General features: G+C 42.5%; 50 protein-coding genes, 2 tRNA genes and 2 rRNA genes (1 of these 54 running past the window's edge). 31 read left to right on the forward strand and 23 right to left on the reverse strand.

Annotated elements, in window-relative coordinates:
- The 13 genes from G561_RS0105150 to yjgA form a co-directional block, all read left to right on the forward strand.
- Nucleotides 1–241, forward strand: a 23S ribosomal RNA gene (locus G561_RS0105150); the annotation flags it as partial.
- A 150-nt stretch (nucleotides 242–391) separates the two neighbouring features.
- Nucleotides 392–505 (forward strand): 5S ribosomal RNA (rrf, locus tag G561_RS0105155).
- A 455-nt stretch (nucleotides 506–960) separates the two neighbouring features.
- Nucleotides 961–2,031 carry a TRAP transporter substrate-binding protein gene (locus tag G561_RS0105160; protein ID WP_028858596.1) on the forward strand — a complete coding sequence of 357 codons (1,071 nt, stop codon included), beginning with the start codon at nucleotides 961–963 and terminating at the stop codon, nucleotides 2,029–2,031.
- 17 nt (nucleotides 2,032–2,048) lie between these two features.
- Nucleotides 2,049–2,576 (forward strand): TRAP transporter small permease, encoded by a 528-nt coding sequence (locus G561_RS0105165; protein ID WP_028858597.1) that lies wholly within the window; start codon nucleotides 2,049–2,051, stop codon nucleotides 2,574–2,576.
- Complete coding sequence (locus tag G561_RS0105170) at nucleotides 2,573–3,862, forward strand: TRAP transporter large permease (RefSeq protein ID WP_028858598.1); 1,290 nt, start codon at nucleotides 2,573–2,575, stop codon at nucleotides 3,860–3,862. The genes G561_RS0105165 and G561_RS0105170 overlap by 4 nt, the downstream gene beginning before the upstream one ends.
- A gap of 296 nt (nucleotides 3,863–4,158) precedes the next feature.
- Entirely contained in the window at nucleotides 4,159–5,151 is a 993-nt protein-coding gene (locus G561_RS0105175; RefSeq protein ID WP_028858599.1) for a 5'-nucleotidase, read from the forward strand.
- A gap of 145 nt (nucleotides 5,152–5,296) precedes the next feature.
- The gene (locus tag G561_RS0105180; RefSeq protein ID WP_028858600.1) at nucleotides 5,297–5,893 is read left to right on the forward strand and encodes a rhomboid family intramembrane serine protease; all 597 of its coding nucleotides are present in this window, start codon (nucleotides 5,297–5,299) and stop codon (nucleotides 5,891–5,893) included.
- Between the two features lie 145 nt (nucleotides 5,894–6,038).
- Nucleotides 6,039–8,144: a polynucleotide adenylyltransferase PcnB gene (pcnB, locus tag G561_RS14010; protein ID WP_037031741.1), complete on the forward strand. Its 2,106-nt coding sequence runs from the start codon at nucleotides 6,039–6,041 to the stop codon at nucleotides 8,142–8,144.
- Nucleotides 8,145–8,167: 23 nt separating this feature from the next.
- On the forward strand, nucleotides 8,168–8,674 hold the full coding sequence (folK, locus tag G561_RS0105190; RefSeq protein ID WP_037031744.1) for a 2-amino-4-hydroxy-6-hydroxymethyldihydropteridine diphosphokinase: 507 nt from the start codon (nucleotides 8,168–8,170) through the stop codon (nucleotides 8,672–8,674).
- A 60-nt stretch (nucleotides 8,675–8,734) separates the two neighbouring features.
- Nucleotides 8,735–9,547, forward strand: coding sequence for a 3-methyl-2-oxobutanoate hydroxymethyltransferase (panB, locus tag G561_RS0105195; RefSeq protein ID WP_028858602.1), 813 nt, complete (start codon nucleotides 8,735–8,737; stop codon nucleotides 9,545–9,547).
- Between the two features lie 98 nt (nucleotides 9,548–9,645).
- Nucleotides 9,646–10,506: a pantoate--beta-alanine ligase gene (panC, locus tag G561_RS0105200; RefSeq protein WP_028858603.1), complete on the forward strand. Its 861-nt coding sequence runs from the start codon at nucleotides 9,646–9,648 to the stop codon at nucleotides 10,504–10,506.
- A 119-nt stretch (nucleotides 10,507–10,625) separates the two neighbouring features.
- Nucleotides 10,626–11,570: an RNase adapter RapZ gene (rapZ, locus tag G561_RS0105205; protein WP_028858604.1), complete on the forward strand. Its 945-nt coding sequence runs from the start codon at nucleotides 10,626–10,628 to the stop codon at nucleotides 11,568–11,570.
- A 79-nt stretch (nucleotides 11,571–11,649) separates the two neighbouring features.
- Nucleotides 11,650–12,159 carry a ribosome biogenesis factor YjgA gene (gene yjgA / locus G561_RS0105210; protein WP_028858605.1) on the forward strand — a complete coding sequence of 170 codons (510 nt, stop codon included), beginning with the start codon at nucleotides 11,650–11,652 and terminating at the stop codon, nucleotides 12,157–12,159.
- Nucleotides 12,160–12,162: 3 nt separating this feature from the next.
- Here the strand turns inward: yjgA and cutA are convergent, their stop codons facing one another.
- The 4 genes from cutA to dapA all read right to left on the reverse strand — a co-directional run bounded on the left by cutA (nucleotide 12,163) and on the right by dapA (nucleotide 14,799).
- A complete protein-coding gene (cutA, locus tag G561_RS0105215) occupies nucleotides 12,163–12,474 on the reverse strand; it encodes a divalent cation tolerance protein CutA (protein ID WP_028858606.1) in 312 nt (103 codons plus the stop codon).
- A 109-nt stretch (nucleotides 12,475–12,583) separates the two neighbouring features.
- Nucleotides 12,584–13,303, reverse strand: coding sequence for a phosphoribosylaminoimidazolesuccinocarboxamide synthase (gene purC, locus G561_RS0105220; RefSeq protein ID WP_028858607.1), 720 nt, complete (start codon nucleotides 13,301–13,303; stop codon nucleotides 12,584–12,586).
- A gap of 113 nt (nucleotides 13,304–13,416) precedes the next feature.
- Nucleotides 13,417–13,767 (reverse strand): hypothetical protein, encoded by a 351-nt coding sequence (locus G561_RS14015; RefSeq protein WP_037031748.1) that lies wholly within the window; start codon nucleotides 13,765–13,767, stop codon nucleotides 13,417–13,419.
- 123 nt (nucleotides 13,768–13,890) lie between these two features.
- Entirely contained in the window at nucleotides 13,891–14,799 is a 909-nt protein-coding gene (gene dapA / locus G561_RS0105230; protein ID WP_028858609.1) for a 4-hydroxy-tetrahydrodipicolinate synthase, read from the reverse strand.
- 621 nt (nucleotides 14,800–15,420) lie between these two features.
- On the opposite strand from dapA, the gene G561_RS0105235 reads away from it, so the two are divergent.
- Nucleotides 15,421–16,680 carry a saccharopine dehydrogenase family protein gene (locus G561_RS0105235; RefSeq protein ID WP_028858610.1) on the forward strand — a complete coding sequence of 420 codons (1,260 nt, stop codon included), beginning with the start codon at nucleotides 15,421–15,423 and terminating at the stop codon, nucleotides 16,678–16,680.
- A 149-nt stretch (nucleotides 16,681–16,829) separates the two neighbouring features.
- On the opposite strand, the gene G561_RS0105240 is transcribed toward G561_RS0105235, so the two are convergent.
- Nucleotides 16,830–19,322, reverse strand: a complete 2,493-nt coding sequence (locus G561_RS0105240) for a Tex family protein (RefSeq protein ID WP_028858611.1) — start codon at nucleotides 19,320–19,322, stop codon at nucleotides 16,830–16,832.
- A gap of 449 nt (nucleotides 19,323–19,771) precedes the next feature.
- On the opposite strand from G561_RS0105240, the gene ompR reads away from it, so the two are divergent.
- Nucleotides 19,772–20,518, forward strand: a complete 747-nt coding sequence (gene ompR, locus G561_RS0105245; RefSeq protein ID WP_007395826.1) for an osmolarity response regulator transcription factor OmpR — start codon at nucleotides 19,772–19,774, stop codon at nucleotides 20,516–20,518.
- Between the two features lie 182 nt (nucleotides 20,519–20,700).
- Here the strand turns inward: ompR and G561_RS0105250 are convergent, their stop codons facing one another.
- The 4 genes from G561_RS0105250 to ubiG all read right to left on the reverse strand — a co-directional run bounded on the left by G561_RS0105250 (nucleotide 20,701) and on the right by ubiG (nucleotide 23,768).
- Nucleotides 20,701–20,967, reverse strand: coding sequence for a DksA/TraR family C4-type zinc finger protein (locus G561_RS0105250; RefSeq protein ID WP_028858613.1), 267 nt, complete (start codon nucleotides 20,965–20,967; stop codon nucleotides 20,701–20,703).
- 242 nt (nucleotides 20,968–21,209) lie between these two features.
- Nucleotides 21,210–21,986: a YciK family oxidoreductase gene (locus tag G561_RS0105255; protein ID WP_028858614.1), complete on the reverse strand. Its 777-nt coding sequence runs from the start codon at nucleotides 21,984–21,986 to the stop codon at nucleotides 21,210–21,212.
- A 119-nt stretch (nucleotides 21,987–22,105) separates the two neighbouring features.
- Nucleotides 22,106–22,813 (reverse strand): HAD family hydrolase, encoded by a 708-nt coding sequence (locus tag G561_RS0105260; RefSeq protein WP_028858615.1) that lies wholly within the window; start codon nucleotides 22,811–22,813, stop codon nucleotides 22,106–22,108.
- 118 nt (nucleotides 22,814–22,931) lie between these two features.
- Complete coding sequence (ubiG, locus tag G561_RS14020; protein ID WP_051584383.1) at nucleotides 22,932–23,768, reverse strand: bifunctional 2-polyprenyl-6-hydroxyphenol methylase/3-demethylubiquinol 3-O-methyltransferase UbiG; 837 nt, start codon at nucleotides 23,766–23,768, stop codon at nucleotides 22,932–22,934.
- 448 nt (nucleotides 23,769–24,216) lie between these two features.
- Here ubiG and G561_RS0105270 point away from each other — a divergent pair, with 448 nt between their 5' ends.
- From G561_RS0105270 to G561_RS0105290, 5 genes are all read left to right on the forward strand, one after another.
- Entirely contained in the window at nucleotides 24,217–24,858 is a 642-nt protein-coding gene (locus G561_RS0105270) for a thiol:disulfide interchange protein DsbA/DsbL (protein WP_028858616.1), read from the forward strand.
- A 218-nt stretch (nucleotides 24,859–25,076) separates the two neighbouring features.
- Nucleotides 25,077–25,331 carry a (2Fe-2S)-binding protein gene (locus G561_RS0105275; RefSeq protein ID WP_425271675.1) on the forward strand — a complete coding sequence of 85 codons (255 nt, stop codon included), beginning with the start codon at nucleotides 25,077–25,079 and terminating at the stop codon, nucleotides 25,329–25,331.
- 291 nt (nucleotides 25,332–25,622) lie between these two features.
- Complete coding sequence (bfr, locus tag G561_RS0105280; RefSeq protein WP_028858618.1) at nucleotides 25,623–26,102, forward strand: bacterioferritin; 480 nt, start codon at nucleotides 25,623–25,625, stop codon at nucleotides 26,100–26,102.
- 78 nt (nucleotides 26,103–26,180) lie between these two features.
- Entirely contained in the window at nucleotides 26,181–26,651 is a 471-nt protein-coding gene (gene bfr / locus G561_RS0105285; protein ID WP_028858619.1) for a bacterioferritin, read from the forward strand.
- 236 nt (nucleotides 26,652–26,887) lie between these two features.
- Nucleotides 26,888–28,033, forward strand: a complete 1,146-nt coding sequence (locus G561_RS0105290; protein ID WP_028858620.1) for an aminotransferase class V-fold PLP-dependent enzyme — start codon at nucleotides 26,888–26,890, stop codon at nucleotides 28,031–28,033.
- A gap of 133 nt (nucleotides 28,034–28,166) precedes the next feature.
- Here G561_RS0105290 and G561_RS0105295 read toward each other — a convergent pair whose 3' ends face one another.
- Nucleotides 28,167–29,849, reverse strand: a complete 1,683-nt coding sequence (locus G561_RS0105295) for an AMP-binding protein (RefSeq protein ID WP_028858621.1) — start codon at nucleotides 29,847–29,849, stop codon at nucleotides 28,167–28,169.
- 357 nt (nucleotides 29,850–30,206) lie between these two features.
- Between G561_RS0105295 and G561_RS0105300 the strand changes: the two genes are divergently transcribed.
- Nucleotides 30,207–32,411, forward strand: a complete 2,205-nt coding sequence (locus G561_RS0105300) for an NADPH-dependent 2,4-dienoyl-CoA reductase (protein WP_051584384.1) — start codon at nucleotides 30,207–30,209, stop codon at nucleotides 32,409–32,411.
- A gap of 210 nt (nucleotides 32,412–32,621) precedes the next feature.
- Nucleotides 32,622–33,881 (forward strand): outer membrane protein transport protein, encoded by a 1,260-nt coding sequence (locus tag G561_RS0105305; RefSeq protein ID WP_051584385.1) that lies wholly within the window; start codon nucleotides 32,622–32,624, stop codon nucleotides 33,879–33,881.
- Nucleotides 33,882–34,010: 129 nt separating this feature from the next.
- On the opposite strand, the gene G561_RS0105310 is transcribed toward G561_RS0105305, so the two are convergent.
- The 11 genes from G561_RS0105310 to G561_RS0105365 form a co-directional block, all read right to left on the reverse strand.
- On the reverse strand, nucleotides 34,011–34,979 hold the full coding sequence (locus G561_RS0105310) for a calcium/sodium antiporter (protein ID WP_028858624.1): 969 nt from the start codon (nucleotides 34,977–34,979) through the stop codon (nucleotides 34,011–34,013).
- Between the two features lie 90 nt (nucleotides 34,980–35,069).
- Nucleotides 35,070–35,450 (reverse strand): aspartate 1-decarboxylase, encoded by a 381-nt coding sequence (panD, locus tag G561_RS0105315; RefSeq protein ID WP_028858625.1) that lies wholly within the window; start codon nucleotides 35,448–35,450, stop codon nucleotides 35,070–35,072.
- A gap of 224 nt (nucleotides 35,451–35,674) precedes the next feature.
- Nucleotides 35,675–36,262: an aminoacyl-tRNA hydrolase gene (pth, locus tag G561_RS0105325; protein ID WP_028858626.1), complete on the reverse strand. Its 588-nt coding sequence runs from the start codon at nucleotides 36,260–36,262 to the stop codon at nucleotides 35,675–35,677.
- A gap of 93 nt (nucleotides 36,263–36,355) precedes the next feature.
- Nucleotides 36,356–37,036, reverse strand: a complete 681-nt coding sequence (locus G561_RS0105330) for a 50S ribosomal protein L25/general stress protein Ctc (RefSeq protein WP_028858627.1) — start codon at nucleotides 37,034–37,036, stop codon at nucleotides 36,356–36,358.
- Between the two features lie 249 nt (nucleotides 37,037–37,285).
- Complete coding sequence (locus G561_RS0105335) at nucleotides 37,286–38,242, reverse strand: ribose-phosphate pyrophosphokinase (protein ID WP_028858628.1); 957 nt, start codon at nucleotides 38,240–38,242, stop codon at nucleotides 37,286–37,288.
- Nucleotides 38,243–38,323: 81 nt separating this feature from the next.
- A tRNA-Gln gene (locus G561_RS0105340) sits at nucleotides 38,324–38,399 on the reverse strand.
- A 227-nt stretch (nucleotides 38,400–38,626) separates the two neighbouring features.
- A tRNA-Gln gene (locus tag G561_RS0105345) sits at nucleotides 38,627–38,702 on the reverse strand.
- A gap of 82 nt (nucleotides 38,703–38,784) precedes the next feature.
- Nucleotides 38,785–39,741, reverse strand: a complete 957-nt coding sequence (ispE, locus tag G561_RS0105350) for a 4-(cytidine 5'-diphospho)-2-C-methyl-D-erythritol kinase (protein WP_028858629.1) — start codon at nucleotides 39,739–39,741, stop codon at nucleotides 38,785–38,787.
- Between the two features lie 90 nt (nucleotides 39,742–39,831).
- On the reverse strand, nucleotides 39,832–40,509 hold the full coding sequence (lolB, locus tag G561_RS0105355; RefSeq protein ID WP_028858630.1) for a lipoprotein insertase outer membrane protein LolB: 678 nt from the start codon (nucleotides 40,507–40,509) through the stop codon (nucleotides 39,832–39,834).
- A 390-nt stretch (nucleotides 40,510–40,899) separates the two neighbouring features.
- Nucleotides 40,900–43,014, reverse strand: coding sequence for a tetratricopeptide repeat protein (locus G561_RS0105360; protein WP_028858631.1), 2,115 nt, complete (start codon nucleotides 43,012–43,014; stop codon nucleotides 40,900–40,902).
- Between the two features lie 232 nt (nucleotides 43,015–43,246).
- Nucleotides 43,247–44,206, reverse strand: coding sequence for a polyprenyl synthetase family protein (locus G561_RS0105365; protein WP_028858632.1), 960 nt, complete (start codon nucleotides 44,204–44,206; stop codon nucleotides 43,247–43,249).
- A gap of 566 nt (nucleotides 44,207–44,772) precedes the next feature.
- Between G561_RS0105365 and fadB the strand changes: the two genes are divergently transcribed.
- The 5 genes from fadB to G561_RS0105390 all read left to right on the forward strand — a co-directional run bounded on the left by fadB (nucleotide 44,773) and on the right by G561_RS0105390 (nucleotide 50,409).
- Nucleotides 44,773–46,932, forward strand: a complete 2,160-nt coding sequence (gene fadB, locus G561_RS0105370; protein WP_028858633.1) for a fatty acid oxidation complex subunit alpha FadB — start codon at nucleotides 44,773–44,775, stop codon at nucleotides 46,930–46,932.
- 132 nt (nucleotides 46,933–47,064) lie between these two features.
- Entirely contained in the window at nucleotides 47,065–48,237 is a 1,173-nt protein-coding gene (gene fadA, locus G561_RS0105375) for an acetyl-CoA C-acyltransferase FadA (protein WP_028858634.1), read from the forward strand.
- A gap of 141 nt (nucleotides 48,238–48,378) precedes the next feature.
- A complete protein-coding gene (locus tag G561_RS0105380) occupies nucleotides 48,379–48,837 on the forward strand; it encodes a hypothetical protein (RefSeq protein ID WP_028858635.1) in 459 nt (152 codons plus the stop codon).
- 108 nt (nucleotides 48,838–48,945) lie between these two features.
- Nucleotides 48,946–49,524, forward strand: a complete 579-nt coding sequence (locus tag G561_RS0105385) for an isochorismatase family protein (protein ID WP_028858636.1) — start codon at nucleotides 48,946–48,948, stop codon at nucleotides 49,522–49,524.
- Between the two features lie 267 nt (nucleotides 49,525–49,791).
- Nucleotides 49,792–50,409: an HD domain-containing protein gene (locus G561_RS0105390; RefSeq protein ID WP_051584386.1), complete on the forward strand. Its 618-nt coding sequence runs from the start codon at nucleotides 49,792–49,794 to the stop codon at nucleotides 50,407–50,409.
- A gap of 95 nt (nucleotides 50,410–50,504) precedes the next feature.
- Here the strand turns inward: G561_RS0105390 and asd are convergent, their stop codons facing one another.
- On the reverse strand, nucleotides 50,505–51,392 hold the full coding sequence (gene asd, locus G561_RS0105395) for an archaetidylserine decarboxylase (RefSeq protein ID WP_051584387.1): 888 nt from the start codon (nucleotides 51,390–51,392) through the stop codon (nucleotides 50,505–50,507).
- Between the two features lie 200 nt (nucleotides 51,393–51,592).
- On the opposite strand from asd, the gene dtd reads away from it, so the two are divergent.
- The 3 genes from dtd (at nucleotide 51,593) to phoR (ending at nucleotide 54,569) form a co-directional block, all read left to right on the forward strand.
- On the forward strand, nucleotides 51,593–52,033 hold the full coding sequence (dtd, locus tag G561_RS0105400) for a D-aminoacyl-tRNA deacylase (protein WP_028858639.1): 441 nt from the start codon (nucleotides 51,593–51,595) through the stop codon (nucleotides 52,031–52,033).
- Nucleotides 52,034–52,266: 233 nt separating this feature from the next.
- The gene (gene phoB / locus G561_RS0105405) at nucleotides 52,267–52,968 is read left to right on the forward strand and encodes a phosphate regulon transcriptional regulator PhoB (protein ID WP_028858640.1); all 702 of its coding nucleotides are present in this window, start codon (nucleotides 52,267–52,269) and stop codon (nucleotides 52,966–52,968) included.
- Nucleotides 52,969–53,111: 143 nt separating this feature from the next.
- Nucleotides 53,112–54,569: a phosphate regulon sensor histidine kinase PhoR gene (gene phoR / locus G561_RS14025; protein WP_081794382.1), complete on the forward strand. Its 1,458-nt coding sequence runs from the start codon at nucleotides 53,112–53,114 to the stop codon at nucleotides 54,567–54,569.
- A gap of 222 nt (nucleotides 54,570–54,791) precedes the next feature.
- Here phoR and G561_RS0105415 read toward each other — a convergent pair whose 3' ends face one another.
- Nucleotides 54,792–55,274, reverse strand: a complete 483-nt coding sequence (locus G561_RS0105415) for an FKBP-type peptidyl-prolyl cis-trans isomerase (protein WP_028858641.1) — start codon at nucleotides 55,272–55,274, stop codon at nucleotides 54,792–54,794.
- 701 nt (nucleotides 55,275–55,975) lie between these two features.
- Here G561_RS0105415 and G561_RS14030 point away from each other — a divergent pair.
- Nucleotides 55,976–57,671, forward strand: the 5' portion of a protein-coding gene (locus G561_RS14030; RefSeq protein ID WP_037031756.1) for a M61 family metallopeptidase. Its footprint extends 284 nt past the window's final position; the window shows 1,696 of its 1,980 coding nt (coding positions 1–1,696); the start codon lies at nucleotides 55,976–55,978; the stop codon falls past the right edge of the window.

Consider the following 57,671-nt stretch of genomic DNA (forward strand, 5'->3'; position numbering starts at 1 on the left):
TGCTCCTAGTACGAGAGGACCAGAGTGGACGAACCGCTGGTGTTCGGGTTGTCATGCCAATGGCATTGCCCGGTAGCTACGTTCGGATTGGATAACCGCTGAAAGCATCTAAGCGGGAAGCCAACCTCAAGATTAGATTTCCCTTAAGAGCCGTTCAAGACTAGGACGTTGATAGGCAGGGTGTGGAAGCGCAGCGATGCGTGTAGCTAACCTGTACTAATTGCTCGTTTGGCTTGACCATACAACACCCAAGTGGTTTTGTATTAAGCTATAATTATTTCGATATCATCCTGATAATCACAAATTATAAGTGACTTGATTCAGGTTCTGATATACATAGTCAAACAAAGTTAAGCTAACCCTTAACACAACTCATATCTATACCCCCTTTGCTGACGACAATAGCACGATGGAACCACCTGATCCCTTCTCGAACTCAGAAGTGAAACATCGTAGCGCCGATGGTAGTGTGGTTCGCCCATGTGAGAGTAGGTCATCGTCAGCTCCCTATACTTTAAAAGCCCCCATTCATTAATTTGAGTGGGGGCTTTTTCCTTTGTCTGGATTTTAATTTTTGATTTAACTGTCGCACTGAATTGCTGAGGTTTTTGGTTTTATCTTTTTAAGATAACAACCTATATCCATTAATATTAAATTTATTGTAAAAAATTTATTATTCTCAAGCCATATGACGTATGCAGTAAGGGTCAAACTTCTGAGTTTGACCTATAAAATGATTTGACTTAACTCATTATAGTTGTTAGTTTTAATAAATAGTCATTAACTTATATTAAAAAACAAAGTTTGATTTTAAAATAATAGTCTGGGTTTTTACTCAGTCATGAAGATTGACAGGGTCTATTACCTCGAAGTCACAACCATTGTTTAAAAAGTACGAGCTAAGATTATACAGGCCTATTAAGGATCAATAGGTTCCCATGTTTATCAAAGGAATTGATAATGAAACTCCGTACCTCTGTTTATGCTACAGCTCTACTTTCTTTTAGCCTCTTAGGCTGCTCTAATTCTTCTACTGATGATAAAACTGAAGATTCAGCGTCTACTGCAGTCAGCGCTGACGAAGTTACTATCTTACGCTTTTCCCATTTTTGGCCCGCTACGTCCTCATTTAATGAAGAGATACTAAAGCCTTGGGTGGAGACCATCGAACAAGAGTCGAAGGGTCGATTAAAAATTGAGCTATATCCTTCAGCTACTCTCAGTAAACCTCAAGTAACTTATGAAGCTGCTGTTAAAGGTACTGTGGATATAGGCTCTCAAGCCCACGGTTATACTAGTGGCCGCTTTCCATTAACTCAAATTGCAGAATTGCCGGGCCTATCAAGTTCAGCTACCCAAATGAGTTGTATTTTACAAACCTTATATGAGAATGGCACTATCGCTAGTGAGTATGAGGATTCTCATTTGCTCTTCATGTATGGGGCAGGTCCTGGGGTACTGCATACCTCAAATAAACTTATTACTACCCCTGATGATATGAAAGGCATGCGTATTCGCCGGCCCTCAGCAGTGGCTGGTGATATTCTGGAGAGCATGGGTGCTTCACCTGTAGGGCTTCCAGCCAACGATATTTATACTTCATTACAACGTGGTGTGGTAGATGGCTTAAGCTTCCCTTGGGAGGCAGTCAAAACCTTCAAAATAGATGAAGTTACTAAGTACCATACAAACATACCATTTTATAGTTCGGGTCTTATGGTTTCAATGAACAAAGAGACCTACAATGGATTACCAGCTGATTTACAAAAAGTCATTGATGATAACTCTGGTATGGCTCTAGCAATGAAAGTTGGGGAGGTTTTTGATAAGCACGATAAGATAGTATTGCAAGAAGCAAGAGATAAAGGCGATCAATTTGTTGAGATACCTGATCCACTAAACGATCCTGCTTGGAAGGGCCCCCTTGAAAAAGGAACGCAAAAATATTTAAAGGATGTTGAAGACTTAGGGCTAGATTCAGCGGGTGTTTATGAAAAAGCAAAAGCGGCAAGTGCTGCCTGTGAAGCCTGATTTAATAGGAGTTTACTATGCAAGCATTGACCAGCATTAGTCGTTTTCTTGCAAGGATTTGTGAATTTATCGGTGGTGTAAGTTTAGTCATAATAGTGTTAGTGACCATCGCAGATGTTATTACTAGGTATTTATTCAAGCTTACAATGGGTGATTTTGGCTTTACCATCAAAGGTACTGTTGAAATCGTATCTTACATGATGTTCTTTGCGTTATTAGCCGCTTTCGCCGCCTATGTTGAGCGCTCACAAGTTATTGTAGATGTATTTACTCAAAAGATGCCTCAGCATATCAAAGGCTATATGATGGGCATATTTATGGTAGGATTTTTTGCACTGGGGGTGATATTTGTTTGGGGTCTATATGACAGTGCTTTAGATGCCAAAGAGTTTGGTAAGACCACACAAGACCTTAGAATTTCAATGACACCTATCTTCGCTTTTGGTTCGTTTCTTAGCGCCTTATTAGCGATACGCGCACTGATTGAATCTATCAATATTTTTAGAACAGGCGAGTTCTTTGATGCTGAGGAGACAGGCGCATGAGTCCAGAAATTATTGGTGCGGTTGGCTTAATTGTCATGATTATGCTGGTATGCCTTCGAGTACCTGTGGCTTTGGCTATGTTAGGAGCAGGACTTATCGGATTTGGTGCGGTGACAAGCCCAGGTGGTTCTTTACAAATGTTGAAGGATATTCCAACTGATGTGTTGGCTAAGTATGATTTCAGTGCGATACCTCTATTCATTCTTATGGGGGTATTTGCCGCTCATTCTGGAATGGCCGGAAAATTATTTGACGCGACTAGGACTATATTTGGCGGTGTGCGCGGTAGCTTAGGTATAGCTGGGATAGGGTCTTCAGGTATTTTTGCTTCTATTTCAGGCTCCTCATTAGCTACAGCTTCAACGATGACTCGGGTCGCGTTGCCAGAAATGGAAAAGCATGGTTATAACCCAGGTTTTGCTTGTGGTGTTTTGGCGGCGGGTGGTACCTTGGGGATTATGATTCCACCTAGTATTGCACTACTTGTCTATGCCATTTTAACAGAGCAGTCAGTGGGTGATATGTTTATCGCTGGTTTTTTGCCTGGGCTATTAGGCATGGTGATGTACTCTATTACTGTGATGATTATGGTTCGATGGAAGCCTCATTTAGCACAGCCTGGCGAAAAAACTTCTTGGAAAGAGAAGTTGTTTTCTTTAACAGGCCTTATTCCTTTTAGCTTTATCTTCATTATTATTATTACTGGAATATTTTTTGGCTTATTTACCCCTACTGAAGGGGCGGCTGTAGGAGCTTTTGCCTCTTGGTTGTATGCAGTATTTAAGGGCATGCGTCTTAAAGGGTTAAAACAATCCTTAACTGAAACCCTAGCACTGTCAGCGGTGGTGTTTTTTATGTTACTGGGAGCAGAGGCATTAGGGCTTTTTATTAATGTATCAAGGATAGCCAGCTCATTGGCTGAATGGATTGGAGCGTTACAGGTTAGTCCGCTTGTTGTATTAATTGGTATTTTGATCATGTACTTCCTGCTTGGGTTATTTATGGATGCCTTAGCCATGCTAGTGATTACTATACCTGTAGTTTTTCCAATTATTTTGGCATTAGGTTATGATCCTGTCTGGTTTGGTATTATTGCGGTATTGACGGTTGAGCTGGGTCTTATTACACCGCCCATGGGCATGAATATCTTTGTAATTAAAGCTATGGCACCGCATATTAAGCTGAGTGATATGTTTAAAGGAGTCACTCCCTTTATTGTTTCAGATGTGATTCGCTTGGTTGTACTTGTGGCTTTTCCCTCGATTTCATTGGTTTTATTAAGCTAAACCAAGCGAAACTGTTACTTTTTTAAACCGATCATTTTTTGATCAATTATCCTAAATTGGCCATGCTATTTGCTTTAATAGTGTGGTTTTTTTTATGAAGATAAGCGTGAACTGATAGGACACTGCTTAACAAGTCTAAAAATAGTTATACAACAATAGGGGAAACATATTTAAACTTATTATTTTGACTTAATCGATATAATTGTTGACTAACTAAGCGATGAGGCTAAATTTTAAGCTTTTTACTTTATTTCGATTTCTCTATCATTTTAATTTCTCTATTTGGTCTATATTCAATGTCCATTGACTTATCTAATACCCTTATCGTTGCGATCTCCGCAACCGCACTTTTTGATTTAAATGAATCCGAACTGTATCGTGAACAGCTGATTGAACAAGATCCGTTTACAGCTACCCAAAGATTTCGGGAGTATATGCAGCAGCATGAAAACGACCCGTTAGAAATAGGGGCGGGCTTCCCATTGATTCAGGCCATATTAAATTTAAATAACTATGTTGAGAACGGCTGTGAAAGTAATGCCCCTTTAGTGGAAGTTGTTATTATCTCGAAAAGCTGTCCTGAAACGGGAATTCGAGTATTAAATGCTATTCGAAAACGAGGTTTATGTATTACCCGTTCAGCGTTTATTTCTGGCGGTGAGGTGGCTGACTATATCGCTGACTTTAAGGTGGATCTTTTTTTGACTACCAATAGAGAAGATGCACAAAGTGTGGCAGACGCCAAGATCTGTGCCTGTGCTATATTGGATGCGACACCGGTTAATACCTTTAAGTTAGATACAGAGCAATTACGCATTGCCTTTGATGGTGATGCGGTGTTATTTGATGACTCTGGCGAACTACTATATAAGCAAAAGGGTCTTAAGGCGTTCCATGATAGAGAAGCAGAAATGACTGACTTGCCTATTGAGAAAGGACCTTATGCAGACTTATTAATCAAGCTATCATTGTTACAAGATAGGTTGCCTCATACAGAAGACATTCAACCCATTCAGATTGCGTTGGTCACTGCACGCAATGCACCGGCTGATTTACGGGCTATTAAGACCTTGCGTGAGTGGGGCGTTTCGGTAGATATGGCATTTTTTTTGGGTGGTCTTGAAAAAACGTCAGTGTTAAAAACCTTTGCACCGCATATCTTTTTCGATGACTCTGTTCAGCATATTGAGGCTGCCAGAAACTATGTGCCCACTGCCTTAGTGCCTTATCACTCCACCTCCAAACTTTATAACCATACTTGGATTCCTAGAACCAAGCGATCTGGTTAAATGCTATTTGGAACTATTTATTGTAGAGTGTAGCAACCTAAGCATAATCAGTCGAGTCGCTATTCACGCCCAAATTATACGGTGCTTACGGGCTTAATTATCACAAAAATAGGGCGTTTAAACCCCCTACCATATGGCGATATATATGAATTGGCAAAAAATATCTAACCTTATTAAACATCGTCTTGGTCAAGTGATTGGCCTTTATGGCTTCGTTTTGATTCCCATATGGGTGATGTATGTTTTAAACAGTACGATATTATTTAATTTTTGGAATATGTTAGGAATTATTCCGCGTAGTCTGAGTTTAAATAGTTTAATTGGGGTCACCTCATCTTGGACGATGCATGGTAATTTTGCTCATTTAATGGGAAATACGCTTGTTTTAGTGCAAATATTATTTTTGTTTGGACTGTTTGAGCGTAATGCTTATCGAACGATAGTAAAACTAATTATTGGTTCTGGATTAATGACCTGGGGGTTAGGGTCGCCGTTCTCTATCCATATTGGAGCATCAGGACTAATATTTGCAATGCTGGGATATATGATCGGTGGGGCTATTTTTGCTAGGCGTTGGGGTTATCTATTGGCTTGTATATTGATGGGGGCGAGCTATTGGTTCGTCTTAAAAGAAGGACTTATGCCCCAAACAGGCATCTCATTTGCGGCGCATTTTGGCGGATTGTGTATTGGTTTGTTAATTGGGGCTAATTCAAAGCATTATTATGGCAATAATTACTAAGCAGGTATTAATGTAGTCAGGGTTCAGTATGTTGGGCACCAACCTTGAAAATTTGTTACACTAGCGATTATATATGCCTTAGTTTACTTAGCCGAAAATTCGGCGGGTAATCATGGGCTTTTGTTAGTTTGTAGGGAGTAGATGCATGGCAGAACGTTCAGCCAAGCAGTTAGGGTTAAGTAAGGCGGATTTACCCAATTCGATTATTGAAGTGATTGCCACTTTGAGCAAGGCTGGTTTTGAGGCTTACATTGTCGGTGGTGGGGTCCGTGACACACTTTTAGGTCTCAATCCAAAAGACTTTGATGCCGTAACTGATGCAAGACCGCATGAAGTGAAAGACTTGTTTGGCAAGCGTTGCCGTATTATTGGGCGTCGTTTTCAATTGGCACATGTGTATTCAGGCCGTGACATGATTGAAGTGGCCACTTTCCGTGCGCCACCACCTACTGGTAATGAGCATACTACCAGTGATGGTATGATCGTTCGTGATAACGTTTGGGGCGACATTCATCAAGACTTTGCTCGCCGCGATTTTTCAATTAACGCTATGTATTACGAGCCTTTAAAAGGAGTGGTACATGACTTCTGTAATGCGTTAGATGACATCAAAAATAAAACCCTTAGATTATTGGGCCATGCACCTATACGCATCGAAGAAGACCCAGTCAGGCTACTACGTGCTTTACGCTTTAAAGCCAAACTCGGATTTGAGTTTGATAAAGAGTTATCAGAGCAGTTCCATGATGATAACTGGGCTTTGTTGGATCAAGTTTCTCCGCATAGATTATATGATGAGTCGCAGAAAATGTTCACCGGCGGCTATTTAGTTCCTTTATTGCCGCTATTGTTTGAATATGGCGCCATTCGTCATTTAATCATCTACCCGCCGGAACAGCCCAGCAGATTAGTGAATCAAGTTGCTATCAATACCGATAAGCGCATTGCTTTGGGTAAAAGTATCAACCCTGCTTTCTTTTATGCAGCGCTACTTTGGGACAATTACTTGCATCAATTGGCTAAGTTTAAAAAGAAAAACATGCCATTTCATGATGCACAGCTACAAGCCGCCAGCAAAGTTATCGATCGCCAGCGTATTAAGACTGCAATTCCACGTTTTGCCGAGCAGTTTATCCGTGATATCTGGGTAATGCAGCCCAAGCTTGCCAATCCTAGAGTGAAACAGATTGCACAGTTGGCAGAGCATCCTCGATTTAGAGCCGCTTTTGACTTCTTATTATTGCGTGAGCAATGTGGTGATGAGTTGAATCCACTGTCTGAGTCGACCAATGGCATGGGAGAGTGGTGGCAAACGTATCAGACGCTCTCAGAAAAACAAAAGCAGCAAGCTATTGATAGCTTCGCTGGAGACAGTCGCCGCGGTGCTAGTAAATCAAGTCGTAACCGCAATCGCAGTAGAAACCGCAGTACCGACAACGACCAAAGCAATTCAGCTACTAAGGCAAACAAGGAGGCTACTGCTTATAGCCCTAAGCCTCCCAAGCAAATAGAAGCCAGTAGTTCTACTCAAAATAAACATTATGCTGCTGAAAGAGCGCAACTTGAGAAGCTATCTTTGGGTAAGTTAGCAGGTGAGCACAGCTCTCAAAAAAGCCAACCAAGCCCGCTATTTACCATCAATGCCGATAAAATGGCAAAACAAGTGCCACAGCAGTCGGATATTGAAAAGCAACAACTTAAGCAAGCTGAAGCCACCCAAGTTGCTGCTGAGAATGCTCAGTCAGTAACGCAAAGTGAATCTTCAAGTACAGCTAAGCCGTCCCCAAAGAGTACTGCTAAGACCAGCACAGACAAGGTGGTTTCTTCACAGTTGGTGGTAAAAAAAGATGTGGTGTTATTACCAAAAGCGGAGCCTATACCTAGTCAGCGTCGCCGTCGTCAGCCGAGCCAAAAGCTTTCATACTCTGAGCGTATGCAAGCAGCCAAGAGTGAGCAGAATGCTACTGAAGATCAGAAGCAGTCACAGGCGATAACTGCCAAAACTGCCTCTCACAGTAAAGTAGACGACAGTCAAGCAGCTAAGGCTAAGCAGTTAGTAGCTTCTAAGCCTGAGCCAACAGTGACAGCGGCTAAGCAGGGCAGCTCAGCCACAACTAGTCCAGCTGCAGTAGTTATTGCTGATAAAGTTATTCCTAAAAGTGATCGAGTGCCTGCTACACGTCGTCGGCGTGAGCCAAGCTCTACGGTCAGTGTCAGTGAAAAAAATACTAGCAAAAAAAGCCAGTCATAATCTGTCATAGGATATCGGTTATCATGAATAAAGCCTTAACTAGCAAACGCTGTTATCTGGGGCTAGGTGGTAATATTACCAATGAGCTGGGCAGTCCTAGTCAGCACATTCATAATGCGATACAAAGCTTGCAGGCTCATCCTAAAGTAACTCAGGTGAAGGCTTCATCTCTTTATGCCTCTAAGCCTATGGGTCCCCAAGATCAGCCAGACTTTATTAATGCTGTTGTTGAAATTGAGACCACTTTAGAGCCTCATGACTTACTGAGCTTGTGTCAACAATTAGAGCAGCAAGCACAGCGGGTTCGTCTGCGTCATTGGGGTGAAAGAAGCTTGGATGTGGATGTGTTGCTTTATGGTGACGAGCAAATAAATAGCCCTACCTTAATAGTGCCTCATCCTGGTATCACCCAGCGTAATTTTGTTCTGATACCATTGGCTGAGCTAAATCCTACTGTGAAAATTAATGAGATTGCTATTACTGACTTGGAACTAAGTCAGGATTGGTCGGGACTCACTCGTTTGTCTTAGGCCAAAATATTTAGTTGGTTCTTTATTGTTTATCTGCTTACTTCTTCTAGGTGGCCCTATATGATTACTTTGTCGACTTTAAATAAATACAAAAAAGACGGTCGTAAATTTAGCTGTCTTACTTGCTATGATGCGATGTTTGCAAAAATGATGCAGAATGCTGAGGTCGATACTATCTTAATCGGCGATAGTTTGGGTATGGTGGTTCAGGGTCATGACTCAACGTTACCGGTGACCGTTGAAGATATGGTATATCACACCGAGAACGTGGCGCGTAGCAACAAGCATGCGCTGATTCTAGCGGACTTACCTTTTATGAGCTATGTCACACTTGAGGATACTATTGCTAATGCTAGAAAAATTATGCAAGCAGGGGCGCAAGTTATTAAGTTAGAAGGCGGGGCAGAGCTGGTAGATAAGGTAGCAGCATTAACGGCGGCTGGGGCTCCTATTTGTGTTCATCTGGGCTTAACTCCACAATCTGTCAACGTGTTTGGCGGTTATAAAGTACAGGGTAAAACAGAGGATAGTGCTGCCAAACTAATGGCGGATGTGAAGGCGGTTGTCGAAGCGGGTGCAGCAATTATTTTGTTAGAGTGTGTGCCGGCGGCTTTGGCAAAACAAGTGACGGAAGCTGTGAATGTACCAGTAATTGGTATTGGCGCTGGTGCTGATACCGATGGTCAAGTTTTGGTGATGCACGACATGCTCGGAGTTACTCATGGGAGAGTGGCACGTTTTGTCCATGACTTCTTAACCGATGAGCGTAATCAGCAAAGTGATTATGCCGGCAGTGTAGAGGGCGCTTTTGCTTTATTTCATAAGTCGGTTAAAGAGGGCAGCTACCCTCAACCACAGCATCAATTTAATTAATTACCCCTAGCTAAGACGGTCTTGGCGGCTTAGCTTGAATATTAATATTCTAATAAAAGTTTTTAGTTGGCAATAGATTGGACCATTAGGATACCTGCATGACCACCACTTATAACTCCATTAAATCGTTACGTGAAGCGCTTAAACCGCTACGAGCAAATAAAACAATAGCCTTAGTGCCTACCATGGGTAATCTGCACCAAGGCCACATCTCTTTAGTGAAATTGGCTAAACAGCATGCAGATATCGTGGTGGTCAGTATATTCGTTAACCCTACCCAGTTTGGTGCGGGGGAAGATTTAGACAGTTATCCTAGAACTTTAGAGGCAGATACTGACAAGTTAAAGGCAGCAGAAGCGGATTATATCTTTGCTCCTACGGTGGATGAGATGTACCCAGTTATGCCCCCTCCGACTCAGGTATTAGCAGGTAATATTAGTAAAATACTGTGTGGTAAATCACGTCCTACCCACTTTGATGGCGTAGGCATTGTGGTGACTAAGCTATTTAATATCATCCAGCCTGATGTGGCCGTATTTGGTAAAAAAGACTATCAGCAACTGGCCATTATTAAGCAGTTGGTACGAGATTTAAGCTTTGATATACAGCTAGTTGGTGGCCCTATAGTCCGTGCCGAAGATGGATTGGCATTGTCTTCACGCAATCAGTATTTAACACAACAAGAGCGAGCTAAGGCTCCTGAGCTGCATAAAGCGGTTCAAGACTTGGCGCTAAAATTACAAGATGGTAAGGCTACCTGTGAGACTGACCTTAAAAGGCTGATTGAGCAAAGTATAGCCGAAATTAATGCTAAAGGTTTTAAGGTTGATTATCTTGAAGTAAAAAACCAAGACTTAACGCCAATTACTGAATTTGCTGGCAAGCAGTCTTGGTTAATAGCGGTAGCTGCCTGGTTAGGTAAAGCACGGTTATTGGATAACCAAGAGGTTGATATTTAGCAGTTGCTTTAAGTGTGGTATGCAGTATTGAGATAAAAGTGCGAAGCGTGTTGGCTTTAGTTATTTGAGCAATATTTATAGCATCTTACAATACAATACAAGGATAGGGAGTTTACCATATGTCTGCCAAGCAGCCAGAAGCTGAAACATTACAACAGCCGAATTCTAAGGTATTAGCGGTAGAGGTTTTGATTGTTTCCGGACGTTCCGGCTCTGGTAAAACCTCAGTACTTAATATTCTAGAGGATTTAGGCTATTACGTTATCGATAACATGCCTTTATCGTTATTATCCGCAGCCGCTGAAAAGTTAATAGAAGATGGGGATATTAAAAAACTAGCATTGGGCGTAGACATACGAACGTTACAAGCAGACTCCTCTAGTTTTAAGAATATTTATGAGCAGCTCCTGACAGCTTATGGTGCTAATAGCGTTAAAATCCTTTATGTTACTGCCCAAGAGTCGGTATTGGTAGCACGTTATGCTGCCACACGTCGAGTGCATCCTCTAATGGCGATGTCGAGTTGTGATGTCAAAAACTTGCCCAGCGCCATAAAGAAGGAAACCGAAGCGCTACAGTTGATTGCTAGCAAGGCTGACATCACCATTGATACCAGTACCCTTAATATTCATCAGCTAAAAGAGTTGGTGCGTGAGTCGATAGGGGTGGACAATAAAATTACGGTCAACCTGCTGTCCTTTGGGTTTAAGTTTGGGGTGCCCATCGATGCGGACTTTATCTTTGATGTGCGTATCTTACCAAACCCCCATTGGAATCCTGAATTACGGGTTAAGACCGGTCAGGATGCTGAGGTGGCTGAGTTTTTTGCAGAGTTTCCAGAAGTGGATGAAATGCAGCAGGATATTTACCAGTTTTTAAATCGCTGGCTGCCTGAGTTTTTGCACAACAATAGACACACGGTTACGGTAGCAATTGGCTGTACAGGGGGCAAGCACCGTTCAGTATTTATTACTGAGAAGCTACATGCTAGATTGTCACAAAGCTTGCCAAGCGAGCTAAAAGCAATGATTAAACACCGTGAAAAATTGCACTGGGGACACTAAAGGCAGGTATGCTAGGACTGCGCAGCCCAAAGTTTTACCAGAATACTGATATTATTTTTATTATTAATTTGAGATTTTTATGATTGATTGGTCCGAACATGACATGCGAGTTTCTCGCACTGAACTAAAAAAAGCCCATGAGCGCTTACAGAAGCTGTCTGTGCCTCTGGCTGCCTTATCCAAAAAGCAGATGAAGAAACTGCCAGCAACGGAATACTTCTTGGCTGAACTGATGGCTTTGTCCGACATTACCAGTGCGGCAGCCCGTAATCGCCAAATTAAGCGAGTGGGGAAGCTGATCAGTGAAGAAGATCGTCATGCTTTAGTAGACGCCTTATTTCAGATCCGCTTTAGTAAAGAGCAAGCCGTTAAAATTGAAGGGTGGTATACGCGCTTAAATATTAACGATGAAGGCACCTTAAAGCAGTTCTGCAAGCAGTTCAAAGCGGCAGAGCGTAATAGCTTATTTCAGCTACTACTATGGATTGAATATGCCAAGCACATGGATGATGATGAGCTGCTGAAAGAATCAGAAACAGACTTACTGAGCTACATCAAAGAGGTGGCTATCTTGAGTCAGTTAGATTAATGGTTAGATATCTATTACCTCGATCACATCATAAGCAGGCGTCTCATAAGGGTGTGCCTGCTTTAATGCTTCTATAACCTCAGAGATCTTCTCTTTAGCAACCACCATCTCTACCCGCCATTCGGTTACTTGCTCAACCCTATCTTGTTTACCAATATGAGGCTGACTGCCAGCTCTAGGCATGAATTGACCCGTACCTTTAACCTGCCAGCAGCAGTGAGAGTAGTTACCAATATGGCCTGCCCCTGCGGCAAATAAAGCTTGTTTTACCGGCTCTAAGTTAGGTTCTGGAATAAATACAGTAAGCTTGTACATAATCTTATTGCCTTTTTTTAATAGTCTTATTGTCTTTTTAATACAAAAAGCCGACTATAATTTAATCATAGTCGGCTGTGTTAAAGCAACGTAAGGCGGTAAAGCTTGCTTAGTTTAAGGGCACACCAATACGCTGAGCCACTTCTTCATAAGATTCGATCACGTCACCTAGGCTCTGACGGAAGCGGTCTTTGTCTAGTTTTTTCTTGGTTTCTTTGTCCCAAATACGGCAGCCATCTGGTGAAAATTCATCACCTAATACAATACGGTCTTGGAATACGCCGAATTCAAGTTTGAAGTCGACTAGCATTAAGCCGCCTTCATCGAATAACTGTTTTAATACATCGTTTACTTTAAAAGTAAGCTCTTTCATTTTAGCCAGCTGCTCAGGAGTTGCCCAGCCTAATGCTACTGATAACGATTCGTTGACCATAGGATCACCTAGAGCGTCATCTTTATAGAATAACTCATAAGTAGGTGGGTTCAGAGGCTGACCTTCTTGTAAGCCAAGACGGCGTACTAAGCTACCCGCTGCAAAGTTACGTACCACACACTCTACAGGAATCATCTCTAAGCGTTTTACCAACACTTCATCGTCAGAAAGCTGCTTTTCAAAGTGAGTTTCAATACCGGCTTCATCAAGTTTTTGCATAATGAATGCATTGAAGCGGTTATTCACTTGTCCTTTACGACCTAGCTGCTCGATACGTTCTCCATTAAAAGCAGAAGTATCATCACGGAAGTGAAGGATTAAGTAATCGGGGTTGTCTGTTTCATAAACAGATTTGGCTTTGCCTTTGTAAAGCAGGTCTTTTTTTTGAAGCTGCATGATTTAAGTCCTATGCATATAGTTTACTGAGCGGTTATGTCAGTATCCCTAAAAGGGGGTTTAAAAAGTAGAGTGGCGGTAGTAAGTAAACAACTAAATAATCAAGCTGACAATTAATTGCTAGTTTGATTGGCTGCGGGCACTTGACGATGAGGAGGTGGTAACTCATAACGCTTACCAGACTCGTTCTCAATATCAAGGGTATTAACTCCTACAGCCGGAGTAGGGTAAAGCGGAACAAAAGGGGCGGTCTCTTGATCTGCGGGCAATTGAATAGGGTCAAGTTTTTCAGCTTTTTGATAAGCCAAACTACCATCGTCAATTTTACTAAAAGCCCCTTTAGTCGCTTGGCATCCTGATAAAAAAGCAACGCTGCTGGCCGCAATAATCGCAACCTTCATTGCTGTGCGCAAGGTCGCAGCTACAGAGGGCTGTGAGTGATTTGAAAGTTCAATGTGAGACATGGGTCATCCTTTGTCAGCTGTATAAGCAAAGAGATAAATTTCTCACTACCATACAGCTTGTATTCAAAAGTACTGATAGTCAAAAGTACCGAAGTTAATCATACTGGGAGCTAATTGACGCTATTAGTCAATTAAACCTGCGGCACGTAAGCCTGCATCTACCTGCTCATGGTACTGCTCACTTAACCAGACCATTGGTAGGCGAATACCTTTTTCAATTTTGCCCATTCTATGTAAAGCATACTTCACTGGAATAGGGCTAGATTCAATAAACATCAACTTGTGTAGTGGCGCAATGGTGTCGTGAACTTTGGTAGCAGTTTCAAAGTCACCTTTTAAAGCGGCATTGAATACTTGGCTCATGGCCTTGGGCACGATATTTGCCGTTACCGAGATGTTGCCTTTAGCACCATGCTTCATAAGCTCCAGCGCTGTACCATCATCACCTGATAGCACTACTATACGATCGCCTAAAGCTTCAATTAGCAATTTTCCACGTTCTACAGAACCAGTAGCGTCCTTGATGGCGACAATGTTTTCAATATCAGCTAGGCGTTCAACCGTCTCTTGTGCGATATCTACCACAGTACGGCCTGGCACATTATAAAGCATTTGTGGCATATCTACAGCTTCGGCAATCGCTTTATAGTGCTGAAATAAGCCTTCTTGAGTGGGCTTATTGTAATAAGGCGCTACTAACAAGGCACAGTCAGCACCCGCATCCTTGGCTTCTGAGGTTAAATGAATGGCTTCTTGGGTATTGTTGGCACCGGTTCCGGCGATAACAGGAATACGGCCATCAACGTGTTTTACAAAAAAGCGAATCACATCACTGTGCTCTTGCATCGACAAGGTAGCAGATTCACCAGTGGTACCGACCGCTATTAGAGAGTCTGTACCTTGTTCAATATGCCAGTCAATTAGCTCAGCTAGACGAGGATAATCTACCTCCCCATTAGTCAGCATAGGAGTGACTAAGGCAACCATTGAGCCTTGTAATTTGGTTTTAAATTCAGAATAGGGGTTACTCATAATATTGCCTTGTTATTTTTAACTAAAGTTACTTCAATATATTAGCGTGTTTATTTGTCATATCAATCTTTTTGAGCGGATTTGATAGTAGCTAGGACTATCATAACAAGTGCTTTTTACTACGCAACTAACATTTCATTTAAAATTTACGGCTGCGTAATAAAATCACGGCAAGTAGGGGAAGTTAGTGGTATTCAATCTTGAAGCTGGGTAATGGTAAGCCCGCTTCCCCTATGCAATTGCCTTAGCTTTTATGCAGCATTAAGGTTGAAAACAGGTTTAAAAATTGCAATTAGTGTAGCACATTCGCCCTTAAGCAATCATTAAGCTATTTTACGTCTAAATGGCGCTATGCGATACCACACATTTGATAAAAATATGAATAAAAAGTGAAATTTTACGAACCCTCAGTTTTTACCGTATTTATTGCTACAAACTAAGGCACTCTTACAAACTGTAGTTTCGGATAATAAAGCAGTATGCTTTAATGAATTGATAACTGTTGGCTTTATCAGTCAATAGCTAAATCAACAGCTAGTTAAATAAAGCTAGTTCAATAAATAGTTTTTTAAATAAATAGCTACTTAAATAAATAATAAATATTCTAAGGGATTAAAATATATGACAAATGAAAACATAAAAAACTCACAGCATAAATACGGTATTGTTCTTTATGGTGCCACAAGTTTTGTGGGTCAATTGGTTGCTGAGTATTTGCAAAAGTTCTTAGCCGCAGACAATACGGATAATGAAGTAAGCTGGGCAATTGCTGGTCGCAATCAACAAAAATTGGAGCAAGTTAAGCAGCAGGTAGGTAATACCGAGCTGCCGATTATTATTGCAGACAGTGAGGACGCCGATAGTCTAAATAAAATGGCCGCCCAAGCCCAAGTAATAATCTCCACGGTAGGACCTTACCTAAAATATGGAGAGCCTTTGATCAAAGCGTGTGCTGAGAATGGCACAGACTATGTCGACTTAACGGGTGAAGCTTTATTCATCAAAAACATGCTCGATAAGTATCAACAAACTGCTAAAGATTCTGGGGCGCGTATCGTCAACTCTTGTGGCTTTGACTCCCTGCCTTCCGATCTAGGCGTACTATTCACCCAAAACTGTGCCCAAAAAGAGTATGGCGAATATTGCGAAACCATTAATATGCGGGTGAAAGCGGCTAAAGGAGGTGTGTCAGGCGGGACGGTGTCTTCGATGGCTACTATCTTTGAGGAGCTTGGCAAAGATAAATCGCTGCGTAAACAGTTGGCCAACCCTTATCTGTTAAATGATGATGAAAATCGCCCTAATGTGCGTCAACAGAATATTAACCTTCCTCAGTGGGATGCTGAAAATGAGCGCTGGGTAGCCCCCTTTATTATGGCTTCCATTAATACCCGTATTGTTCATCGCTCCAATCAACTACGGGATTATCAATATGGTCGTGACTTTAAATATGATGAAGCCATGTGGTTGCCAGCAGGTCTGAAAGGTCGTCTTATGAGTTATGGAATGACGGCAGGTATTGCAGGCTTTGCGGCCAGCATGATGTTTAAGCCTAGCCGTGATCTGTTAAATGAGCATGTACTACCCAAATCTGGTGATGGCCCTTCTAAGTCAGAGCGAGAAAATGGCTATTTCGATATTCGCTTCTTTGGTTATACCAATACCAACCATGAAGTATTAACCAAGGTGACAGGTGACAAAGACCCTGGTTATGGTGGTACTTGTCAAATGCTGTCACAAAGTGCACTGTGTCTCCTGCAAGATATTAGTAGGCAAGAGGTGGAGGGAGGTTTTTGGACTCCGGCTGCTGCGATGGGTGAAGCCTTGATTAAGCGCTTACAAGATCACGCTGGCATTGAGTTTGTAGAGTTATCAGCATAGTTTTGTAGTAGCTAATATAAGCTGAATAACAAACTATAAGCTGAATATAAAACTAAATAACGTACTTAATAACACACAAAAAAGGACAGGCCTGAGGGCTGTCCTTTTTTAATAATAGTCAATTTATAATAGACAATTTGGCTAAGTAGCTATTTAAGGCCGGCTTGCTTTAATAAAGCACCTAATGAGCCAATTTTGTTCTCTTCAGGCTTTTGCTTCGCAGCAGGCTTGGTTTTGGCTTTATCATTGCGTGGGCTGTTACGTCCGCCTCTGTTAGCAGCTTTGGCCTTATTGCTTCTGCGTGGCGGGCGAGCAGCCTTAGTCTCTGCCTTATCAGCAGCAGTAGCACGTTTAGCGGGTGCTACTGCTTGCTCTGATTTCATGCTGAAGCCAATACGATTGCGTTTGGCATCTACTGAAATCACACGAACAGTGACGATATCGCCTGGTTTAACCAAGTTCATTGGGTCTTCAACGAAGTCGTTGGCCATCTCAGAGATGTGCACTAAGCCATCTTGGTGAACGCCTACATCCACAAAGCAGCCAAAGCCAGTGACGTTAGTTACTACGCCTTCTAGTTGCATGCCTTCTTCTAGATCACTGATGCTATTTACGTCGTCTCTAAACTGAGCCGTTTTAAACTCAGGGCGAGGGTCATGGGCAGGTTTAGCAAGCTCTTGTTTAATGGCCGCAAGACTAATGTTTTCATCATTAGCTGCTTCAATACCATCAGTGGCTAAGGTGTGAATCACACTGTCATTGCCTAAGACTTCAGTAATGTCTTTACCAGATTTTTCTAGAATTTGTTTTACCAAATCATAGCTCTCTGGATGCACACCAGTGGCATCTAAAGGCTCTTCGCCATCACGGATACGTAAGAAACCTGCGGCCTGTTCAAAGGTTTTCACGCCCAGTCTTGGCACGTCTTTTAGCTGCTCACGATTGGTAAAGGCGCCATGTTCTTTGCGATAATTTACTATCTGCTGAGCCACGTTGCGGTTTAGGCCGGCAATATGAGCCAAAATGGCAGGACTGGCAGTGTTTACATCAACGCCTACTGCGTTCACACAGTCTTGAGTAACTTTGTCTAAGCTATCAGACAGCTGAGATTGGTTCACATCATGTTGATATTGACCGACGCCAATGGCTTTTGGCTCAACTTTCACCAGCTCTGATAGAGGGTCTTGTAGGCGACGAGCAATAGAAACAGCGCCGCGGATTGACACGTCTAAGTCTGCCAATTCATCACTAGCCAACTCACTGGCTGAATAGACAGAAGCACCAGACTCATTTACCACGACGGCTTTGGCAGTGATGGCGTCATCGGCATCGATAACTTCTTTGATCATAGCATCGGTTTCACGGCTGGCCGTACCATTACCGATTGCTACTAATTCAACGTTATGCGTCTTTAATAGCTCAGAGATAGTGGCTTTTGCTTCATCCATTTTGTTGTCTGGAGCAAAAGGATACACTGTGGCGGTGGCAGGGGTGTTGTCAGCATCACGGATAACCTGACCTTGCGCATCGATAACTGCCATTTTTACGCCATGACGAATACCAGGATCGACACCTAGAATTACTTTACGACCAGCCGGGGCTGCCATCAGTAAGTGCTGAAGGTTACTAGCAAAGACATCAATGGCATCGGCTTCGGCAGCCAGGCGTTTTTCTGTTAATAAGCGGTGCTCTAAGTGCGGACGCCATTTGTCTTTCCACAAGCTATTGGCAGCCGCTACTAAGAATTCACGACGCTCTTCTGGCTGCTTGGCATCTAATTCAAAGTTGCTAATAATTTTTTCAACAAAAGGAGCGTCTTCACCGTCGACTTTAAGCACCAGTACGTTTTCTTGACGGCCACGTAGCATGGCAAGTAGGCGGTGATTAGGTAGGCGAGCTAAGCTCTCACTATGCTCAAAGTAGTCCGCAAATTTCTCACCAACCTCACGCTTTTCCTCAGAAGCCAAGCTTGAATTGATGGTGGCTGTCTTAGCGAAACCTGTGCGTAAAGCATCCAGTAGCTCTAATTCTTGAGTCCAATCATCGATAATGATGGCTTCAACACCGGCCAGCTGTTTTTCGGCATCTGAGAAGTCGACCTCAATCTCACTACCGGTATCATCGGTAATGGTCTCAGGTAACTGATAGCCCTGTAGCGCCTCAGTAGGAGTGATCTCGGTGGTTAATAGCTTCTCAGCGACCTCACCTAAGCCTGCAGCACGTGCTTTGGCAGCCAAAGAGCGGCGACGAGGACGATAAGGCAGATAGATGTCTTCTAACTCAAGCTTTGAGGTGGCTTGCTCAATGCGAGCTTGCAACGCTTCAGTTAGATTGCCTTGGCTTTGTAATAGCTCAAGAATCTTAGCACGACGTGACGCCATGTCGCGCTCATAATTCAGGCCTTTTTCCAAAGCACGTAGTTGACTGTCATCTAGGCCTTGCGTTTTTTCTTTACGATAACGGGCGATAAACGGCACCGTAGCACCTTCGTCGTAAAGCTTAACAAACGCATTGACTTGCGCAGGCTTAATGCCCAGCTCTTTTGCAAGCTTGGTATGGATGTTGGCAATGACATCAGCCGGCAAGTTAGTACTGCCTTGGCTGGTAGGGGTGTTGGTAGTTGGGGTATCGGTTTGGTTCATATCCGTATCGAAGTTAATAAATGTGGTTGGCATTATAACAAAAGCTGACATAATAAAAACGCTTTTGCGTATTTATGTTTATTTCTGTCAATAAGTCTTGATTATTTAACAAACCCATACAGCACTACTATGTAATAGGTGTGTAATTTGTTTCATAATCTTATACACTAAATGATGTCCATTGTCAGGCTTAATGTTATCTGTCTTAAATTATAATAGACGATGGGCAATAGAGGATTTTAGGACGGCTAACAAGTTGAGGCAATAGTCCCTTAGCATTATCTGCAATGAGTACCGTATATTATTAAGTTAATCATTGATTAATGCTGGCTTCATAACCATATATAACATAAGACCTAATTCAATTTTATTTTAGCAATTAAAATGCAAAATGTATTTTTCCCTTTACCCTCTGGGTTACTATAATAAATAAACAGCAGGAAAATATTATGTCAGACAATAAAATAAACAATACCGACAGTTTAACCCACCGTATATTGGTAGTAGATGATGATGCCCGTTTGCGCTCTTTATTACAACGCTTTCTAGAAGACGACGGTTTTGTGGTGCGCACCGCTCATGATGGCAGTCAGATGGATAAATTGATGCAACGTGAGTTATTCTCATTGGTGGTGCTAGACTTAATGCTACCAGGAGAAGATGGTATTAGCATCTGTAAGCGCTTGCGTGAAGATAATAGTGATATCCCTATCATTATGTTGACTGCCAAAGGCTCAGACAGTGACCGTATTGCCGGGCTAGAGGCGGGTGCGGATGATTATCTACCCAAGCCATTTAACCCAAAAGAGTTGCTGGCTCGCATTAAAGCGGTTTTACGTCGTCATAGCCGTGAGTTACCTGGCGCTCCTTCGCAGCAGGTAGAAGTGGTAGAGTTCGGACCTTGGACCTTGGATTTATCAACACGTACCTTAAAACGTGATGGTAACGTGGTGACCTTAACCACCGGTGAGTTCTCAGTGTTGAAAGCTCTAGTGCAGCACCCTCGTGAGCCGTTAACTCGCGATAAGTTAATGAACTTAGCGCGCGGCAGAGAGTGGGGCGCTATGGAGCGCTCTATTGACGTTCAAGTATCACGCTTACGTCGTTTGATTGAAGACAATCCTTCGCAGGCTCGTTATATTCAGACAGTCTGGGGCGTGGGCTACGTGTTTGTTCCCGATGAAGAAGATGCCTAAATAATAGCTTCTTTGTCCAAAAAAAAGGCACTCTATTTAATATAGAGTGCCTTTTTAGTTTTTTATATTAACAACTTTTTATATTTAGTGCTTTTTTATAGTTTATAAATCAATGCCGACCATTGTCGTTAATAACTGTCTTTACTTATGCAGAGCCAATAAATTAACGCCTAGCTAATAAATCAACGCAATTGACTGTCTTTACTGCCACGGCGATTATACAGCTCTTGAGTCTTGGTATGAGCTTCTAGCTCAGACTGGCATTTGACACAGTGCTCTACTCCAGGCAAGGCTTGACGCCGAGCTTCTGGGATACGCTCGCCACATTCCTCACAGAATTCTAAGCTTTCACCTTTAGGCAAGGCTCTCCTTGCCCGTTCAAGAGCATCATTGACGGTGGCATCCATTTGTTCGTGCTCTGCGCCATCGCGCGCCCATCCTCCAGCCATAATAGACTCCTTTTCTTATTTAGATTTGCCCAAATAAAATCAGGGCTTATCCTTATATTATGGGGCTATCAGCCTATTTTTCAAGGTAGAGCTTGGCGGTTACAATAAGCTTAGAGGCACAAAAAAGCAGAAGCTTCGAGGGCTTCTGCTTTTAGCATAGCTTAAGTTATTATCGATATTTAGGAGGATTTAAGCTATTAGTGATGCAGGTTATTAGCAATAAAGTTTATTAGCAAGATAGGTTATTTAGGTTGCAAAGCAATAACCTGACCTCTTACCCCAATGCTAGCATCGCTCATTAAGCACACATATGCCGGCATAATATCTTCTGGAGTCTTCAGACTCATTGGGTTCTCACCAGGATAGGCATGAGCGCGCATGTTGGTGCGGGTGCCGCCTGGATTGATACAGTTAAAGCGTAAGCTGGTGGTGTTTTGAGTCTCTTGGGTAAAAATATCGCTCATACCCTCAACGGCTTGCTTCGATAAGGCATAGGCTCCCCAAAAAGCGCGAGGATGAGTACCGACTGAGCTACTGGTAAACACAAAAGAGCCGTTATCCACTTCTTTGACCAACGGCATGAGTACCTGAGTCAGCATAAAGGTTGCGGTAGTGTTGATGCGCATCACTTGCTCAAAGGTCACGATGTCATACATCTCTAGCGGGGTTAGTGCCCCTAAGATTCCCGCATTATGCAGCACGCCGTGCAGCTCACCAATTTCGGTTTGAATAAGGTTTGCTAACTGCTGCATATCGCTATAGCTAGCCGTTTCAAGATTCATCGGCATAATCGCAGGTTGTTTGCCACCCGCCGCCTCAATTTCATCGTAAACGGCTTCTAACTTACTTAAGGTTTTACCTAGCAATAACACAGTGGCACCGTACTTTGCGTAGGTTAGGGCAGCGACTCGGCCGATACCATCCCCTGCACCGGTGACTAAGATGGTTTTACCTTGTAAGCAGTTTGGCTCAGGCTCAAAGTTGCGAATTTGTTCGTGGGTTAAAGGAGTTTGCGTCATAAGGTCACTATTTCTTTATTTTAAAGAGAATTTATTTTAAAGAGAGCTTTACTTAAAAAATTACTATTTACAGAGCACTGTTATAGCGGTGTTAAAAGCACTGATTTAAAAAAGTAAAACTATAGATAATCAAACTGTTTTGAGCGTAACAGTTTTACCAATGCCTTTGGGGACTCAACAATATAGTCGGCGCCCCAAGCTTCTAAATTATCTTGATCTTCAGGGGGAATATAGCCATAGCTGGCCAGTACGTTGGTCATGCCAGCTGCTGCACCAGCTTGAACATCACGAATATGGTCACCAACATAGATCACGCTATTGGCAATACCACGAGGTAACTCAAGTTTTTCTAAAGCGAGGTACATTGGTTCCGGATCAGGCTTAGTGTTACTCACATCGTCAGGACAGACTAAGACAGAACAGCGCTCAGCGAGATCTAGGCACTCTAAAAGCTTGGTAGATAGGTAGCGGGGCTTATTAGTAACAATACCCCAAGGGATGTCATTTGTATCATAGAAGTCTAATAAAGACTCAAGCTCTGGGAACACTCGGCTGTCGACGCAGATATCCGCTTCATATTGGTCCAAAAATTGCTGACGATACAGCTGCACCTGCTCTTCTGTAAGAGGTTGGTTATTGTATTTCAGCATTAAACTGACCATGGCACTTGCCCCTGCTGAAACTTGCTCACGAATGGCATCATTAGAGGGGACCTGCCAACCATTGGCTTCAGACATACGGCCAATAATGCGGATAAAATCTGCTGCCGTATCGATTAAAGTGCCGTCTAAATCAAACAAGACGGCTTTGACATAATTTGCTGACATAATTTATTCTTTTTTAAAGGAAGGTTTAAGTAATTTAATTTAAAAGACTCAAAAGACAGAAAAATCAAAGCGTACTGTATATAGCTCTTTGCTTGGTTTAGCTACTCAGCTGGTTTGGCTATTCAGTAGGCTTGACCACCGCCATCATATAGTTCACATCAACATTTTGTGCTAACCAATAACGCTTAGTAATTGGATTGTAATGCAAGCCGATTAAGTCTTGACGGTTAAAGCCGGCATTGATCGCCATTTTATCCAGCTCCGCTGGGGTGATGAACTTGGCGTAATCATGGGTGCCCCGATCTAATAAGCGTAGGACGTATTCGGCGCCAATAATGGCAAATAAGTAGGACTTAGGGTTGCGGTTAATGGTAGATAGAACACAAACGCCGCCTGGCTTCAATAAATCAAAGCAAGCTTGCACAATCTGACTGGGGTCAGGAACGTGTTCGAGCATCTCCATACAAGTGACTACATCGTAGCTTTCAGGCTGCTCAGCCGCCAACTGCTCAATAGCAATATGCTTGTAGCGTAAACGGTCGGTTAACCCCGATTGCTCGGCATGGACAGTCGCCGCCTGTAAATTCTCAATACCTAAGTCGACACCAGTAGCATCAGCGCCTCTGCGAGCCATGGACTCCGTCAAAATTCCGCCGCCACAGCCCACATCCAGTACTGTTTTTGCAGTTAACCCTGTGCCCATATGACGAATGACGTTTTCTTCAATCCAATTTAGGCGAAGCGGGTTAATCTCATGTAAAGTGGCGAATGGGCCTTGTTTATCCCACCATTGATTAGCGAGCTGGGTGAATTTACCCACCTCACTCATGTCCACGTTATTACCCAAATCGTTGTGTTGTTGCTGGGTCGCACTTGAAGTGGTATTTTGTGTTTCAGCGTTTGCAACGGGACTATCAGAAGGAGTTGAGCTGGTTGGCGTATTGAACTGGGTCATGAGTTATCCTAAAAGTTGTCTAATTATTAACCGAGTTTATTGCTAAGTGGGTTAATCTTATTATTTTGAGTCTATAATGATTACCGTCTATCTTACCATGCTTAATAAAATAGGGCATCTTCAATGGCGGGGTTTACAGACGATAATTTACAGTGTTTTACAAGATTTAACGCTACTTATTAGGCCAATTGCGATAACTCAATAACGCATATTTAACCATCTATTAAGGTTTTAGCAAAGCTTACGGTTCACACAGCACTGATAAATGCGTTATCATAGCGTTATCTGAATAAGTAGCGACGACTCGTTGGCCTTGATTATCATATTTTAGGTTAACTGTTATTTGATACTTATGGATTGGCTACCAGCTTCCAAGTATCCAAGTGGCGAACTTCAAATTCAATATTGATCCCCAACCTATCTATATACATATTCTTAAGGAATTACGATGAAGTTTTATTCTCAGCGAGGTTTTGCTTTAGCCTCTTTAGTTGCCGCTGTGGGCTTAGCCTCGATGCCAGCCTCCGCAGCAGATTATGTGGCAGGTAAAGACTATGTAGTATTGGATAATCCTGAAAGCATTAGTGGCGACAAAATTATTGTTCGTGAGTTCTTCTGGTATGGTTGTCCACATTGTTATGCCTTGAATCCGCATATGCAAAAATGGGCCAAGACCAAGCCTAGCGATGTGCTGTTTTTAGAGTCACCAGCTGCCCTAAATCCAATGTGGGAAGTTAATGCGCGTGGTTTCTATGCGGCTCAATTGATGGGCTATCAAGCAAAAACTCACAATAAGTTGTTTGATGCTATTCATAAAGACAACAAACGTCTATTTGACCAAAACTCTCTATCTAAATGGTACGCGAGCCAAGGCCTAGATCAAACGAAATTCAATAGCCTATATAACTCGTTTGCGGTTAGTACCAAAGTAGCTCGTTCAAAAGCAGGCGCTAAACGTTATCAGTTAACGGGTGTGCCTGCTGTGGTTGTGCATGGTAGATATGTGGTACAAGGTGAGTCTGAGAAAGTGCCAAAAGTAGTAGATTACTTAGTGAAAAAAGTACGCACAGACTTAAAAGCTGGCAAATAGTTTTCGTTTATTTGTCTTATATATCTCATTTATCCGCTAAATATAAAAAAAGACCGAGCTTAGCTTGGTCTTTTTTTATGTGACTTATCTAAAAAAATAGGGTGCTGAAGTTTTATGAACCCAGTCTTACTAAGTAGGAGTGTTTTGTAAATTAGAAGAGTTTTGGATAAAAAAATATTGTAAATAAGAACCGTTATCGTTATCATATGGATTAAGTTATGAACCGGAAGCGCTTTGGCAAGCCAATAGATGAGGATATCAAGATGATCGTTTGCATATGTAATAATGTTAAAGACCGTCAAATAAAAGCCGCTCTTGCTTCAGGCGTCAATTCTATGGATGCCTTAAAAGCAACTTTGGATGTAGCGACTTGCTGTGGCTGCTGTGAGCCTATGGTTAATGACTTTTTAGAAGAGCATCAAGCCATGAGCGTGGATAGCGAATTGGCGGGTCAACTGGCCTATGCCGTATAAAGTTGAATGGTGCTTAATTGAGTGGTGCTTAACTGAGTTTAACCTAGTATAAAACAGCTTAAGATTTAGATTAGAAAAATTAGCTTAGAATAAAAAGAATGAATAATAATAAAAGCAAACTTGAAGTGAGCCTAGAGATTCTCGGGTTCACTTTTTTTATGGCTAAGAGTTTCTCATTTAGATTAGTCCCTCTATTCGCAGTTCCAAAAAATTCTGTGTAGAGGTTCTAAATTTGTTACTATATAGACCAATAAGCAAGTAAATCAAATAGATAAATAAAAGGTAGCTACCATGAAAGGCAGTCAGAAAGTCATTGATTATTTAAACTTTTTACTTGGGGGTGAGTTAGGGGCCCGCGATCAGTATTTTATTCATTCAGAAATGTATGGTGAGTGGAACTACGGCAAGCTGTATGATCGTATTCACCATGAAATGGAAGATGAGACCGAGCATGCTCAGGCCATTATCCGTCGTATATTAATGCTCGGCGGTAAGCCGGACATGACGGTTGATGCCATTACTGTGGGCAGCGCGGTTCCTGAAATGCTTAAGCTTGACCTAGAGCTTGAATACAAAGTTCAGCAACATCTAAAGGATGGCATTGCTCTTTGTGAGCAAGAGCATGACTATGTGACCCGTGATATCTTGGTCGATCAGCTAGAAGATACCGAAGAGGATCATGCACACTGGTTAGAGCAACAGCTTCGTTTAATTGATATGGTTGGTCTGCAAAACTACCTACAAAGCCAAATGGGTGATATTTCAGAATAATCCATTAAGCCGTATTAGCTAGAATTATTTTATAATTTCAGCACCTAGTAAGTGCTAAAGCAAAAGTAGGAGAAAGTTATGCAGGGTGATAAAGAAGTCCTTGGCGCTTTAAATAAAGTGCTTGGCCAGTCGTTAATCGCCATTAACCAGTATTTTTTGCATGCTCGTATTGCCAAAAACTGGGGTATTGAAGAGTTAAATGAAGCCTTCTATAAACAGTCTATTGCTGAGATGAAGTGGTCAGATGCACTGATTGAGCGTATTTTGTTACTAGAGGGTCTGCCAAACTTGCAAGAGTACGGTAAGCTGTTCATCGGTGAAGATGTGGCGGAGATGATTGAGTGCAATGTGCGCTTAGAAGACCAAAAGTTTACCACTATTACCGAGTCAATTACGCTGTGTGAACAAAAGCAAGATTATGTGTCACGTAAGCTGTTATTAGATTTAAAAGATGGCAACGAAGAGTATTCAGACTGGCTAGATACCCAACAAGAGTTGATCGAAGCTATGGGCCTAGAAAACTATGTCCAAGCCAAAATTGATGACTAATAGAGGATAGGGCGCTGTTGATGCCTTAGCTCTATAGAGTCTAGTCTGTTTAAGAGCAGCTTATGTTAACTGATACCAACTTACAAAAGTAAGTTGGTATTTTTTTATCCATTTAGTTTAATCATCAGTTAAGGTGTACTCATTAGCCAGTTACAGCTATACTAAAAACGCAAGATTTATTTGTGGTATAACTAGATGAACCCCAACATATAATTTGAATAAAAAAAGGAGTAGCTATGCCTGCATTACGTTCTGACGTTGATCCCGATGGTTTATTAGAGTATTCAGTGGTCTATACTGACCGTGCTTTAAACCACATGTCAAAAGTATTTCAACAGGTAATGAATGACCTATCTAGCAACTTAAAGCAAGTTTACGCAGCAAATGCTGTGGCTATTGTGCCAGGCTCAGGTACCTATGCTATGGAAGCCATTGCCCGCCAATTAGCCACTGATAAGAACTGCTTAGTTGTGCGTAATGGTTGGTTTAGTTATCGCTGGACTCAGATTTTAGAAAAAGGAAAAATCGCCAAAACAGTAGGCGCATTAAAAGCAAATCAGGTGGGAGGTGAGTCAGAAGAGGGTATCCCGAATCCTTTTGCACCAGTAGCTATTGAAGAGGCTGTGGCAGCGATTAAAGAGCAAAAGCCAGACTTAGTATTTGCGCCGCATGTTGAGACTGCTTCTGGCATGATATTGCCTGATGATTATATCAAGCAGTTGGCAGACGCTGTACATAGTGTGGGCGGCTTATTGGTTATTGACTGTATTGCCTCAGGTTGTATCTGGTTGGATATGCAGCAGCTAGGTATTGACGTTCTTGTTTCAGCCCCACAAAAAGGCTGGAGCAGTACTCCTTGTGCCGGTCTAGTAATGCTAAGCGAAAAAGCTGTGGCTCAGGTAGAGGCTACAGAATCCGATAGCTTTAGTTTAGACTTAAAGCAGTGGTTAACCATCATGCGCGCTTATGAAAATGGGGGCCATGCCTATCATGCTACCATGCCAACTGACAGCTTGCGTATGTTCCGTGATGTGATGTTGGAAGCCAAAAACATTGGCTTTGAAGAGTTAAAGCAAGCGCAGTGGGAATTAGGCAATCGTATTCGTGACCTATTGGAAGACCGCGGCATCCAAAGCGTGGCTGCCGAAGGGTATCAAGCCCCAGGGGTTGTGGTGTGCTACACCGATGATGAAGAGATGCATAAAGGCCGTGCTTTTGCTGAACACGGCATGCAGATCGCATCAGGCGTACCGCTACAAGTGGGTGAGCCGGACGGTTTCCAGACTTTCCGTCTGGGTCTATTTGGTCTTGATAAACTAACCGACATAGATGGTGCGGTAGAGCGCTTTAAACTGGTACTGGATAAAGTACAGCCTGCGTAATTAAGCAGACCAGCTAAGCTTTATAACAGAAGCTTTTGGTAAAACAATAAAATTAGATAAAACAATAAAAATGCCCATTGATTATCAATGGGCATTTTTATTAATTTTTATTGATTAAAGCAATCTTTGTCGCTTAATGCATAACCTTTGGCTCTTCATTGGCCATGGATTGGGCGGCATTACGTAGCTCAAACTTCTGGATTTTACCAGTGCTGGTTTTTGGGATTTCGCAGAAGATAACGTGTTTCGGCACTTTGAATTTTGCCAAGTTCTGGCGACAATGCTCGATAACCTGATCTCGGGTCAAAGTGGCCCCTTCGGCAATTTCAATAAATGCCACCGGTACTTCGCCCCACTTCTCATTGGAGGCGGCGACCACACCGCAACTATTCACTTGTGGCAGAGCATATAGAATGTTCTCGATTTCAATACTAGAAATATTTTCTCCCCCTGAAATGATGATGTCTTTTAAGCGGTCCATAATCTTAATATAGCCATCGGCATCTTTGACTCCCAAATCCCCAGTACGGAACCAGCCGCCTGCAAAGGCTTCTTCGGTAGCTTTAGGGTTTTTTAGATAGCCTTTCATGACCATATTACCTTTTAATGCCAGCTCTCCCATCTCAGTTCCATCGGCAGCCACCGGCTCATTGGTACCTTGTTTTAGCACTTCAAATCCTGTCATTAGATGTGAGGTAGTGCCTTGGCGAGATTTCTTAGAAGCACGCTCTGCTACCGACAGCTGTTGCCACTCATCATGTTCTGCGCAGATAGTTACTGGGCCATAGACTTCGGTCAAGCCGTAAACGTGAGTGATGTTGAAGTTCATGGCTTCCATCTTCTCTAACATCGCCTCTGATGGCGGGGCACCGGCCACAAAACCATTAACGGTATGAGTAATGGCTTGCTTTAGGGCTTCATCGCCAGCAGCAATCATATTATGCACAACAGGTGCGGCACAATAATGGGTAATGTTATATTTGGCAATCAGCTTGAGAATTAAGTTGGCATTAATTTGGCGTAAACACACATTAATACCCGCTCGTTCAGCCACTGTCCATGGGAAGCACCAGCCGTTGCAATGAAAGAGGGGTAGGGTCCACAGATAGGTATTAAACTTGGGCATGTCCCAATCCAAAATATTGGATAACGCATTGAGCGTGGCACCTCGATGGTGATAGACCACCCCTTTGGGTTTGCCAGTGGTGCCAGAAGTATAGTTTAAAGCAATCGCATCCCACTCATTTTCGGGGTATATGGTTTGATCAAACTCTTTCGCGGCTTGATCGCTCTCGAATTCACCAAACTCAATCAGCTGCTCGTAACTCATTTTGCCAAAAGGTTTGGTCTCAGCAAATGCCCTGTCAGTTGCATGAATAAGGATTAAATGAGGGAAAGTTTCTTCGATAAGATCGACATGCTCAGCAAACTCACTGTCTAAGATCAGTACTTTGGCCTCAGAGTGCTGCAGACAAAAAGTGAGCGCGCCGATATCTAGCCGAGTGTTCAAAGTACAGAGTACGCCTTGCGACATAGGCACTCCAAAGGCGGCCTCGACCATAGCAGGAGTGTTAGGCGCCATAATAGCTACTGTATCATCTTTATTAATACCCAACTTTCTTAATCCATGCGCAAGGCTGCGGCAACGACTATAGGTTTGTGCCCAAGTGTAGGTAATCGGTGCCTGCACCAAGTCATCATAAATGATAGAGGTTTTATTAGGATATACAGCAGTTGTACGCGTAATAAATTGAATCGGAGTTAACGGCTGGTAGTTGGCCTCATTCTTAGCTAGGCCCGTACTATAATCGGTCATGGCAGATAGTCCTTTATCAGAATTGGGAGCCTTCGTATCTTAGTGAGAGTGCCTAGACGGTCATTGCATACCCTTTGCATGACCTATCTTAATCAGCTTATGATACGAGGGTAGTTGGATAAGTTTGTTCAGTGAGTATATGTTAACTGAATTTACCTAGTCAACACATAACTACTAATTTTAAGTCATTAAAACGATATTAACTCACTGTGGTTAAATGATATTATCAGGTTGACTTAGCCTAAGACTCATGTAGCAAGTGCTATGTAGAGTCTATTGTTGTTAGTCACATATTTCTGTTATACATTACTACTCATTGGGATTAGTGTCACTCTGAATTTAATAAGGATATTTTTTATGGCAACCGCTGCTACCTCTAACGCTTTAAATAACTCAAATGGCAATGTCACGGGGGAAAGCTCTGGCTCAAACTATATTGCCAACACAAATGCTCCTTATCCGCATATTTTTCAACCTTTAGATTTGGGTCATACCAAATTAAAAAACCGTATTGTTATGGGCTCGATGCACACCGGTCTAGAAGATCGCTTCTATAATTATGGGAAGCTAGCAGCCTATTTTGCTGAACGCGCTAAAGGCGGCGTAGGTATGATGATTACTGGCGGTATTTCACCTAACCGTGAAGGTTGGTTGTTGCCTGCAGGGGGTACGATGAATACCAGAGCAGATGTAATTAACCATCAACGTCTGACTCGTGCTGTGCATCGACATGACAGTAAGATTATCATGCAAATCTTACACAGTGGTCGCTATGGTTATCATCCTTTTGTGGTCTCTGCTAGTCCTGTTAAATCTCCCATTTCTCCTTTTAAACCACGCCAGATGAGTGTTAAAAACATCAAAAGCACAGTTGAGGATTATGCCCGCTCAGCTTCTCTAGCTAAGCAAGCAGGATATGATGGTGTGGAGATTATGGGCTCAGAAGGTTACCTGCTAAACCAATTCTTATCGCGCCATGTCAACCAGCGCAAAGATGAGTATGGCGGCGATATTCATAATCGCATGAAGTTCCCGCTTGAGGTGGTGAAAGCAGTACGCAAAGCGGTGGGCGAAGACTTTATTATTATTTTCCGTCTATCTATGATTGACCTAGTAAAAGACGGCAATGTCATGGATGAGGTAATTACCGTTGCCAAAGCCTTAGAAGAAGCGGGTGTGTCTATTATTAATACGGGTATTGGCTGGCATGAAGCGCGGGTACCGACTATTGTCACCAGCGTGCCTCGTGCGGCATTTATTGATTACACAGCTGAGGTGAAAAAGCATGTGTCTATCCCAGTAATGGCTGCCAACCGTATCAATATGCCTGAGACTGCAGAAAGTATTTTGTCACTAGCACAGGCTGACCTTATTCAAATGGCGCGTCCTTTCTTAGCCGATCCAGACTGGGTCAATAAGGCTAAAAATGGCGAAACGGATCGTATTAATACTTGTATTGCTTGTAACCAGGCTTGCTTGGATCATACCTTTGAAAATAAACGCTCTACTTGTTTGGTTAACCCACGTGCTTGTTATGAAACCGAGTTAACTTACGAGCCTACTAAACAGCCGAAAAAAGTCGCGGTGATTGGCGGTGGTGTGGCTGGCATGTCAGCGGCGACTGTGGCAGCCAAACGTGGCCATGAGGTGACGCTTTATGAAGCAAAAGATATTTTAGGAGGCCAGTTCAACTATGCCAAAGTGATTCCAGGCAAAGAAGAGTTCTTTGAAACCACCCGTTACTTCCTAAATGAGCTAAATCATCAAGGAGTAACCATTAAGTTAAACACCAAAGTTACTAAAGAAATGCTAGATGAAGCCAACTATGACCATGTGGTGATTGCCACTGGTGTAGTGCCACGTAGTCTAGAAGGTAAGCTTGAGGGGGCGGATAATCCAAAAGTCATCAGCTATGCCGAGCTATTATCGGGTGAGAAAGCTGTGGGCGAGACGGTTGCAGTTATTGGTGCTGGCGGGATTGGTTTCGATGTTAGTGAATATTTGACAGCGCGTCATGGTCAGCCATTACATGAGCTAGGGCCTGAAACCCTAAAAGACCCAAGTTACCGTCCTGAGCCACAGTCAGTAGCCGATTGGAAGCAAGAATGGGGTGTGGATGGTCATGTCGATTATCAAACTGATGGCGGCTTAACCAAACCTGAAAAAATTGTGCCAATACGCCAAGTATACTTACTGCAACGTCGAGGAGGTCGCCTTGGTAAAGGCTTAAACAAGACTACAGGTTGGGTACACCGTGCACATATTAAATCACATGGAGTGATGCAAATGCCGGGTGTGACCTATGATAAAGTAACCAATGAAGGGTTATGGGTAACTACGCCTCAAGGACACAGCCAATTATTACGGGTGGATACCATTGTGGTCTGTGCCGGCCAAGAGTCGGTAAACGACTTAATGCCAGCGGTAACCGACATTAAAAAAGGTAAAGCCCCTAAAAAAGGCAAAACTGAATATCATATTATCGGTGGGGCTAAGTTGGCAGCAGAACTGGATGCGAAACGTGCTATTCGGGATGGTGCTGAGCTAGCAGCTCAACTATAAAACTGATAATAAACTTTAACAGATGTAGTTAAAAAGAGGCGGTTATTAACCGCCTCTTTTTTTATGGCTATCTTTTATCTAGCAATAAGGCCTTAAAGAATTAAATACTGATTTTACAATTTATTGACAAAATAGAAAGATAAGTATTTAATTTAAAGGTGGCATTTTTACCATTATGGATTTCACTTCTACTGACAAAAGGATATTGTCATGAATCTCCTAAAGTATCGTACTACGATTCAGCTTTCTATTACCGCCAGTTTATTGGTAGGCATAACTTCTCATGCAGCTGGTTTAGAATATACCAAACAATCTATCCTGCCTTTTTTTGAGCCTGGCAACTATGCTGAACTGTCTTATGCTTATGTTGATCCCAAAATCGAAGGAACAGATGTCGCAGGTGGGGTAGATAACCCAGCAGCAAATCAGAAAATTAATGACATGATGGATGACTTTGAAATCTGGGGGGGAGCAGTGAAGATAGCTCCCACCGAGAATACAGCTTTGGCATTAATTTATGATGAGCCGTTTGGGGTAGATACTATCTATAGTAAAGGCAGTGAGTTTAACAATAGTATGGGGGCTACAGAGGCCCGAGTAGATACTCGTAGTTTAACTTTACTAGGTGGGGGTAAGGTTAATAATAATTTTTGGGTTTATGGGGGAGTGGAATATCAAGAGGCGGATGGCGGTGTACAGCTAGCGCAGAATTTTGAGGGTTTTCCAATTTATTATAGCTTAGATATAAAAAATAAAAGTGATACCCTAATACCGGTATTAGGCGTGGCTTATGAAAAGCCGGAGATTATGCTACGAGCTGCCTTAACGTGGCGCGGTGAGGGAGAGCATAAATTAAAAGGTCATGAAAGTTTGTATTTAGACTTCGGAGGAAACACCCCTGAAGATTTCAACGATTCTGCCCTTGCTAAAGCAGTTGTCGGCGTGCCTGATGATTATACTCTGGGAAATACTAATTTGAGTTTTAAAACTCCGCAATCGGTTAACTTTGATTTTCAAACAGGTTTGAGTGAAAAGTATCAACTCTTAGGTATGATTAATGCACGCTGGGTAGAATGGACCAAATTTAATATATCACCACAGGGGATTACTACCGTGGTTGGTGAGCCATTAGCAGAATATAAAGAGGATGCTTATGCTGTGGAGGTGGCTTTAGCCAAGCAGTTCACGCCTAAGTTTGCGGGTGAGATAAGAGCCGGCTATGATTCAGGAACAGCGGAGCCTCTAAGTTTATTAGGTCCTTACGACTCAATTAAGACTTTGGCGTTAGGCGGTAGCTACGATGTTACCAAGCAATTAAAATTATCCGCTGGTGCACAGTATATGTGGTTTGAAGGTGGTACGGCATATTCTAAGCTGCCAATTGAAAAGACGCTGTCAGAAAGAACCTTAGCAAAATTTGATGATGGTACTGGCTACGCCTTGGGGGTTAAGTTGGGCTATTATTTCTAATGCTTCATAAATTAACAGTCAAAAAAACGGCCAATCAGAGCTAGTGGCCGTTTTTTATGGATGATAACTAAATCTGCTAGGAAGCTGTAGTTAGAGATCTTAGTTAGAAACCTAAGTTAGAGATCTAAATTATATGGCAGATTTAGCCAACCATACTGAGTAGAAAATGAAGGTTAAAACCAGTACTACACCACTACCATGCTTCATTTCGCCCTGACGTTTAAAAGCAATAATTGCCAAAATAAACAGGATTAGAGTTACTAAGCCTACCATTACCATATCTCGAGATAAAATCTGCGGATCAATATTTTGCATGGGTTTAATAATAGCAGCTAGACCCACCACACCTAAGGTATTAAATAAGTTAGAGCCAATGACGTTGCCCAAGGCCATGTCGTGCTCACCTCGTCTGGCTGCCGCCACACTGGCTACCAATTCAGGTAAGGAGGTGCCAATGGCCACAATAGTAAGCCCGATCAGAAGTTCACTCATGCCCCATAAAGTGGCCAACTCAACCGCGCCCCAGACAATGGCTCTTGAACTAGCGATTAATAAGCTGAGTCCCACAATTAAAGTGCCAAAAGACTTTAAGACATTAATTTTCTGTTTTGCGGCCAACTCTTCTGGCAACTCTACTTTATCTTTATTGCCACGTAGACTTAAAAATATCTGTATCATCAGCACAGCCGCTAAAGTCACAACCAACACAATACCATCGGTTAAGCTCAAGTTGCCATCGGCCAACTGAATGGCAGCCAAAGCTGTAGCTGCTATTAACAGCATTAGGTCATAACGAATCACATCGCTACGAATGATAATGGGGCTAATAAGGGCAGTAACCCCTAATACTAAGGTAATATTGATAATATTAGAGCCATAAGCATTACCTAAGGCTATATCAGGACTGCCTGACAGAGCAGCTAAAGCAGAAACCACTAGTTCAGGTGCCGAAGTACCAATGCCTAAGATAATCACTCCAATTAAGAAGCTAGGCATATTAAAGCGTACAGCCAGACTGGTTGCACCATCAATAAAAGTATCAGCACTCCAGACCAAAACAGCTAGGCCAATAATGACAGCGATAATCGCTAGGCCCATAATAAACTCCAATATAGATTGAGAAAAATAAAAAATGCTAAGCAATATGAATCGCTTAGCATTTGTAATAAAAACACCAAAAAGTTTAGATTAAGAAACTTGTACAGGAATGACATTAGCCGTGTCTTTCACGGTATTGTCTTCGTTACAGTAAACTAATTTTGGCTTATGCGTATCAGCTTCTTTTTCGTCCATCTGGGCATAAGCACAAATGATAACGATGTCGCCTAAATCTGCCATGTAAGCTGCTGCACCATTTAATGAAATAATGCCAGAGCCTGCTTCAGCGCGAATGGCATAAGTGCGAAAGCGCTTACCATTACTTACGTTATAGATATCGATCGACTCGTTCTCACGAATACCAGCCAAATCTAGTAAGTCACCATCTATCCCACAAGAGCCTTCATAATGCAGGTCAGCGTGAGTGACACGGGCACGGTGTAGTTTGCCTTTTAGTAAGGTCAATAACATAGAGGATTTCCTTGAAATTATGGACTAGAGGTCGTGCTGATAACAATTAGAAAGCAGATTATACCTATAAAATGAATGGTTTTCTGCAATTTATAGCTAAATTGTCAAAAATTAACTTATCAAAAACTATTGAGCAATCTAATATTTTAACTATAAGCCATTTCGATGGTAGAGTAGGCAAAAAAGCCATCGTTATCGACAGCTTATTTATTTAAAAACAATTATTAGCCGTTGGGCAATTTGAAGCCATTAATCTGGCTGCGTGCTTTTTCGATATCACCGCTTACCATGAGCTGTAATGAGTCCATGGCTGCATCCAAAGCAGCTTCAATAGCAGCTTGGTCATCAGGGGAGGGTTTGGACAAAACATGGCCACTTACTTTGGACTTATGACCGGGATGGCCAATACCAATACGCAAGCGATGGAAGTCATTTCCAAGATGAGGAGTAATATCGCGCAGTCCATTATGACCGCCATGACCGCCACCTGTTTTCAGCTTAATACTTCCCGCAGGAATATCTAATTCATCATGGGCGATCAGTAGTTCTTCTGGTTTAATATCGTAATATTTCACCATTGGAGCCACAGACTGGCCTGACTTATTCATAAAAGTCATCGGCAACAATAGGCGTACGTCGGTATCAAAGATGCGACCACGGCCAGTTAAACCATGAAACTTTTTGTCAGCTGCCAGTTCAATATTAAATTGGTCAGCAATCAGGGCCACAAACCAAAAGCCAGCATTATGTCTGGTTTCGACATACTGCTGACCTGGGTTGCCAAGCCCAACAATAAGCTTAAGTTGGGACATAGCGTTCTCACTGTATAATAAATTATGTCTGCCAGTATATAGCTTTAGATGACTGCCCGAAAGCAGTCATATAACTTATTGGCAGGAGACGAATTATTCTTCGCCTTTATCCTCTTCACCACCTTGCTCAGTAGCAGGTACGTCAGCGGCATCAACTTCTTCTTCAGTTTCTTCGTCAACTTCTTCAATAGTTGGGGCCTGCATGTTAACCACAGTGCGGTCAACTGGCTCATCAACGTCAAGTTCGAAGATGATAACACCTTCAGGAAGTTTGATGTCTGTTAAGTGTAGAGACTCACCGATTTCTAGACCTGATACGTCAACTTCTAGGTACTCAGGAAGGTCTTGTGGTAGACAAACGATTTCGATGTCAGTCACTAGAGTAGATAAGATACCACCAGCTTTAGTACCTGGTGCTTCTTCACGACCTGTGAAGTGAACTGGGATGTTCATGTTGATCTTCTGACCTTTAACAATGCGCTGGAAGTCAGCATGCATTGGGAAGCCTTTAGAAGGATGGCGCTGTAGGTCTTTAATAACCGCTAGCTGATCTTCACCATCAAGCTTGATAGTCAAAATGTTTGAGAAGAAAGCTTCGTTTTCTAGAAGTTTCCAAAGCTCATTGTTTTTGATAGCAATAGTAGTAGGCTCTTCGTTACCACCATAGATAATGGCAGGAACTAAGTTTTGCTTACGCAGGCGGCGGCTCGCACCTTTGCCCTGCTGATCATCGGTACGGACAATGCCATTTACCGTGTATAAAATATCACTCATGAGAGTATCCTTGATTAAATTATTTAGGGTTTGATGCGTTCAAGCTACGCTTGCGACCAACGTGGCCAGACACACATCTATGTACTGTATAGCAGGTATTACCGGCATTTAATATAGCCATGATACGTTTTGCTTACATACAGAGGGCATATTATACGGACATTAAGCACTAAAATCCAGTACAAAAAAACCACCGTCTAAAAGACAGTGGTTTTTTAATATCAATAAGGCTGATTAGGGCAGAAATGTTCAGTCAATAGACTCAAACATAGCACTAATAGATTCTTCATTATTGATACGGCGTAAGCTTTCAGCCAGTAAGGAAGCGATGGTTACTTGACGAATTTTTTCGCAAGATTTTGCTTCTTCAGATAAAGGAATACTGTCAGTAACCACTAATTCATCCAATACTGAATTGCTAATGGTCTGAATAGCATTGCCTGATAATACTGGGTGAGTGATATAACCTAAGACACGGCGTGCTCCATTATCTTTAAGCGCTTGAGCTGCTTTACACAATGTACCCGCAGTATCTACCATGTCGTCAACGATTACGCAATCACGGTCTTTTACATCACCAATGATATGCATAACTTGTGACTCGTTAGCGCGAGCACGGCGTTTATCGATAATAGCAAGTTCGGTATTGCCGCCCAGCTCTTTGGCCATAGCGCGAGCACGAACCACGCCACCTACATCCGGAGAAACAACCATAAGGTTATCATAACCTTGTTTTCTAAGGTCTTTTAGTAATACTGGAGTACCATAGATGTTGTCTACTGGAATATCGAAGAAGCCCTGGATTTGATCTGAGTGCAAATCCACAGTCATCACGCGGTCGATGCTAACGATGTTAAGCATATCTGCAACCACTTTTGCTGAAATAGGCACACGTGCTGAACGAGGACGACGGTCTTGACGAGCATAACCAAAGTACGGCATTACAGCAGTGATACGACCGGCACTTGAACGGCGCAGTGCATCAGCCATAACCATGATTTCCATCAAGTTATCGTTGGTAGGGGCACAAGTGGGTTGAAGAATGAATACGTCTTTACCACGAACATGCTCTTTAATCTCGACAGCAATTTCGCCATCAGAGAAACGCGTGACATCAGCACGGCCAAGAGGAATATGTAGGTGATCAGCGACAGTTTTTGCCAGTTCAGGGTGGGCATTACCCGTAAAAATCGCCAGATATGGCATGGTCCAAGTCCTATTTATTTGACTTAAGAGAGGAGCAGTAGAAACTGCACAAATAAAGAAGAAAGTTGAACGTTTAGAAAATGGCAGGGGTAGCTGGACTCGAACCAACGGATGTCAGGATCAAAACCTGATGCCTTACCAACTTGGCTATACCCCTGTAACAGACAAACTTTATCAAGAAGTTATGTGCTGCTATTAAATTAGCACGTTTCTTGATAATTTACTATCAAAATATTAATAATTGTCATTCACTAATATTTTGATACTTTTTACTTGTTGTCTTCTCGGTAGCGTTCGAGGCGAACTATACCGAAAACTAACTAGATATGTCAATAAACTAAACCGTTTAATTTTATAAATAAGCAGTTTGGCCTATGACGAATATGGCAGGGGTAGCTGGACTCGAACCAACGGATGTCAGGATCAAAACCTGATGCCTTACCAACTTGGCTATACCCCTTTATGGGCGAGTTATTATACACAACAATTTGTAGATTGCAACTGTTTTTCTAAGTTATTTAAAAATTATTAGGTTTATCTGCTTAAATCGACCCTTTTTGTCCCAACAAAGACTCAGTTATTAAGGCATGACAAGGGGGAGGGTTATTTATCATATAGGTTTGTATTCTCGGGGTCATTGCTTCTGGTACGGGCAAAAATACACTACTTCCTGTGCCAGTCATTCTGGCAGAGCTGTGCGTGAGCGACTCTAATTTTTTTAGATAACTCAGAGCTTGGTTTACTTCGGGCACTAAGTTGGTCACTACCGGCTCAAACACATTGCTAAAAGGAGGGTAGAGTCGGGCAAGATAGCCTTCGCTATTTTCTTCAATATCAGCCACACTTATGGCCGGAATGTCTCGGCGCAAGTCGGGGTGGGCAAATAGCGCCTGAGTGGATGCGTGGGCATTGGGGTTTAATAAAAGATAATGCTGCGGTGGTAGTGACAGCGGAGTCAGTATCTCGCCTATGCCTTCTGCAATAGCATCTTGGCCCAAGATAAAAATAGGCACATCAGCGCCGACACTACGGCCAATATCAATCAAAGTTTGCTGCTTTAAATTAAGGCCCCATAGCTTGTTTAGCGCCAAAAGAGTGGTTGCGGCATTGGAGGAGCCTCCGCCTAGTCCAGCCCCAGCAGGCAACACTTTATCAAGCTTAATATCAATTACTGGTAGCCGATCTACCGCCTCCAAGAGTTGAGTATTGGATTTAATGGCATGAATTAAAGCCAAAGCAGCCTTGGTAATTAAGTTATCACGAAGATTTGTGGTGACGGCTACTTTAGTGTCTAAAGTAATGGGCAACACGTTGTCCGCGAAATCTTGATGAGGATTAAACTGCCTATCACTGACCTGAAAATGTAAGGTATCGCCCCAGTTAAGCAGCCGAAATACCGTTTGTAAGTCATGATATCCATCTGCACGTTTACCGGTAATGTGTAAAAACAGGTTGATTTTTGCAGGGGAGAAAAGGCTAAGCTGAGGCAAAGAGGTCATAGAATAATCACATCAAAGACAGAAGAGGAATCAAAATAAAGTATTGAGGGGAGAAATACTTAACCCCTCAATATTTATAAAAATGTCAAATTAACCATGTGAAATGGTCATAATTACTCTGTGACCATCAGCACGAGTGACCGAAATTTTATTGGGCGTACGGGTATTAGCATTGTTATAACTAAAGCTAGCAACCCAATCTCCGTTCTGTGAGGTTTGTAAACGGCCTTGAGCATCTAATTCGCTGTTGGTGTCTGAAGGCGCTGGGCGACCAGAAATCCAGTGGCGTAGCTGTGAAATAGGGGCTTGCCACCCAGTCGCTTGTAGCAATAACTCCTCAGGAGAGGCCGCTTTAATTTCTCCGGTACGGTCACTAACCAAAGTAGCACTATGTCCATCATACTCAATAACGGTATGACCAATGCCTAAAGCGCCAGTCAAGTCTATGGCAAAGCGCTCCTGTTCTTGGGCCCAGACATAAAAAGCACTGCCGGTTTGGGCTGCGCTGTTTTGAGTTTGCGGGGTAGTGATGCCAATTTTGCCGCGGATATTGAAGCTTTGTAATAATTCTGGGTATTGTGCAGTACCAGTAATCACACTGCTATTAGCATTAGCGGCTGCACCGATGTGCTGCGTAGTTTGACAGCCAGTAAGGATAAAAGCACTGGTGGTCAAAACTAGACTGAGGCTTGCTGTTTTCGACAACGCTTTAGAAAAATAGGATTTAGGGCTTGAGAATAGAGGCTTGTTGCTGAGCAGTGTGGTCATAATTATCCTTAATGGGTTCAGATTTAGTCTGTAATCGGGCTGTATAGATAAGAGCTTAGAGACAAAGTTATAGCAAGTATAGATTTAAATAGGGGTTTTACTAAAGCAAATGATTTTATCAAGGCTTTGTGAGTTTTAAGAGTCTGTAGCGTTCAAGTTTTGTGTCTGTATTGCTAACAATGCTCAAAATTAATAACAATGCTCAAAGCCTGCCAATCAACTACTCAAAAGCCGAACCACTCACTCAAAAATTAGTTTGATTAAAAGCAAGTCCAATAAAATATCCGCCCATTTAATCCCAGTTCACTTAATAACAATTCCCTTAATAACAATCTACTTAGTAACAATTCACTTAATTAATAACCGTTCATTTAATAACCGGCAGGTTGGTTAGTAGGATTGCAATCTGTCACTAATGTCTTGCTGACCAACGGCAAAGCGCTGCTGAATGTCGGCGAACAACTCTAACACCTTGTCTTGTTGGTCTAAACCTTGGTAGGCACGAAGTAAAATAATTCCTGAATCCAGAGTAGGTGAGATGTCATAGGGTATTTCGAGATACTCAATTACTTGCTGGTATTGCCCTCTAGACAGTGCATCAGAGGCCACAATGTTTAATGCTGTTAAGTAGTTCTGTTGATCAAATTGGGGCGAATCAAAGGGCAGTGACAAAATTGACTGCGCCAAATTCAGAGCTTGCTCAACATCTTGCTCGTTGCCTATCGCAAATAACAGTTTAGCAGAGGCGATGATGTAATCTGTGTTTTCAGGATCGATCAGCAGTAAGCGATCGAGTAGTCTACGCTTAAGCGCTGTATCTTGTTCGTTGTCTAACAGCTGAACCCGAGCAAACATCAGCTTAGTATCATCTGGATAGCGCTTACTGGCTTCAGCCAAGATGTTTTTTGCAGCAGTCAGCTGGTCTTGTTGACGCAAAATATCCGCTTGCATAATAGCGCTTTCGGGGCCGTACACATCAAACTGCTCACTAAACTGCCTTAAGGTCGCTAATGCTTCATCCGCACGACCTTGCAAAAGTTGAATAGACACCAACTTTTGACGGGCTTTTAGCACCAAGTTTTCTTGCATTACTTTGGATAAAAAACGCTCTGCTCTATCAAACTTGTGTTGGCGCTCGGCGCTAATACCAAGATAGTAATAAGCTTGATCGATATAGGCGGGCGAAGAGGCAAGAGCAGATAATAACTCATCCGCTTGAGGATAGGCTTCAATATCGATACTGACTAAAGCGGCCAGTAGCGTGACCTCTTCATCGTTGAATAGCTTGTGAGCTTGTAATAACAGCTGATGCGCTTCTTGCGTCTCACCCAGCTCCAAGCGGTAGCGAATTTCGTACAGATAGAGGGTTTTATTATTCTTTAATCGTTGCCGCTCAGCACTAATAAACTGCAATACCTGACGGTCAGGCTGAAGCTGCTTTAAGATATCGGCTTTTAGCACAATAAAAGGGGCGTTGTCGGGCTTGAACTTCAAGGCACGATTGACACTCAATAAAGCGATATCTGGCTGACCTAATTGCGACATTAAACCTGCTTGCATCACCAACAAAGAGGGGTTGTCATGCTTGGGTAGGCGCAATAAAGTCTCTAGCAATAAGCGCTGATCAGACTCATTGGTGGGATAAATACCAATAAGAATCTCGCTAAGATCCGCTTGATTGTCATATTTTAAAATCTCAGTCAGCACCTTGCCTGACAAATTATAGTCATGAGCTTTTAGCGCCAAATGGGCCACGTAAAATAGAGCTGGGACGTGTTCGGTATTTTGTCGTTGCCACTTAACCGCGAATGCCAAGGACTCTTCTGGCATCTCATACAGCAAAGACAGCTCTAAGGCACGTTCAAAAACAGTAGTGGCCTCATCTTTAAAGGACTCCTGCTTGTAAAGCTGTAATCCTGCGTCTATCTCACCTCGGTTAATCAAGAACTCAGCTTGCATTACATTTAGCAAACTGGGTCGATCTTTGGTTAGAGATAAGCGTCCGTGAGATTCTTCTGTGCTTTGGTTGTTAATATTGGATGCCGCTATCAGTTCAGATTCTGGCAAGGTAGGCTGGGCGGCAGGCTCTGATGGATCCTTTTTGTCTATGATGCTGATAATCGGCGATAGTACTCGGCGTATTGGGTCAAAAACATTGGCAGAAGCAGAGACAGAGTGCGTGGCCATACTGGCCAAGCTTAATAAAATAGACAAGCGCAATAAGCGCTGACGGGTAAGGCTCAGCGACTTTTTTTGATTAACCTGTGTTTGTTTCACTCGTTTTTGATTGAGTTGTTTTTGATTAACCTGTACTTTTTTTGATACCTTGCGGCTGGAAGCGGCTCGTAAACTACGTTTTGAGGGTTTGATTAAAGCTGCTTTTTTTAGCTGAAAGCTCAAAGTTTGCTTAAAAGTTAGGCGCCGGCGAGTCTGAGTATCACCAAAACGACTTTTGGTCCTCTTTGTAACTTTTTTAGACTCATTAATCTGCTGAAAAAAAAGCATAAACTTCCGACTGGTGTAATAAGATGAGAGGTACGTGGCAGTGTTTACTTAGAGGACAGGTAATCCTGACTCAACGAAAATTGGGTTTTCTATGGATGCAGTCCTACTAGCGGTACCAAAAACAACCTATTGAACATTCCCTATAATAAGGCATTAAGCTGGGCATCGCTGACAGCAGAATATGGCACTTTATTATAATCAATTATTAGTCAGTCTAATAGTAGTGTCCGTGTTACTTCTGGCGTTGCCATAGCCAGTCTGCTAGCGCGGTTAACGCACTTTGTTGTCCGAAACTGTCAATAATCGCTTGCTTGCCTTCAACAAACAAAGACTTAGCATAATCTCTTGCTGTATCTACACCCATTAATCTGACATAAGTCGATTTATTTAACCCTTCATCACTGCCAGCCGGCTTACCTAAAGTATCGGTGCTTGCAGTCACGTCTAAAATGTCGTCTTGAACTTGAAAGGCTAAACCAATATTTTGAGCAAACTGGGTCAAGGCAGCCAATTGTTCAGCGCTAGCTTCGGCACACACGCCGCCCATAAGCACTGCCGCTTCGATTAAAGCCCCAGTCTTATCACGGTGTATGGCTTCAAGCTCGGCTTGGGTAATTTGTTTATTTTCAGCATTTAAGTCAAGCATTTGACCCGAGACCATTCTTCTAGCTCTTGGGGCCAGCACAGTTAATAATTGGGCAGCTTGCTCATCTGTAATAGGAGCAAAGCCTTCCATATCAGCGGTTAATGCTTCAAAGGCTAAGGTTTGTAGCACATCACCTGCCAGCATGGCAGTAGCTTCATCAAATTTGATATGGCAAGTAGGGCGGCCACGACGTAAGTCATCATCATCCATGCAAGGCAGGTCATCATGGATAAGTGAATAGGTGTGTACAAACTCTACTGCTAGCATGGCTCGTCGACAGTTGTCTGACAAAACTGAGCCTAATGATGTTTCAGTTTTAAGCGTCTTGTCATCAGCAGTTGTAGTCTCACCTTGCAGCACGGTCTGATAACCACCAGCCACCATTAACGGGCGCACTCGCTTTCCTTGCCCTGTCATCGCGTAGTGGCAAGCTTCTTGTAATGGGCTTGGTAAATTGGCATGACTTAGCAAAGACTCAATATCGGCCTCTAATGTGGTGATGACCTGTTGACTTAGACTTTCAAAACTGACGGGCTGTGTAATCATAGAACCAATGCTCAATACAAATGAGGGAGAAATTATAGTAATGCTATCCTAATCTTTATGGGGACTAGTTTAACATGTGCAAGATACACTTTTCGCCTACTGTTAGCACACATAAGCTAACAAAATAATATAATATCTATTCAATCAATGACTTATGGTATCTATGATAATTAGATTAATGGCGATTTAGCCAAGCTTGGTAGAGAGCTTGGTAGGGCGGTTTTTTTTGGGTAATAAATGTTTCTGTAAAGAATATACAATAAAATATATGACCTATGAGTCAGTGATTGCGCTGTGACATCAAGGGGTTAAATCCCCTACACTAACCGGCGTAAAGAATAACTCAACACACAGCTGCTAGGGTAAAGATATAAAGTGGCAAGTTATATGATAGTAATTTACTACACTGTGTGCGCTCTAATAATATAGAATCTATACACGCCTATGTTTTACAGCTTACGTTTTACTTAAGCTTATTAGAATATAATTAAAGTGATTTAGCTTATGACGTGGGGTAACTGCACGTAAAGCCTAAAATAAAGCACTAAAATAACAAGGAGATTTATATGATATATCAAGGTAACCGCATTACGGTATCATTGTTAGATGATGGCATTGCCAACCTACAGTTTAATGCTGAAGGCGAGAGCGTTAATAAATTTGATGCCGAAACCAACAAACAGTTCGATGAAGCTGTGACTGCATTAGAAAAAGCGGACAATGTAAAAGGTCTAATTGTCACCTCTAGCAAAGGCGTATTTATCGCTGGTGCTGACATCACAGAATTTGTAGCTCATTTCAATAAAGAAGAAGAAGAAATTACAAACTGGATCGTTGAGATCAACGGTGTATTTAACCGCTTTGAAGACTTACCATTCCCGAAAGTAGCTGCGATTAACGGTGCTGCTTTAGGTGGTGGTTGTGAAATGACCCTAGTTTGTGAATACCGTGTAATGGGCGAAAAAGCGCAAATCGGTCTTCCAGAAACTCAGCTAGGTATCTTCCCAGGCTTTGGTGGTAGTGTACGCACCCCACGTGTTATCGGTATTGACAATGCGTTAGAGCTAATCGCAACCGGTAAGGCTCAAAAACCTGCTCAAGCCCTTAAGTTAGGTCTAGTAGATGCCGTTGTGGCACAAGACGACCTAGAAGCGGCCGCTATTGACCTAGTGAAAAAAGCAATCGTTGGTGACTTAGATTGGCAGGCGAAGCGTGAAGAGAAGCTACAACCAGTTAAGCTAAATCAGCTTGAACAATCTATGGCATTCAACAGTGCCAAAGGTGCTATCTTCGCTAAAGCAAATCCTAAACAATACCCAGCTCCTGCTATTGCCATCGAAGCGATTGAAAAGCATGTGAACTTAGGCCGTGATGAAGCGCTTAAAGTAGAAGCGGCTCATTTCGCTAAAGCGGCGAAAACACCACAAGCAGAAAGCTTAGTGGGTCTATTCTTAAACGATCAAGCGGTTAAGAAATTAGCCAAAAAACACACTAAGAATGCTCACGACATCAATGAAGCTGCGGTACTTGGTGCTGGCATCATGGGTGGTGGTATTGCTTATCAAGCAGCCTCAAAAGGTCTGCCAATTATCATGAAAGACATCAAGTCTGAGCAATTAGACTTAGGTATGGGCGAAGCCAGCAAGCTGTTAGGCAAAATGGTTGAGCGTAAGAGAATGACCCCAGCACAGATGGGTGAAACTTTAAGTCGTATCCGTCCTACATTGAACTACGGCGACTTTGGTGAAACTGACATCGTTATCGAAGCGGTTGTTGAAAATCCAAAAGTTAAGCATGCAGTATTAAAAGAAGTGGAAGGGTTAGTTAAAGAGAACGCTATCCTTGCCTCTAACACTTCAACTATCTCTATTACGCATTTGGCCACTGTACTTGAGCGCCCAGAGAACTTCGTGGGTATGCACTTCTTTAACCCAGTACATCGTATGCCACTAGTGGAAGTTATCCGTGGTGAGAAATCATCAGAAGAAGCGATTGCTACCACAGTTGCATTAGCACAGCGTATGGGTAAAGTGCCAGTTGTGGTAAATGACTGCCCAGGTTTCTTAGTAAACCGCGTATTGTTCCCTTACTTCGGCGCGTTTGATTTGCTATTGAAAGAAGGCGCTGATTTCGTTCATGTTGATAAAGTTATGGAGAAATTCGGCTGGCCTATGGGTCCTGCCTACCTAATCGACGTAGTAGGTCTAGACACCGGCGTACACGGCGCAGAAGTAATGGCAGAAGGTTTCCCAGATCGTATGAAGCCAGACTTTAAAGGTGCTATCAAACATCTGTTTGAAAACAACCGCCTAGGTCAGAAAAATGGCGTTGGTTTCTACAAGTACGAGATGGACAAACGTGGTAAGCCGAAGAAAACTGCTGACGAAGCCACTTACGAGCTATTAAAAGCGACTACTGATAGCGATAAGAAAGAGTTTGATGATCAAACCATCGTTGATCGTATGATGCTAGCTTTCTGTAACGAAACTGTTCGCTGCTTAGAGGACAACATCGTTGCTACTCCAGCCGAAGCCGATATGGCAATGATTATGGGTGTTGGTTTCCCTGCATTCCGTGGTGGTCCATGCCGTTATATCGACCAACAAGGCCTTGATAACTACTTAGCGCTATGTGAGAAATATGCTCACCTAGGCAAAGCTTATGAAGCGCCACAGAAAATCCGTGATATGGCTGCAGCCGGTGAAACTTTTTACCCAAAAGCCTAATACCATAAGCTTGGGACGACTAAATAATTAATTAGTCAACTGATGCTGCGACCTGCCTGATTAGCGCATAACTAAATGAATGAGCGGGCAGCGTCAGTTAGACTAAACGATAAAAAATTCAAGGAGTATTACATGACAACATTAAGTCCAAAAGACGTGGTCATCGTAGATGGCGTGCGTACTGCAATGGGTAAATCCAAAAACGGTATGTTCCGTAATGTTCGTGCAGACAGCATGTCAGCAGAGCTAGTACGAGCTTTAGTTAAGCGTAACGACTTTGACACTAACGAAGTTGAAGACGTTATCTGGGGCTGTGTGAACCAGACTTTAGAACAAGGCATGAACATTGGTCGTAACATTGGTCTATTGGCTGATATTCCAAAGACTGCTGGCGGTCAAACTGTGAACCGTCTATGTGGTTCATCAATGCAAGCACTACACACTGCTGCTGCTCAAATCATGACCAACCAAGGTGATGTGTTCATCATTGGTGGTGTGGAGCACATGGGTCACGTAGGCATGATGCATGGTATCGATATCAACCCTGAAGCGTCTAAGCACTATGCAAAAGCGTCTAACATGATGGGCTTAACCGCTGAAATGCTAGGTCGTATGAATGGCATCACTCGTGAGCAACAAGACGAGTTTGGTGTTCAATCTCATCGCCGTGCTTGGGAAGCCACACAAGCGGGTCGTTTTGATAATGAAATCATTGGCATCGAAGGTCATGATGCACAAGGCCGTTTACAGCTTTGCACTGTGGACGAAGTTATCCGTCCTGACACTACCTTAGAGTCATTGGCAAAACTACGCCCGGTATTTGATCCAGCAAATGGTACGGTAACTGCTGCGACTTCTTCTGCCCTATCAGACGGTGCGTCTGCAATGCTAGTAATGAGCGCCCAAAAAGCGAAGGACTTAGGTCTTAAGCCACGTGCTCGTATCCGTAGTATGGCGGTTGCTGGTTGTGATGCAGCTATCATGGGTTACGGTCCAGTACCTGCTACGCAAAAAGCACTTAAGCGTGCTGGCTTGAGCCTTGATGACATGCAAACCATCGAGCTAAACGAAGCGTTCGCCGCTCAAGGTCTGTCGGTACTAAAAGCTCTAAACCTATTAGACAAGCAAGACATCATTAACGTTAACGGTGGTGCTATCGCCCTAGGCCACCCACTAGGATGTTCTGGTGCTCGTATCACCGTGACTCTATTGAACGCTATGGAGCAGATGGATACTGAAATTGGTCTAGCCACTATGTGTATTGGCCTAGGTCAAGGTATTGCTACGGTTATTGAGCGTGTATAACTTAATAAAAGTTCAATAATAGAACGATAAGTTCTGTTTATTTATCTTGTATAAAAGGCACCTCTGACGTAATGTTAGAGGTGCTTTTTTATGTCTTTTTTAGGTCAAATAAATTCAGCTTTTGCCAAAAGGTATTGTGTTATGTCTAATAATAAAACGGTCGATTCTGTCAAAAATAGTGAAACCACTCAAAAAGCCTTTAGTAGCAACAATTCAAACCCTTATCGAAAAACGGCTTTGACCAAGCTTTTTTTAATCACTGCTGTGGGGGTGGGGCTAAGCTTGATATCTAGTGCCAAGTTAGCGGCAACAGGCTTGGCCGATAAAGAAGATCCAGGCTCGTTTAAGCCACAAGTATTGGCAGGAAAAGTGACCAAAAACTTAGAGCAATTTAGCCTCACCACTGAGCAGGGAGTGCAATATCACGTGGCAGACCCGAGCAATATATTAGATGATTTGGCCAAGAAAAGAGGGGTAGTGGGTAGCTTTTATACTCTAAATCGAGTTCGAGTAAAGGCAGTAATTAGTAAGCCCGGTAATTATGGTCATATGGGTTATTATGAGCGTCAGATTACCGTTGTGGGGATTGCTGATAATTAATGTTGTCTAAAGTTACCACAACTGTTCACCAAAGAGTTTGACCCAGTGACACTTATATGACTTAATAGTGGTAGGTATTTTTGTCCTCAACAGCACAAGGAGTGTGTTATGTCAAAAACTATCACTACGGATAAAACCTATCGTATCATACGCGAAAATACTCAGGCTATGCTCATTGATGTGCAAGAGAAGCTTGCCCCGCATATCTATCGTCATGAGGAAATTGTCAAAAAGACACTGACTTTAATTAAAGGTCTACAGCTACTAGATGTGCCCATTGTGTTGAACGAGCAATATAAAAAAGGACTGGGTGAGACGCTGCCTGAAATCATGGAAGTCATAGATACCTCTAAGGTCAAAATGATTGAAAAGGTGACTTTTAGTGCTTGTGATAATGATGAGACCTGGAACTATCTGGCGCAGCAAAACCGTATTTCAGTGCTGGTATTTGGGGTAGAGACTCATGTCTGTGTAATGCAAACCGTATTAGATTTGCTCGACAATGGCATGCAGCCAGTGGTGATTGCCGATGCCACCGGCTCTCGCGATGCTTATGACCGCCGCCAAGCCATTCGCCGTATGCGTAGAGCCGGCGCTGTGATCACCACTACTGAGGCAATATTGTTTGAGTTGTGCCGCTCGAGTAAGGATCCGGTATTTAAGGCCATTAGTCAGTTAATTAAATAGCTTATAGTTCATTGAATAACTGCAACAGACCTTAAAGCTTTAATCTCTATTTAGTTAAATAATCCGTGATAAAGTCAGTTGGCTTGGTCACGGATTTTTTGTGGTTATAGCTTGGGTAACTAATTATTAAAGCCCTATTATTAAAAAGCTATAAAAAAGCCTTTAACTAACAAGATTCAGACCCCTAGGTCAGTAGTGAAGCCTTGTATAAGCTGCTATATTGCATTAGCCTATAGCCACATTTTTTACCAAGACATAAGGTTTTCCATGTCATTATCCACTACAAAAAATAAAGCTGATAGAGCGCTTAGCATGACCGAAATTACCGAGTTTTTATTAGAGCTCGATGCGTTAAAGCGGGTTAACCGGCGCAGTTATGTTACTCAGGCTAATCGGTTAGAGAACTCGGCGGAACATTCTTGGCATTTGGCAATGGCCTGCTGGTCTATCGCGGAGTTGTTTCAGCTTGAGGTCAATCATGAAAAGCTTTTGAAGTTGGCTTTAGTACATGACTTGGGTGAAATTGATGCCGGCGATACTTTTTTGTATGACAGCAGTCGCAGCGAGGCGCATATTGTGGAGCGGGAGGGGATTGTGCGTTTGCATGCGCATAGTGGTAATGGCATTGATAACTTGCTTGAGGTTTGGGATGAGCAAGAGACGGGCAATAGTCCTGAGACCCAATTATTAAAGGCCATTGATCGTCTGTTGCCCTTCTTACTGAACATAAATACCGGGGGTAAAACTTGGAGTGAGCATGGGGTTAAGCGTTCACAGGTGGCCGCTATGCATGCCTTTATCGCCGATAGCTTTCCGGTGATTCATGAGTGGATAGAAAAGCAGATTGATTATGCTACCGAGCAGGGCTGGTTAATTGATGCCTGATGTGATGTATAGAAATAAGTAAAAAATTTATGAAAAAATAAAGGTGCACGAGGGGCACCTTTAAAATAATGAAAAAATATATCGATATTAGTAGGTTAGGCTTTATTAGCCACACCCAAAAGCTGACCCATTTGTACCACAGAGCCATGCTCCATATCTTGGGTCCACTCAACGCCGGCAGATTTTGGCATAACCACAATAGCGGTTGATCCTAAGTAAAAACGGCCTAACTCATCGCCTTTGCTAAGACTAATATTATGCTCAAGAGTTTGTATTTCATCACTGCGCTCAATCTTGCCGGTGGCGACGGTTTCAATGCCGGCCACAATCATCGCACCAACTAAGACCACAGCGGCACGGCCATACTGAGTTTCAAAAATACAAACCAAACGTTCATTACGGGCAAATAAGTCAGGGACATTCTGGGCAGTGACATTATTCACTGAGAATAAGGTCCCAGGGACATAGCGCGTCTCAACCAAGGTGCCATCAAACGGCATGTGGACTCTATGATAGTTGCTCGGGGCTAAGTACACCGTGGCAAAGCTGCCCCCTTCATAATAGTTACCGTCTTGGTTATTGGTATCAGCCAACAAGTGGCTAACCGCATAATCACGGCCTTTGGCTTGTAGCAACTGGCCTTGCTGAATATAACCGATTTGTGAAATCATACCGTCGGCGGGTGAGACAATACCTTGCTCAGTGCTGTCGATAGGACGAGCCTCTTCGGCTAATTCTCGAGTAAAAAAGTCGTTAAAGCTGTTGAAGTCTGCTAGGTTTTGTCTGGCATACTCTTCTAAGGTAATACCGTAAGCTTTAGCAAAGGTAGTTACGAAAGCTTTTTTTACAATAGGGTTCTGGCTGGCGGCTAGGCGACCTGCTACTTCACTAATTTTTTGTTGAGGAACTAAGTGCTGAGCTGCGGTAAATAGACCGTCACGAGTGAGTAGGCGCTGAGCTTGCTGTTTTAATGAGTTTTTCATTGTGTTTTTCATAGAGGAGTGTCATCAAAAGCTGTGAAAATAAAAGATAAAAGTTGTAGATTTAAAAGTAACTAAAATAAATGTTAATAGACAGTTAGTTTATCATAAACCGTATCAAACAGCGTTAATAGCAAGAGCGATAGTATTAAGATAAGCATAGTATTAAGATATTAGTATGAAGCAGGCAATGAGGTATTAGTATGAAGGCCCTAATTCAGAGAGTAAGTGCCGCTAGTGTGATCGTTGATGGTCAAACTGTGGGTGAAATTGAGCAGGGTATCTTAGCCTATATTGGTTTGGGTCCTGAAGATAGTATTGAGACTGCCAAAAAGATGGTCGATAAAATTTTGACCTATCGTATTTTTGATAACGAAGCAGGCAAGCTTGATAAAAATGTGCAGCAAGTAGAGGGAGGACTGCTTCTGGTTTCCCAGTTTACGTTAATGGCCAAAACAGATAAGGGTCGTCGTCCAGATTTCGGTGGAGCAATGGCACCATCGCAGGCCAGTGAGCTATTTGAGCAGATGGTGGCTTATGCCCAACAGCAATATAAAAAAGTAGCAACTGGTGAGTTTGGTGCTAATATGCTAGTCAAAGCAGACAACGATGGCCCGCTAAACTTTATTTTAGAAGTGGATTAAGACTGCCTATAAGCAAGGTCGTTTGATACAGTTTGGAACTAAGTTTTTGACCTAAATAATAACTCAGCTCAATGGCTTAGTCTAATAAATTACCTACTTGTCATCTAATTGTCATAATTATAAGCTGTAATATAACGGTCATAATTTTATGAGCCAAATTACAGGTTACTGATACTGTATTAGTAATAACGTGAATCAATATCAGAGATGTAGACCATAGGACAATAAATAAGATGAATACTGAAACCATATTGGTTGTAGAAGATGAACCAGCTATCCGTGAAATGATAGTTACCACGCTAGAGATGGCAGGATATGAATGTCTGCAGGCTGAAGATGTTAATGAGGCCCATAACCAAGTGGTAGATCATCGACCTGCGCTGATTTTATTAGACTGGATGTTACCAGGTAATCAGTCAGGCATAGATTTGTGTCGTCGTCTAAAAAAAGACGAGATGTTATCAGAGGTGCCCATTATTATGCTTACCGCACGAGGCGAAGAGGATAATAAAGTGCAAGGGTTAGATGCGGGTGCCGATGACTATATTACTAAGCCGTTTTCTACCCGTGAGCTGGTGTCGCGAATCAAAGCGGTACTACGCCGTAGCAGTGCTTTATCAGGCGATAAGCCTATTGAAGCACAAGGGTTAAGTCTAGACCCTGTAAGTCAGCGTCTATCAGCAGACGGCACACCGGTAGAAATAGGACCGACAGAATATCGATTGTTGGCGTTCTTTATGAGTCACCCAGAGCGTGCCTATACCCGCACTCAGTTATTAGATCAGGTATGGGGTGGCAATGTGTATGTAGAAGATCGGACCATTGATGTTCACATTCGACGCTTACGTAAGGTACTCGAGCCTTATGACTATGCCAAGTTTATCCAAACGGTGCGTGGTACCGGCTATCGATTCTCCACCCAAGTAAATAGCTAAGCGCTTATTTTATCTATTATAGTATGATTTTTTAGTCCAACTTTTTGGGCCTATAACTGTTTTTATAATAAGGGCCAAATTTACAGGGTGTTGAGGGCTGTACTGCTAAATATGTTGTTTTTTATCTTTGAACTGAGATTGTAATGAGCCCTTCTAAGACACAGCCTGTTGCCAGAAGTGAGAGCCCTCGCTCTGCCTTACTGTGGTCAGACTTTAAGTGGTTGGTCACTTTGACCCTGCTAGGTACTGCCTTTGGCTACTATATTATCAACTCGGTGCCTTGGGGCATCATCTTGGCGTTACTGCTATATAACCTCTGGCGACTCTATGCGGTGCAGCAGTTCTATGGCTGGATGAGCAAGTCTTTAACTTTACCGCCTCCTGAGCTGTCTGGTAGCCTGACCTTCATGGCCAATAAGCTTTACGACAGCAAAAAACAAGAACAAATGACTCATCAAAAAATGATGGGGCTAATCAAAAAGATTCGTAGCTCATTACTGGCTCTACAAGATGCCGTTATCTTGCTCGATAAAGAGGATACCTTAGAGTGGTGGAACCAGGCTGCTGAAACTTTATTAGATTTGCGTTCAGAGGATCAGGGTCGCAGTATTTTGGACCTGATTAATGTTCCTGAATTTACCAACTATTATGTCAATGCTGTCTCTCCTAATGATGGGGTGCGAATGCGCTCGTGGCGAGATTATGAAAGGTTTTTGCAATGCGAGGTGACTCATTTTGGCAATGAAAAGCTACTCATTATTTATGATGTGACCCGCCTGCAGCATTTAGAGCAGATGCGCAAAGACTTCGTGGGGAATGTGTCCCATGAGCTGCGTACCCCATTAACCGTATTAATGGGCTATATTGAAACCTTCTCTGACCAGCCGGATTTGGATCCTAAGTGGCAACGTGGCTTCAAGCTAATGACCCAGCAAACTGAGCGAATGAATCATATTATTAATGATTTATTACTGCTGTCCCGTCTCGAAAACGAAGAGTCTATTCAAACCGAACGGGTAGATATGCCCAAGCTGATGACCAGTATCTTTGATGATGCCCAAGCTTATAACCGAGATTATGGTCACTTAATTGATTTGCATATTGATTCTCAGCTAGACGTTTATGGCTCTTACAGTTATCTAAATAGCGCCTTATTAAACCTAGTCACCAATGCCATAAAGTATACGCCCAAAGGGGGAATAGTCAGGATTACATGGCAAGAAGTGAAAGGGGGGTGTCTGTTCTCAGTGCAAGACAATGGTATTGGCATTGCATCCGAGCATCTTGAGCGTTTGACTGAGCGCTTTTATAGAGTCGATAGTGGGCGTAGTAGAAGCACTGGTGGAACTGGTCTGGGATTGGCCATTGTAAAGCATGTGCTGTATCAACATGGGGCCAAATTAAAGGTCGAATCCAATGAAAACAAGGGGTCTACTTTTAGTGTGTTTTTCCCAGAACGTTGTGTCTATCGTGAGGAGACAGACAAAGCAGCAGAAAAAGAGGCACAACAGATTGCTGCTAACACTGATGCTATTGACGACGACACCACTGACACTGAGCAGCCGCTACTTCTTGATGGCCCTAACCAATCATCCAAGTAACGATTGCGGTGTCCTTTAATACCAGCCTATCCAAGAGTTATCTAAAATTAGTTGAGACATTATCTAAGATAACTAAGATATTGCCACCTCGGATCAGGACACGTGCACTAGAAAAGCATAAAAAAAAGAGCCATTCACTGTTCGCGAATGGCTCTTTTATTATTGATATTAGGAGTTAAGTTATAAATCCAAACATATCAAATTAACTGCTATAGGCAGCTATTAGTGCTGTACACCACCTACGCCATGAACATGGCCATGGTTTAGTTCGTCTTCAGTAGCAGCACGTACTTCAATGATTTCTACGTCAAAGCTTAGTTTTTTGCCTGCTAGTGGGTGGTTAGCATCTACAGTTACTGTGTCATCGTTAACTTCAGTAACGGTCACTAGCATAACTTGACCTTCTGCTTCAGACTGGAACTGCATACCAGGTTGAATATTGTCAACGCCTTGGAAATTAGCGCGAGGTACTTGTTGTACGGCTTGCTCTTGATATTCACCATAAGCATCAGCTGGCTCGATAACCGCTGTTAGTGAATCGCCAGCAGACTTGCCTTCTAGCTCTTTTTCAAGACCTGGAATGATGTTGTTATGACCATGTAAATAAGCTAATGGCTCACCTTGTGACTGGTCGATAACGTTGCCACTTTCGTCTTTTAGGATATAGTTAAAGCGTACGGCAGTATCTTTTGCGATTGTTGTCATAAAATTTCCTCAAATAAATATAGGCGTTCTATAAGTTTGTAAATAATACAATAAAGTAGGGTGCTTATAGCGGCGAAATGCAAAGCTAACCATGAAGGTTAACCTAATATTTAGCCACACCTCTGCTAATTGCCTTGTCTAGTAGATTGCGATGATAGACAAAAGTTTCAAGTCATGTTCTCAAATTAATTGCCAAATTGCTAAGTTTTTTACAAAAAATTAAGCTTTTTTATGTCATAAAGCCAAAAAAAGAGGCTAATTGACCCCTTTATTAAGCCATTTTAACCCTTGTTTTGCATTGTATCGTTCTTGCAGATAGTGATAAATAGTCACAAAGTATTAAGCCAATCTAGCTCTTTGAGGTTGAAGTTTGGCTTAAAGTCCCCGATTTAATAACTATCTTAGAGATAAATACTATCCTAAGTAACAAATACAGTTCTAAGAGAGAAATACAGTTATAAAAGATGAATATAGTCTAAAGGTCGAATAAAGTGCTATTTTTACATTAATTTTATCTTTTATGAACTTTATCTTTTATGAGCTTTATCTTTTATGCTACCAGTAGCATATTTAATTTCGATGAAAAAGCCTATTACTAATAAAAAAAGCAGACTAAATCAGGGTAGTAGGCCTCAAGTACTATCTTGTTATCAAAGATAGCTCACATTTTAAATTCATTATCATGGATATAAACACCAATTATGACCACTTTGCAGAGTATCACCAGTCCCTCTTCTTCACACAATGCCGCTCATTCAAACTCTGGTGTTGTTGATTACCATTTAGATTTTAGCCGTTTTAGACAGCATTTGGTCGATGTGACCTTGAGCTTTACTGCGGAGCAGGACGCACCAGCCTTGTGGTTGCCGGCATGGATACCAGGTAGCTATTTGATGCGTGAATTCGCTCGCAATATTACTGCAGTGCATTATCAGCGTGCGGATCAGGATGACAACTCTATAGATGATAGCTGTATAAAAGATAGCTCTATAAAAAATGGGTATAGAGCAGGTAAGCTGAGCAAGAATGAGTGGCAACTTACTGAGGCTAAAGCGGGGGATAAGCTACAGATCACTTATGAGGTTTACTGCTACGACTTATCAGTGCGAACCGCTTACGTGGATCAGACCCGTCTTTATGGTAACTTCACTTCGCTAGCTTTGGCTGTTGAAGGGTTAGAGCATAGCCCTGTCTCAGTGACCTTAAGTGTGCCTCAAGATTTTTATGAGCTTAATAGCCCTAATAGCCTTAATAAACTTAATAATACCGATAAAAAAGTCAAAATAGCGTGTGGCTTGAAACCCATTTATATCCACAGCGACAACACCCACTATTATCACTTACAAGCTGAGAATTATCACGAGCTGATTGATTATCCGTTTGAGATTGCCCCGCAGGATGAGTTTGACTTTATTGTTCAGGACAATAAGCACAATGCCATTGCGCACCGCTTCTATATCTCAGGCAAGCACAGTGCTAATCTGGGCAGATTACAGCAGGATGTGCAGCAAATTTGTCAGACCTTTGTCAGCTGGCTAGGCGATGCGCCTTTTGGGGGCAAAGATTATGATGGTTACACCTTTATGACCTATGCCAGTGGCAATGATTATGGAGGGCTTGAGCACATCAACTCAACCAGTCTGGTTACCCCTCGAAGTGATCTACCCACAGCGGCAGAAGCTGATGAGCCTAGTGATAGCTACCAACGCCTCTTAGGATTGTGTAGCCACGAATATTTCCACTCATGGTGGGTAAAAACAGTCCGTCCTGATGTGATGATGAATGTTGATTTACGCAAAGAGGCGTATACACCACTGCTTTGGGTATTTGAGGGCTTCACCTCTTATATTGATGACTTTATGTTGCAGGCGTCAGGGGTGGTTAGCGCTAACAGCTACCTGAAACTGTTACAAGCTCAGATTAATCGTTATACCCAGACTCACGGCCGTTATTTACAAAGCGTAGCTGAATCAAGTTATGACGCTTGGATCAAGTTATATCGCGCTGATGAAAATACCGGTAATGCAGGTATTAGCTACTACAACAAAGGTGCTCTAGTGGCCTTATGTTTAGATCTTACCTTAATGCAGCATAGCGATGGCAAATACCGCTTATTTGATGTGGTCAAGGCTTTCTATCAACTGGCCAAACAGCAGGGCGAGGCCGGCGATCGCATCCGTGTTGGTATGGATAACGATAACTTAGAAGCGGTTATTAGCCAGTTTATGGATAAAGCAGCTTGGCAAGACTTCAAAGCGAAATATGTCGATGGGGTAGAAGAGCTGCCTATCCAAGAACTGCTTGAGGCCAATGGCATTAGTCTTAAAATAGATGAAAAAGACAACACCTTGCCTTGGGGCATCGCTGTTAGTGAAACACCAGAAGGACTGCAAGTTA

This window comes from Psychrobacter phenylpyruvicus DSM 7000 = NBRC 102152, from assembly GCF_000685805.1.
Taxonomy (GTDB): Bacteria; Pseudomonadota; Gammaproteobacteria; order Pseudomonadales; family Moraxellaceae; genus Psychrobacter; species Psychrobacter phenylpyruvicus.

Coding starts and splice junctions, on each gene's coding strand:
- G561_RS0105160 (WP_028858596.1), top strand. CDS start 961: ATGAAACTCCGTACCTCTGTTTATGCTACAGCTCTACTTTCTTTTAGC.
- G561_RS0105165 (WP_028858597.1), top strand. CDS start 2,049: ATGCAAGCATTGACCAGCATTAGTCGTTTTCTTGCAAGGATTTGTGAA.
- G561_RS0105170 (WP_028858598.1), top strand. CDS start 2,573: ATGAGTCCAGAAATTATTGGTGCGGTTGGCTTAATTGTCATGATTATG.
- G561_RS0105175 (WP_028858599.1), top strand. CDS start 4,159: ATGTCCATTGACTTATCTAATACCCTTATCGTTGCGATCTCCGCAACC.
- G561_RS0105180 (WP_028858600.1), top strand. CDS start 5,297: ATGAATTGGCAAAAAATATCTAACCTTATTAAACATCGTCTTGGTCAA.
- pcnB (WP_037031741.1), top strand. CDS start 6,039: ATGGCAGAACGTTCAGCCAAGCAGTTAGGGTTAAGTAAGGCGGATTTA.
- folK (WP_037031744.1), top strand. CDS start 8,168: ATGAATAAAGCCTTAACTAGCAAACGCTGTTATCTGGGGCTAGGTGGT.
- panB (WP_028858602.1), top strand. CDS start 8,735: ATGATTACTTTGTCGACTTTAAATAAATACAAAAAAGACGGTCGTAAA.
- panC (WP_028858603.1), top strand. CDS start 9,646: ATGACCACCACTTATAACTCCATTAAATCGTTACGTGAAGCGCTTAAA.
- rapZ (WP_028858604.1), top strand. CDS start 10,626: ATGTCTGCCAAGCAGCCAGAAGCTGAAACATTACAACAGCCGAATTCT.
- yjgA (WP_028858605.1), top strand. CDS start 11,650: ATGATTGATTGGTCCGAACATGACATGCGAGTTTCTCGCACTGAACTA.
- cutA (WP_028858606.1), bottom strand. CDS start 12,474: ATGTACAAGCTTACTGTATTTATTCCAGAACCTAACTTAGAGCCGGTA.
- purC (WP_028858607.1), bottom strand. CDS start 13,303: ATGCAGCTTCAAAAAAAAGACCTGCTTTACAAAGGCAAAGCCAAATCT.
- G561_RS14015 (WP_037031748.1), bottom strand. CDS start 13,767: ATGTCTCACATTGAACTTTCAAATCACTCACAGCCCTCTGTAGCTGCG.
- dapA (WP_028858609.1), bottom strand. CDS start 14,799: ATGAGTAACCCCTATTCTGAATTTAAAACCAAATTACAAGGCTCAATG.
- G561_RS0105235 (WP_028858610.1), top strand. CDS start 15,421: ATGACAAATGAAAACATAAAAAACTCACAGCATAAATACGGTATTGTT.
- G561_RS0105240 (WP_028858611.1), bottom strand. CDS start 19,322: ATGAACCAAACCGATACCCCAACTACCAACACCCCTACCAGCCAAGGC.
- ompR (WP_007395826.1), top strand. CDS start 19,772: ATGTCAGACAATAAAATAAACAATACCGACAGTTTAACCCACCGTATA.
- G561_RS0105250 (WP_028858613.1), bottom strand. CDS start 20,967: ATGGCTGGAGGATGGGCGCGCGATGGCGCAGAGCACGAACAAATGGAT.
- G561_RS0105255 (WP_028858614.1), bottom strand. CDS start 21,986: ATGACGCAAACTCCTTTAACCCACGAACAAATTCGCAACTTTGAGCCT.
- G561_RS0105260 (WP_028858615.1), bottom strand. CDS start 22,813: ATGTCAGCAAATTATGTCAAAGCCGTCTTGTTTGATTTAGACGGCACT.
- ubiG (WP_051584383.1), bottom strand. CDS start 23,768: ATGACCCAGTTCAATACGCCAACCAGCTCAACTCCTTCTGATAGTCCC.
- G561_RS0105270 (WP_028858616.1), top strand. CDS start 24,217: ATGAAGTTTTATTCTCAGCGAGGTTTTGCTTTAGCCTCTTTAGTTGCC.
- G561_RS0105275 (WP_425271675.1), top strand. CDS start 25,077: ATGAACCGGAAGCGCTTTGGCAAGCCAATAGATGAGGATATCAAGATG.
- bfr (WP_028858618.1), top strand. CDS start 25,623: ATGAAAGGCAGTCAGAAAGTCATTGATTATTTAAACTTTTTACTTGGG.
- bfr (WP_028858619.1), top strand. CDS start 26,181: ATGCAGGGTGATAAAGAAGTCCTTGGCGCTTTAAATAAAGTGCTTGGC.
- G561_RS0105290 (WP_028858620.1), top strand. CDS start 26,888: ATGCCTGCATTACGTTCTGACGTTGATCCCGATGGTTTATTAGAGTAT.
- G561_RS0105295 (WP_028858621.1), bottom strand. CDS start 29,849: ATGACCGATTATAGTACGGGCCTAGCTAAGAATGAGGCCAACTACCAG.
- G561_RS0105300 (WP_051584384.1), top strand. CDS start 30,207: ATGGCAACCGCTGCTACCTCTAACGCTTTAAATAACTCAAATGGCAAT.
- G561_RS0105305 (WP_051584385.1), top strand. CDS start 32,622: ATGAATCTCCTAAAGTATCGTACTACGATTCAGCTTTCTATTACCGCC.
- G561_RS0105310 (WP_028858624.1), bottom strand. CDS start 34,979: ATGGGCCTAGCGATTATCGCTGTCATTATTGGCCTAGCTGTTTTGGTC.
- panD (WP_028858625.1), bottom strand. CDS start 35,450: ATGTTATTGACCTTACTAAAAGGCAAACTACACCGTGCCCGTGTCACT.
- pth (WP_028858626.1), bottom strand. CDS start 36,262: ATGTCCCAACTTAAGCTTATTGTTGGGCTTGGCAACCCAGGTCAGCAG.
- G561_RS0105330 (WP_028858627.1), bottom strand. CDS start 37,036: ATGAGTGATATTTTATACACGGTAAATGGCATTGTCCGTACCGATGAT.
- G561_RS0105335 (WP_028858628.1), bottom strand. CDS start 38,242: ATGCCATATCTGGCGATTTTTACGGGTAATGCCCACCCTGAACTGGCA.
- ispE (WP_028858629.1), bottom strand. CDS start 39,741: ATGACCTCTTTGCCTCAGCTTAGCCTTTTCTCCCCTGCAAAAATCAAC.
- lolB (WP_028858630.1), bottom strand. CDS start 40,509: ATGACCACACTGCTCAGCAACAAGCCTCTATTCTCAAGCCCTAAATCC.
- G561_RS0105360 (WP_028858631.1), bottom strand. CDS start 43,014: ATGCTTTTTTTTCAGCAGATTAATGAGTCTAAAAAAGTTACAAAGAGG.
- G561_RS0105365 (WP_028858632.1), bottom strand. CDS start 44,206: ATGATTACACAGCCCGTCAGTTTTGAAAGTCTAAGTCAACAGGTCATC.
- fadB (WP_028858633.1), top strand. CDS start 44,773: ATGATATATCAAGGTAACCGCATTACGGTATCATTGTTAGATGATGGC.
- fadA (WP_028858634.1), top strand. CDS start 47,065: ATGACAACATTAAGTCCAAAAGACGTGGTCATCGTAGATGGCGTGCGT.
- G561_RS0105380 (WP_028858635.1), top strand. CDS start 48,379: ATGTCTAATAATAAAACGGTCGATTCTGTCAAAAATAGTGAAACCACT.
- G561_RS0105385 (WP_028858636.1), top strand. CDS start 48,946: ATGTCAAAAACTATCACTACGGATAAAACCTATCGTATCATACGCGAA.
- G561_RS0105390 (WP_051584386.1), top strand. CDS start 49,792: ATGTCATTATCCACTACAAAAAATAAAGCTGATAGAGCGCTTAGCATG.
- asd (WP_051584387.1), bottom strand. CDS start 51,392: ATGAAAAACTCATTAAAACAGCAAGCTCAGCGCCTACTCACTCGTGAC.
- dtd (WP_028858639.1), top strand. CDS start 51,593: ATGAAGGCCCTAATTCAGAGAGTAAGTGCCGCTAGTGTGATCGTTGAT.
- phoB (WP_028858640.1), top strand. CDS start 52,267: ATGAATACTGAAACCATATTGGTTGTAGAAGATGAACCAGCTATCCGT.
- phoR (WP_081794382.1), top strand. CDS start 53,112: ATGAGCCCTTCTAAGACACAGCCTGTTGCCAGAAGTGAGAGCCCTCGC.
- G561_RS0105415 (WP_028858641.1), bottom strand. CDS start 55,274: ATGACAACAATCGCAAAAGATACTGCCGTACGCTTTAACTATATCCTA.